Annotated in this window: 51 protein-coding genes (2 of these 51 running past the window's edge); 31 read left to right on the top strand and 20 right to left on the bottom strand. The window is 66.5% G+C overall.

The genetic code is table 11. The features are described 5' to 3' along the window. On the top strand, positions 1–1,124 hold the 3' portion of the coding sequence (locus ACW177_RS15655; protein ID WP_492026594.1) for a hypothetical protein. Its footprint begins 238 nt before the window's first position; 1,124 of the gene's 1,362 nt are visible here — the last part of the coding sequence; its start codon lies beyond the left edge, outside the window; its stop codon occupies positions 1,122–1,124. Positions 1,125–1,439: 315 nt separating this feature from the next. Here the strand turns inward: ACW177_RS15655 and dapE are convergent, their stop codons facing one another. Beyond that, entirely contained in the window at positions 1,440–2,627 is a 1,188-nt protein-coding gene (gene dapE / locus ACW177_RS15650; protein WP_492026593.1) for a succinyl-diaminopimelate desuccinylase, read from the bottom strand. A gap of 83 nt (positions 2,628–2,710) precedes the next feature. On the opposite strand from dapE, the gene ACW177_RS15645 reads away from it, so the two are divergent. Then, on the top strand, positions 2,711–3,988 hold the full coding sequence (locus tag ACW177_RS15645; protein ID WP_492026592.1) for an MFS transporter: 1,278 nt from the start codon (positions 2,711–2,713) through the stop codon (positions 3,986–3,988). Between the two features lie 139 nt (positions 3,989–4,127). Here ACW177_RS15645 and ACW177_RS15640 read toward each other — a convergent pair whose 3' ends face one another. Further along, a complete protein-coding gene (locus ACW177_RS15640) occupies positions 4,128–5,153 on the bottom strand; it encodes a 2'-deoxycytidine 5'-triphosphate deaminase (protein WP_492026591.1) in 1,026 nt (341 codons plus the stop codon). 81 nt (positions 5,154–5,234) lie between these two features. On the opposite strand from ACW177_RS15640, the gene apaG reads away from it, so the two are divergent. Together apaG and ACW177_RS15630 are read left to right on the top strand one after the other, a co-directional pair. Beyond that, on the top strand, positions 5,235–5,642 hold the full coding sequence (gene apaG, locus ACW177_RS15635) for a Co2+/Mg2+ efflux protein ApaG (RefSeq protein WP_492026590.1): 408 nt from the start codon (positions 5,235–5,237) through the stop codon (positions 5,640–5,642). Between the two features lie 25 nt (positions 5,643–5,667). Beyond that, entirely contained in the window at positions 5,668–6,009 is a 342-nt protein-coding gene (locus ACW177_RS15630) for a hypothetical protein (RefSeq protein ID WP_492026589.1), read from the top strand. A 204-nt stretch (positions 6,010–6,213) separates the two neighbouring features. Here the strand turns inward: ACW177_RS15630 and gcrA are convergent, their stop codons facing one another. Continuing rightward, entirely contained in the window at positions 6,214–6,750 is a 537-nt protein-coding gene (gcrA, locus tag ACW177_RS15625; RefSeq protein ID WP_492026588.1) for a cell cycle sigma 70 cofactor GcrA, read from the bottom strand. A 463-nt stretch (positions 6,751–7,213) separates the two neighbouring features. Between gcrA and ACW177_RS15620 the strand changes: the two genes are divergently transcribed. The 5 genes from ACW177_RS15620 to ACW177_RS15600 all read left to right on the top strand — a co-directional run bounded on the left by ACW177_RS15620 (position 7,214) and on the right by ACW177_RS15600 (position 12,270). Beyond that, positions 7,214–8,047 carry an ABC transporter permease gene (locus ACW177_RS15620; protein WP_492026587.1) on the top strand — a complete coding sequence of 278 codons (834 nt, stop codon included), beginning with the start codon at positions 7,214–7,216 and terminating at the stop codon, positions 8,045–8,047. A gap of 38 nt (positions 8,048–8,085) precedes the next feature. Further along, a complete protein-coding gene (locus tag ACW177_RS15615; RefSeq protein ID WP_492026586.1) occupies positions 8,086–8,979 on the top strand; it encodes a M28 family metallopeptidase in 894 nt (297 codons plus the stop codon). Between the two features lie 101 nt (positions 8,980–9,080). Beyond that, complete coding sequence (locus ACW177_RS15610) at positions 9,081–10,298, top strand: aspartate aminotransferase family protein (protein ID WP_492028129.1); 1,218 nt, start codon at positions 9,081–9,083, stop codon at positions 10,296–10,298. Positions 10,299–10,443: 145 nt separating this feature from the next. After that, positions 10,444–11,358 (top strand): ornithine carbamoyltransferase, encoded by a 915-nt coding sequence (argF, locus tag ACW177_RS15605; protein WP_492026585.1) that lies wholly within the window; start codon positions 10,444–10,446, stop codon positions 11,356–11,358. A 90-nt stretch (positions 11,359–11,448) separates the two neighbouring features. After that, the gene (locus ACW177_RS15600) at positions 11,449–12,270 is read left to right on the top strand and encodes an EF-hand domain-containing protein (RefSeq protein WP_492026584.1); all 822 of its coding nucleotides are present in this window, start codon (positions 11,449–11,451) and stop codon (positions 12,268–12,270) included. 106 nt (positions 12,271–12,376) lie between these two features. Here the strand turns inward: ACW177_RS15600 and ACW177_RS15595 are convergent, their stop codons facing one another. Together ACW177_RS15595 and ACW177_RS15590 are read right to left on the bottom strand one after the other, a co-directional pair. Further along, positions 12,377–12,877, bottom strand: coding sequence for a pyridoxamine 5'-phosphate oxidase family protein (locus ACW177_RS15595; RefSeq protein WP_492026583.1), 501 nt, complete (start codon positions 12,875–12,877; stop codon positions 12,377–12,379). Between the two features lie 394 nt (positions 12,878–13,271). Beyond that, positions 13,272–13,490, bottom strand: coding sequence for a hypothetical protein (locus ACW177_RS15590; protein WP_492026582.1), 219 nt, complete (start codon positions 13,488–13,490; stop codon positions 13,272–13,274). Positions 13,491–13,659: 169 nt separating this feature from the next. On the opposite strand from ACW177_RS15590, the gene ACW177_RS15585 reads away from it, so the two are divergent. The 3 genes from ACW177_RS15585 (at position 13,660) to ACW177_RS15575 (ending at position 18,423) form a co-directional block, all read left to right on the top strand. Further along, positions 13,660–16,560, top strand: a complete 2,901-nt coding sequence (locus tag ACW177_RS15585) for an SEL1-like repeat protein (protein WP_492026581.1) — start codon at positions 13,660–13,662, stop codon at positions 16,558–16,560. A 130-nt stretch (positions 16,561–16,690) separates the two neighbouring features. Continuing rightward, a complete protein-coding gene (locus ACW177_RS15580; protein ID WP_492026580.1) occupies positions 16,691–17,614 on the top strand; it encodes a sulfite exporter TauE/SafE family protein in 924 nt (307 codons plus the stop codon). Then, entirely contained in the window at positions 17,614–18,423 is an 810-nt protein-coding gene (locus ACW177_RS15575; RefSeq protein WP_492026579.1) for a TIGR02186 family protein, read from the top strand. Before ACW177_RS15580 ends, ACW177_RS15575 begins: the two co-directional genes overlap by 1 nt. Here the strand turns inward: ACW177_RS15575 and gluQRS are convergent. Together gluQRS and ACW177_RS15565 are read right to left on the bottom strand one after the other, a co-directional pair. Next, positions 18,407–19,270, bottom strand: a complete 864-nt coding sequence (gene gluQRS / locus ACW177_RS15570; RefSeq protein WP_492026578.1) for a tRNA glutamyl-Q(34) synthetase GluQRS — start codon at positions 19,268–19,270, stop codon at positions 18,407–18,409. The genes ACW177_RS15575 and gluQRS overlap by 17 nt on opposite strands. Beyond that, a complete protein-coding gene (locus ACW177_RS15565; RefSeq protein ID WP_492026577.1) occupies positions 19,267–20,403 on the bottom strand; it encodes a JmjC domain-containing protein in 1,137 nt (378 codons plus the stop codon). The genes gluQRS and ACW177_RS15565 overlap by 4 nt, the downstream gene beginning before the upstream one ends. A 29-nt stretch (positions 20,404–20,432) precedes the next feature. Between ACW177_RS15565 and ACW177_RS15560 the strand changes: the two genes are divergently transcribed. From ACW177_RS15560 to ACW177_RS15550, 3 genes are all read left to right on the top strand, one after another. Continuing rightward, entirely contained in the window at positions 20,433–21,104 is a 672-nt protein-coding gene (locus ACW177_RS15560) for a DNA-3-methyladenine glycosylase family protein (protein WP_492026576.1), read from the top strand. Next, the gene (locus tag ACW177_RS15555; protein ID WP_492026575.1) at positions 21,101–21,751 is read left to right on the top strand and encodes a trimeric intracellular cation channel family protein; all 651 of its coding nucleotides are present in this window, start codon (positions 21,101–21,103) and stop codon (positions 21,749–21,751) included. Before ACW177_RS15560 ends, ACW177_RS15555 begins: the two co-directional genes overlap by 4 nt. Positions 21,752–21,883: 132 nt before the next feature. Beyond that, positions 21,884–22,444, top strand: coding sequence for an HNH endonuclease (locus ACW177_RS15550; protein WP_008264308.1), 561 nt, complete (start codon positions 21,884–21,886; stop codon positions 22,442–22,444). 116 nt (positions 22,445–22,560) lie between these two features. On the opposite strand, the gene ACW177_RS15545 is transcribed toward ACW177_RS15550, so the two are convergent. The 4 genes from ACW177_RS15545 to ACW177_RS15530 all read right to left on the bottom strand — a co-directional run bounded on the left by ACW177_RS15545 (position 22,561) and on the right by ACW177_RS15530 (position 29,136). Continuing rightward, positions 22,561–24,039: a mannitol dehydrogenase family protein gene (locus ACW177_RS15545; protein WP_492026574.1), complete on the bottom strand. Its 1,479-nt coding sequence runs from the start codon at positions 24,037–24,039 to the stop codon at positions 22,561–22,563. Further along, the gene (uxaC, locus tag ACW177_RS15540) at positions 24,036–25,451 is read right to left on the bottom strand and encodes a glucuronate isomerase (RefSeq protein WP_492026573.1); all 1,416 of its coding nucleotides are present in this window, start codon (positions 25,449–25,451) and stop codon (positions 24,036–24,038) included. Before uxaC ends, ACW177_RS15545 begins: the two co-directional genes overlap by 4 nt. A gap of 82 nt (positions 25,452–25,533) precedes the next feature. Then, the gene (locus ACW177_RS15535) at positions 25,534–26,226 is read right to left on the bottom strand and encodes a LamG-like jellyroll fold domain-containing protein (protein ID WP_492026572.1); all 693 of its coding nucleotides are present in this window, start codon (positions 26,224–26,226) and stop codon (positions 25,534–25,536) included. A 54-nt stretch (positions 26,227–26,280) separates the two neighbouring features. Next, entirely contained in the window at positions 26,281–29,136 is a 2,856-nt protein-coding gene (locus ACW177_RS15530; RefSeq protein WP_492026571.1) for a TonB-dependent receptor, read from the bottom strand. Positions 29,137–29,394: 258 nt separating this feature from the next. Between ACW177_RS15530 and ACW177_RS15525 the strand changes: the two genes are divergently transcribed. Both ACW177_RS15525 and ACW177_RS15520 read left to right on the top strand, forming a co-directional pair. Beyond that, positions 29,395–30,996, top strand: a complete 1,602-nt coding sequence (locus ACW177_RS15525; protein ID WP_492026570.1) for a carboxylesterase/lipase family protein — start codon at positions 29,395–29,397, stop codon at positions 30,994–30,996. Positions 30,997–31,096: 100 nt separating this feature from the next. Beyond that, on the top strand, positions 31,097–32,596 hold the full coding sequence (locus ACW177_RS15520; RefSeq protein ID WP_492026569.1) for a UxaA family hydrolase: 1,500 nt from the start codon (positions 31,097–31,099) through the stop codon (positions 32,594–32,596). A gap of 2 nt (positions 32,597–32,598) precedes the next feature. Here ACW177_RS15520 and ACW177_RS15515 read toward each other — a convergent pair whose 3' ends face one another. The 3 genes from ACW177_RS15515 to kduD form a co-directional block, all read right to left on the bottom strand. Beyond that, positions 32,599–34,251, bottom strand: a complete 1,653-nt coding sequence (locus ACW177_RS15515) for a pectate lyase (RefSeq protein WP_492026568.1) — start codon at positions 34,249–34,251, stop codon at positions 32,599–32,601. 204 nt (positions 34,252–34,455) lie between these two features. Further along, complete coding sequence (locus ACW177_RS15510) at positions 34,456–35,499, bottom strand: PfkB family carbohydrate kinase (protein ID WP_492026567.1); 1,044 nt, start codon at positions 35,497–35,499, stop codon at positions 34,456–34,458. A 196-nt stretch (positions 35,500–35,695) separates the two neighbouring features. Further along, complete coding sequence (kduD, locus tag ACW177_RS15505) at positions 35,696–36,454, bottom strand: 2-dehydro-3-deoxy-D-gluconate 5-dehydrogenase KduD (RefSeq protein WP_066551825.1); 759 nt, start codon at positions 36,452–36,454, stop codon at positions 35,696–35,698. Positions 36,455–36,666: 212 nt separating this feature from the next. Here kduD and ACW177_RS15500 point away from each other — a divergent pair, with 212 nt between their 5' ends. Next, on the top strand, positions 36,667–37,329 hold the full coding sequence (locus tag ACW177_RS15500) for an RpiB/LacA/LacB family sugar-phosphate isomerase (RefSeq protein WP_492026566.1): 663 nt from the start codon (positions 36,667–36,669) through the stop codon (positions 37,327–37,329). Between the two features lie 56 nt (positions 37,330–37,385). Here ACW177_RS15500 and ACW177_RS15495 read toward each other — a convergent pair whose 3' ends face one another. Continuing rightward, positions 37,386–38,438: a LacI family DNA-binding transcriptional regulator gene (locus ACW177_RS15495; RefSeq protein ID WP_492026565.1), complete on the bottom strand. Its 1,053-nt coding sequence runs from the start codon at positions 38,436–38,438 to the stop codon at positions 37,386–37,388. 169 nt (positions 38,439–38,607) lie between these two features. Between ACW177_RS15495 and ACW177_RS15490 the strand changes: the two genes are divergently transcribed. The 3 genes from ACW177_RS15490 (at position 38,608) to ACW177_RS15480 (ending at position 41,860) form a co-directional block, all read left to right on the top strand. Continuing rightward, complete coding sequence (locus tag ACW177_RS15490) at positions 38,608–39,447, top strand: 2-keto-4-pentenoate hydratase (RefSeq protein WP_492026564.1); 840 nt, start codon at positions 38,608–38,610, stop codon at positions 39,445–39,447. A gap of 86 nt (positions 39,448–39,533) precedes the next feature. Beyond that, on the top strand, positions 39,534–40,820 hold the full coding sequence (locus tag ACW177_RS15485) for an MFS transporter (RefSeq protein WP_492026563.1): 1,287 nt from the start codon (positions 39,534–39,536) through the stop codon (positions 40,818–40,820). Positions 40,821–40,870: 50 nt separating this feature from the next. Further along, positions 40,871–41,860: an alpha/beta hydrolase gene (locus tag ACW177_RS15480; RefSeq protein ID WP_492026562.1), complete on the top strand. Its 990-nt coding sequence runs from the start codon at positions 40,871–40,873 to the stop codon at positions 41,858–41,860. A gap of 18 nt (positions 41,861–41,878) precedes the next feature. Here ACW177_RS15480 and ACW177_RS15475 read toward each other — a convergent pair whose 3' ends face one another. Then, complete coding sequence (locus tag ACW177_RS15475) at positions 41,879–43,816, bottom strand: response regulator (protein WP_492026561.1); 1,938 nt, start codon at positions 43,814–43,816, stop codon at positions 41,879–41,881. Positions 43,817–44,027: 211 nt separating this feature from the next. On the opposite strand from ACW177_RS15475, the gene ACW177_RS15470 reads away from it, so the two are divergent. The 10 genes from ACW177_RS15470 to ACW177_RS15425 are packed head-to-tail and all read left to right on the top strand — an operon-like array spanning position 44,028 to position 54,119. After that, entirely contained in the window at positions 44,028–44,336 is a 309-nt protein-coding gene (locus ACW177_RS15470; RefSeq protein WP_492026560.1) for an STAS domain-containing protein, read from the top strand. Further along, a complete protein-coding gene (locus ACW177_RS15465) occupies positions 44,333–44,701 on the top strand; it encodes a response regulator (protein WP_492026559.1) in 369 nt (122 codons plus the stop codon). Before ACW177_RS15470 ends, ACW177_RS15465 begins: the two co-directional genes overlap by 4 nt. Then, on the top strand, positions 44,698–46,713 hold the full coding sequence (locus ACW177_RS15460; RefSeq protein WP_492026558.1) for a chemotaxis protein CheA: 2,016 nt from the start codon (positions 44,698–44,700) through the stop codon (positions 46,711–46,713). The genes ACW177_RS15465 and ACW177_RS15460 overlap by 4 nt, the downstream gene beginning before the upstream one ends. Further along, positions 46,710–47,231: a chemotaxis protein CheW gene (locus ACW177_RS15455; protein ID WP_492026557.1), complete on the top strand. Its 522-nt coding sequence runs from the start codon at positions 46,710–46,712 to the stop codon at positions 47,229–47,231. Before ACW177_RS15460 ends, ACW177_RS15455 begins: the two co-directional genes overlap by 4 nt. 21 nt (positions 47,232–47,252) lie before the next feature. Continuing rightward, positions 47,253–49,070 (top strand): methyl-accepting chemotaxis protein, encoded by a 1,818-nt coding sequence (locus tag ACW177_RS15450; RefSeq protein WP_492026556.1) that lies wholly within the window; start codon positions 47,253–47,255, stop codon positions 49,068–49,070. After that, positions 49,070–49,579, top strand: a complete 510-nt coding sequence (locus ACW177_RS15445) for a chemotaxis protein CheW (protein ID WP_492026555.1) — start codon at positions 49,070–49,072, stop codon at positions 49,577–49,579. The genes ACW177_RS15450 and ACW177_RS15445 overlap by 1 nt, the downstream gene beginning before the upstream one ends. A gap of 34 nt (positions 49,580–49,613) precedes the next feature. Further along, positions 49,614–51,641 carry a HAMP domain-containing methyl-accepting chemotaxis protein gene (locus tag ACW177_RS15440; protein ID WP_492026554.1) on the top strand — a complete coding sequence of 676 codons (2,028 nt, stop codon included), beginning with the start codon at positions 49,614–49,616 and terminating at the stop codon, positions 51,639–51,641. After that, entirely contained in the window at positions 51,641–52,150 is a 510-nt protein-coding gene (locus ACW177_RS15435) for a chemotaxis protein CheW (protein WP_492026553.1), read from the top strand. The genes ACW177_RS15440 and ACW177_RS15435 overlap by 1 nt, the downstream gene beginning before the upstream one ends. A gap of 27 nt (positions 52,151–52,177) precedes the next feature. Next, positions 52,178–53,038, top strand: coding sequence for a CheR family methyltransferase (locus ACW177_RS15430; protein ID WP_492026552.1), 861 nt, complete (start codon positions 52,178–52,180; stop codon positions 53,036–53,038). 4 nt (positions 53,039–53,042) lie between these two features. Further along, positions 53,043–54,119 carry a protein-glutamate methylesterase/protein-glutamine glutaminase gene (locus ACW177_RS15425; RefSeq protein WP_492026551.1) on the top strand — a complete coding sequence of 359 codons (1,077 nt, stop codon included), beginning with the start codon at positions 53,043–53,045 and terminating at the stop codon, positions 54,117–54,119. Between the two features lie 67 nt (positions 54,120–54,186). Here ACW177_RS15425 and ACW177_RS15420 read toward each other — a convergent pair whose 3' ends face one another. The 4 genes from ACW177_RS15420 to ACW177_RS15405 form a co-directional block, all read right to left on the bottom strand. Beyond that, positions 54,187–55,956: a hypothetical protein gene (locus tag ACW177_RS15420; protein ID WP_492026550.1), complete on the bottom strand. Its 1,770-nt coding sequence runs from the start codon at positions 55,954–55,956 to the stop codon at positions 54,187–54,189. Positions 55,957–56,060: 104 nt separating this feature from the next. Continuing rightward, complete coding sequence (locus ACW177_RS15415; protein ID WP_492026549.1) at positions 56,061–56,528, bottom strand: VanZ family protein; 468 nt, start codon at positions 56,526–56,528, stop codon at positions 56,061–56,063. A 109-nt stretch (positions 56,529–56,637) separates the two neighbouring features. Next, positions 56,638–57,390, bottom strand: a complete 753-nt coding sequence (pdeM, locus tag ACW177_RS15410; protein WP_492026548.1) for a ligase-associated DNA damage response endonuclease PdeM — start codon at positions 57,388–57,390, stop codon at positions 56,638–56,640. Continuing rightward, positions 57,387–57,450 carry the 3' end of a ligase-associated DNA damage response DEXH box helicase gene (locus ACW177_RS15405; RefSeq protein WP_492026547.1) on the bottom strand. Its footprint extends 2,546 nt past the window's final position, so 64 of the gene's 2,610 nt are visible here — the last part of the coding sequence; its start codon lies off the right edge, out of view — the gene reads right to left on this strand; it ends in the stop codon at positions 57,387–57,389. The genes pdeM and ACW177_RS15405 overlap by 4 nt, the downstream gene beginning before the upstream one ends.

Raw genomic sequence — 57,450 nt, 5'->3', positions numbered from 1 at the left:
AGATTCGCACCCGTGTCGCGATGGTCGGCGACTCTACACCTCGCGCGATGGTCGGTGACGACGCTGGCCTGGACAAGGATGCCGAGGCGTGGATATCCGAAGCCGCGCGTAACAAATTGACACTGGCGAGAGCCCGGTTCGAACTCTACCGCACCGGCGAGGTCAGGCTCGAGTTGACCGAGACAATCCCCGTCGATCCGAACGGGGGCTATGAACAGGCCGAGTTCGATACGATTCTAGCGAGTCAGATCTACTATTTCATCAAGGACGCCTCGCACCGTCATTATCACCATCGTCGCGCGTCGGATAATCTGCTGCCGTTGACCGAGATTTCTGCCGACGACGACGTGAGCTGGCGGCGCGAGACTCTTTGGTCGCTGGCGCGGAGCGTGCTCGAAATGCGCCGAAGTGGGAAACTGCCCGGTCATAAGTCAGCCCTCGGGATACTCGCCTATGCGGAGGCTTTCCAAGGTCTGCTCGCGCGTTTGGTGCGATCAAATAAATCGGAGGTCGGCTTCGAAGCGACAGACGAGGTGGCCTGCTACGACTTCACCCATACCCGTCAGTCGCTCGAGGCAACCATCGCCGAAAAGAGCTTCCTCCAAAGTCACTGGTCGGGGATCTACAGCTTCCTCATCGCCACGACGCTCGCCTTCGCGGCCCTGTGGATTGCTACGGCGCAGATCCAGCAGCAGGCCTGCTTCGGCGATGATTGCCCGACTATTCCAACACCTATCAAATGGACCTTATGGTGGGTGCTTGAACAGCCGCAACTGGCCGCTGGGGTCCTCGTCACGTTAGCTGCAGTTTATCTCGAGACGACGCGGCGTAGCTTGATGACAGTAACGCCGTTGCGGGTGTGGGGCGAGTTCATCGCCAGTTGGTTCGACGCCCTTGGCGCCACCGTTAGCCGCTGGGCGCGAAAGAACCATCCAGTTTGGGGTGATCGGATTGGCGCGACAATCGCCTGGACCTACAGTCTGTTCTTCGTGATTTCCGGCCTGCATCTCCTAGGTGCCTTCACCCAGCTCTGGTCGTTCAATCCTTGGCTTACCGGCATTTGGGGCGCGTCAGTTGCGGCCCTCATCGTTGGGCCAATTATAACTCGAAAACTTCAGGCCTGAGATTTGCAATCATCTACCGCAGGCGACAGATGATCCGGCGTGGCTAGTCGCCATCTTAAGAAGATGAGCAAGGCTGCATCGAACTTCCCCTTCTCATCTCTTCCCATCCCAATTCCGCAACCAACCGCCTGCCTTTTCAACTCCCTACCGCCCGAACACACCCCTCAATCCATCACGCCCCAAAACCGTGCGACACTCCTCGTCCGGTCTTTGACAACCCAATCCCCCACACCCCGCACCCCGACCTCGCTGCGCGCGAAATAGACGAAAATAGACTCCATTTTTTCGCAGTGGATTGAGTCTATTTCTGCGGCCTCACAACCGCTCGAACACCGTCTCGATCACCCGGCGATAGACCGCCGTCAGGGTCTCCAGCTCCGCCGTCGGCACTCGTTCGTCGATCTGGTGCATGGTCTGGCCGACCAGGCCCAGTTCCAGCACCGGGCAAAGGGCGCGGATGAAGCGGGCGTCGGAGGTGCCGCCGGTGGTCGAGGCCTCGGGCCGGCGGCCGGCGACGGCCTCGACCGCGTCCTGCACCGCTGCGACGAAGACGCCCGGCTCGGTCAGGAAGGCTTCGCCCGAACACAGGTGGTCCAGGCTGATCTGCAGCCCGGTCTCGGCCTGCATGGTCCCGGCCTCGCGGTTCAGCCAGTCGATCAGATCGTCCCCCGTATGGCTGGGGTTGAAGCGGATGTTCAGCCGCGCTTTGGCCTCGGCCGGAATGATGTTGGTCGCCGGATTGCCGATGTCGATGCTGGTGATCTCCAGGTTCGACGGCGGGAAACCCTCATACCCCTGGTCCAGCACATGGTCGTTCAGCCGGGCCATCAGCCGGGCGATGACCGGGGCCGGATTGGCCGCCCGTTCGGGATAGGCGACGTGGCCCTGTTTGCCCGTGACCGTGATCCAGGTGTTCAGCGAGCCGCGCCGCCCAACCTTGATCATGTCGCCCAGATGCTGCGACGACGAGGGTTCGCCGACCACGCAGGCGTCGATGACCTCGCCTTCGGCCGCCAGGGTCTCGACCACCCGTTTGGTGCCGTGAAGCGCCGGGCCTTCTTCGTCGCCGGTGATCAGGAAGGAGAGGGAGCCTTCGACCTCTCCCTCGGCCAGCACCTGGGACACGGCGGCGACCCAGGCGGCGATCCCGCCCTTCATGTCCACCGCGCCGCGTCCGTACAGGACGCCGTCCCTGACCTCGGCGGTGAAGGGCTGGGCCGACCACTGCTCGGACGGTCCAGTCGGCACCACGTCCGTATGGCCGGCGAAACACAGGTTGGGCGAGGCGGTTCCGCGCCGCGCATACAGGTTCTCGATCCGCGCGTGGACCCCTTCACCCCCCGGGCCCTCGAAGGCCAGGCGGCGGCAGGTGAAGCCCAGGGCCGTCAGATGGCGTTCCAGCACGTCCATCGCCCCCTCGTCGGCGGGGGTGACGGATGGAATACGGATCAGGTCGCGGGTCAGTTCGACAGGATCGATCACAGGAGTTGATGCGCGGCTCATGCGCCTATGCTTTACGGACATCGCACGAAGATCGCTACGTCCACCGTGACGGTTCGCCCTATACGAAGGCCTCCTCGAAGACCGTGACCACAAAATCCCTCGACCCCGACCCCGACAGTTCCCCCGACAGTTCCCCTGACAGTCCTTGGGGCATCCGCGATTTCCGCCTGCTGTGGTTCGGCCGCGTGGTCGCCGTGCTGGCGATCCAGATCCAGTCCTCGGCCCTGTTGTGGCAGGTCTATGAGATCGCCCGGCGCGACCATCCGATCGAGGAGGCCAGCCTGTATCTGGGTCTGGTCGGCCTGTGTCAGTTCCTGCCGCTTCTGGCCTTCACCCTGCCGGCCGGGGCCATGGCCGACCGGCGCGACAGGAAGCGCACGGTCTGGATCTCCATCCTGGTCGAGGCGGCCTGCGCCGGGTCGTTCCTGGCCATGGCGCTTCACGGGGCGCCGCCCCTGTGGGGGCTGCTGGCGGTCGCGGCCCTGTTCGGCGCGGCGCGGGCCTTCCTGGCGCCGGCCAGCCAGGCCTTCCTGCCCATGGTGGTCGGACGCCGGGCCCTGCCGCCCGCCATCGCAGCCCAGTCCATCGCCTTCCAGACCGGGGCCATCGCCGGCCCGGCCCTGGGCGGGGTCATCGTCGGGGTCAATGTGCCCCTGGCCTATGCCGTGTCGCTGGGCATGTTCCTGCTGGCGGTCGCGGCCTTCATCCTGATCCGCACCAGCGGCAAGCCTGCGCCCCAGGCCAATCCCCTGTCGCCCGTCGACTCGGTCAAGGAGGGGCTGGCCTATGTGTGGAAGACCAAGATCGTCCTGGGCGCCATCTCGCTCGATCTGGTCGTGGTCCTGCTGGCGGGCGTCGCGCTTCTGACGCCCATCTTCGCCCGCGACATCCTCCACGTCGGCCCGCAAGGCTTCGGCCTGTTGCGGGCGTCGTTCGGGGTCGGCGCCATGGGCATGGCCATCTATCTGAGCCGCTTCCCGATCCGTCAGAACGGCGGGCGCTGGATGTTCTCGGCCGTGGCGGTGTTCGGCATCTGCACCCTGACCTTCGGCCTGTCCAAGATCGTCTGGCTGTCGGGCCTGGCCCTGCTGATCGGCGGGGCGGCGGACATGATCAGCGTCAACGTCCGCCAGACCCTGATCCAGCTGGCCACGCCCGACCATATGCGCGGCCGGGTCTCGTCCGTGTCCATGCTGTTCATCGGCGCCTCGAACGAACTGGGCGAGGCCTATTCCGGCGTCATGGTCCGGCTGCTGGGCGCGGTCGGGGCGGCGGTGTTCGGCGGGGTCGGCGCGCTGGCGGCGACCGGCGCCTGGTCGGCGATGTTCCCCGGGCTGAGGAAGGCGGACAAGCTGACGTGAGCTTCTCCCTCCCCTTCATGGGGAGGGGCGGCGCAGCGCAGCGAAGCCGGGGTGGGGCAGTCAGGACCTCGCTCGCGCCCCTTCGGACCCCACCCTGATCGCTACGCGATCGTCCCTCCCCATGAAGGGGAGGGAGAGGTCACCACACCCTGAAATGCTTCGACAGTTTCAGGCCCTGGTTCTGATAGTGGCTGCCGCTCTCGCCATACAGGCGGCTGGGGCGTTCGGTCAGGGGTTCGTAGACCAGACGGGCGACGATCTGGCCGTGTTCCAGCAGGAAGGGCGTGTCGTGGGTGCGGACCTCCAGCACCCCCTTGGAGCCCGCGCCATGCGCCTCGTCCGTGCCGAAGCCGGGGTCGAAGAAGCCGGCGTAGTGGACGCGGAACTCGCCCACCGACGGGTCGATGGGGGTCATTTCGGCGGCCTGATCGACCGGGATCTCGACGTCGTCGGACGAGGCCAGGATGTAGAACTCGCCCGGATCCAGCAGCAGTTCGCCGCGCCGCAGCGTCAGCGGCTCCCAGAAGTCGCGCGGGTCGTGGCCGTCGATATGGTCCAGATCGACCACGCCCGCATGGCGACGCCCGCGGAAGCCGACGATGTCGCCGCCTTGCAGATCGACGCCGACGCTGCGGGTCTCCAGCTTGGGCGGGTCGCCGGCCTTGAGCCGCAGCTGGTTCAGCCGGGTGCCGGGACGGACCAGGATGGAGAAGGTCTGGGGCGCGACCTCCATATAGAGGGGGCCGTCATAGCCCTCGGCCACATCGTCGAAACTGGCGCCCTGATCGGTCAGCAGGCGCACGAAGACATCGACGCGTCCGGTTGAGGACTTGGGGTTGGCGCGGGCGATCAGACCCTTGGGCAGGTTCAACCGCTCCTGAAGCCGCACGATATAGACGCAGCCCTTTTCCAGCACGACGCCGGCGTCGGTGATCTCGATGGCGTGCATGGCCACATCGGCGATCCGCTCTTCGACCTTGCGACGGCCGGGCAGGAAGGAGGCGCGCACGCGCCAGGCCTGGTCCGACAGGCGCAGGTCCAGGCTGGCGGGCTGGACCTGATCGGGATCGAACGGGGTGTCCGAGGTGATGGCGCCCGTGGCGATCAGCGTCTCGATGGACTGGGCGGGCAGGATGCCGGGACGGGGCGCTTGGAAGGAACTCATGGCGTCTGTCTCACACGGTTTTCTCGACTTGTCTCCAAGTCGCGCTTGCAGCCCGCGCGCGGCGGGGCGAGCATATAGCCCATGCACGATGGTCCTGCCTATACCGCCGAAACGAACGGCATCCTGATCCGGGTCCGGCCCAGCTATCTGGCGGGCCAGTCGAACCCTGACGAGGGGCGTTGGGTCTGGGCCTATCAGATCGAGATCGTGAACCTGACCGGATCGACGGTGCAGCTGATGGCGCGCCGCTGGACCATCACCGACGGCCACGGCCATGTCGAAGAGGTGCGCGGACCCGGCGTGGTCGGCGAACAGCCGGTGATCGAACCGGGTGGCAGCTACGCCTACGCCTCGGGCTGTCCGCTCAGCACCGACAGCGGGTCGATGGTGGGCGCCTATTATATGACGGATGCGGACGGGCGCAGCTTCGAGGCGGAGATCCCGGCGTTCTCGCTGGACACGCCGGATGCGCGACGGGTGCTGAACTGAACGCGTCAGTCAATGGGAATGCGACATGAAGCGGATGATGGTCTTGGCGTCTTTAGCGGCCATGTCGTCTGGCGGCTGTTCCCCCGCGCGTGAAGTGGTGAGTGAAGGGCAGGCATGTGAACTGGCGAAGGCGCGCGCCACGGGTAGCAATCGCTTTCCAGCGGCTTCAGCGGCGTTCTGCGACCACGTGGCGGTCGAGTTCAATCCCGCCGGTTACTATGTCTTGTCCCTGCACAGCGACAGGGATTGCGACGGAATTTGCAGTACTAATTTGGGGTGGTTCGCCGTCCAAAGATCGACTGGCGAAGTGTTCGATTGGGATATAGCGGAATCCAAACTGGGACCGCCTATTTCCAGCCGTCAGTGAGGCTCGCTCAGTCGCCTGCAAAGAGCCGTCGAAAGCGGATGGGGCTGCGTCAACCCGGATGAACCGCAGCCCCGCCCCCTGAAGTCTCGCCGGCCGCTTGCGCGAACCGGCGAGGGGGAGGTCGGCTCCATAAGGAGCATCTGTGACGCGGGGATGACCCGCGCGAAGCGCGGCGCTCAAGTAGCGCGAAGCGCGATAGCGCCCTTAGATGTAACGTCGCAGGCTGCGGGCCAGGTCGGAACCGCTTTCCTTGCTGCCGCGGCGGACTTGCGGCTGGTAGGCGACGCGGGCGTGCTCGACGCAATAGACGCCTTCCGAGGCGCGGCGGCCGCAGAAGCTGAACTCGCGCGACGACGGGTCGCCGATCGGCCATTTGCACATGTGCGCGCCCAGGGTCATGACCGTGGCCGTGCCCGGCAGGTCTGGGATCGGGGCGGGCGCCGGGGCGGCCGGCTGAACCGGCTTGGGCTGGACGGCCTCGAGGCGACGCGGGGTCGCCGGCTGGGGCGCCTGGGCCGTGGTCACGGCCGGACGCGGGCGGGTGGTGCGGAAGGTCGTGGCGGTGCGCGCCGGTTGCGACGGGGCGGCCCGGCCCGACAGGCCCAGACGGTGCACCTTGCCGATCACGGCGTTGCGGGTGACCCCGCCGCCCAGTTGTTTGGCGATCTGGCTCGCGGACTGGCCCTCAAGCCAGAGCTTCTTAAGCGCGCCTACGCGGTCGTCGGTCCAGCCTGCGGTCATGCCACCCTCCAGCGAGTTTGGATTCAATATCTAGGTCCAGGCTCCCCCTCCGGGGTCTTGACCTACCACTAATCGTAAACCAGCCGTTAAGGGACGCAAGATGTGCGAATCAACCGTCCACAGAAACCAGATATTGAATCTTCGTTAAGGTTAAGCTGGGGGCTGCGAAAGTGAGCGAGGGGTGAGCGGAGTGAGCAGGGCGTGAGCGAAACGGCGATGGCGGGCGCGGCCTCGCTCACCCCTCGCTCACTTCCCGCTCACTTTTCACTCAGGGCGCGCTGCCTCCACGTCGCCCAGCTCTGTGAGCAAGGGGTGAAAAGTGAGCAAGGCGTGAGCGAAACGGCGATGGCGGGTAGGCCACGCTCACCCCTCGTTCACTTCCCGCTCACTTTTCACTCAAGGCGCGCCCCGCCATCGCCGCCCGCCCTTGCGAAGCCAAGCCTCAAAGCGCATCTGGCGGCCCATGACCGAGACCACGCCCGACCTGATCGCCACCCGCCCCGCCGGCCTGCCGCAGCCGCGGCGTTATCCGGGGATCAACTGGATCGGGGTGCAGACCCTGTATCTGCGCGAGGTGCGGCGGTTCTGGAAGGTGGGGGCCCAGACGGTGGCGGCGCCGGTGGTGACGACCCTGCTCTATATGCTGGTCTTCGTGGTCGCGCTTCAGGACGCCCGGCCGCCGCTGCACGGCACGCCCTTCGCCCTGTTCGTGGCGCCCGGCCTGATCATGATGGCGGTGCTGAACAACGCCTTCGCCAACGCCTCGTCCAGCCTGATCCAGGCCAAGATCATGGGCACGGCCACCGACTTCCTGACCCCGCCGCTCAGCCCGCTGGAGCTGACGATGGGCTTCACCCTGGGCGCTGCGACGCGGGGCGCCGTCGTCGGTCTGGTCACGGCTCTGTGCGTCCTGCCGTTTGCGCCGCTCGGCGTGGCCAATGTCTTCGCCATCGTCTGGTTCGCTCTGGCGGCCAGTTTCATCATGGGCATGACCGGGGTGCTGGCGGGTCTGTGGAGCGAGAAGTTCGACCATCTGGCGGCGGTCCAGAACTTTATCGTCATGCCGATGACCTTCCTGTCGGGCACCTTCTATCTGGTCGACAACCTGCCCGAGCCGTTCCGGTCCATCAGCCACTACAACCCCTTCTTCTATCTGATCGACGGCTTCCGTTACGGTTTCATCGGCCATGCTGAGAGCAATCTGACCGTGGGCGTCGTCGGCTCGGCCGTGCTGATGATCGTGATGGGCACGGTCTGCTGGCTGGTGTTCCGCTCGGGCTGGCGCCTGAAGAGCTAGGCGGCTAACTCTGGCGGATCACCCTGGGGAGGTCCGCCATGCTGTTCCGTTCGCTCGTCGCCGCTGCGGCGCTTCTTGTCGCCGTTCCGGCCGCAGCCCAGGATTCTGGCGCTGCGATCCAGACGGCCGCCGCCGCCTTCGTGAAGCCGACGAACGCCGAGCGTATGGCTGTCATCGTTGATCAGCTGACCGCCGCCGGCATCCCGCACCAGATCCAGACCTTCGAGGGCGGCAATCCCCGCACCGGCCCCATGGCGGGGTCGAACGTCGTCGTCACCTTGGGCGACGGCCCCAAGGACATCGTCCTGACCGCCCACTATGACGCGGTGAAGCTGCGCGACGGGTCGATGTTGCAGGGCATCGTCGACAACGCCGGCTCGGTCCTGGCCATGATCGAGGCGATGAAGACGCTGAAGGGCCAGACCACCGGCCACCGGCTGATCTTCGTCCTGACCGACCAGGAAGAACTGGGCCTGATCGGCGCCAAGGCCTGGCTGGACGCCCATGACAAGGCCCGCATCCACGCCGTGATCAACGCCGACGTCGCCGCCTATGGCCGCACCGTCATGTATGGCGAGAACAACGGCGCCCAGTCGGGCTTCGTCCTGACGGCCCTGCGCAGCCAGTGCGCGCAGCAAGGCGTCGATTGCGTCGCCTTCCCGGTCTATCCGCCCAGCGACGACCGCGTCTTCTCGGCGGCGGGCGTGCCGGTGGTCTCGCTGGGAACCCAGGACGCCGTCGGGGCGCACCAGATGTGGCTGGCCTTCAACGGCGGCGAGGATAACGGCCTGAAGGAGGGCTTCGTCCCCCCGGTCTTCCAGCGCATCCATTCGCCCGAGGACAAGCTGTCCTATCTGAACGGCGAGGACGTGGCCCGTTTCGGCCGCTTCATCGCCGACCTGACCCTGCGGCTGGACCGGGCGGCGCAATAGGGGCGCAAAGCCCTCGGCGCCGGTGTTGACTAACACCGTCACTCATCCGACAACCCCTGTCCCTATAAAACCGGCTCCGTCGCGCCTCGCGTCGGGGCCGTATCGCTTTTGGAGGTCTTAGTCCCGTGTCCACGAACCATCTGATGGGTGTCTACAATCGCGCGCCGCTGGAAGTGGAACGCGGCCGAGGCGCTCGCCTGTGGTCGACCGACGGGACCGAGTATCTGGACTGCGTCGCCGGCATCTCGACCAACGGCCTGGGCCACGCCCACCCCGAACTGGTCCAGGCGGTCAAGGATCAGGCCGAGAAGCTGTGGCACGTCTCCAACATCTTCCGCATTCCGGGCCAGGAAGCCCTGGCTGACGCCCTGTGCGATAGCAGCTTCGCCGATGTGGTCTTCTTCACCAACTCGGGCACGGAAGCGGTCGAGTGCGCGCTGAAGACGGCGCGCAAATATCACTCCGCCAACGGCGCGCCCGAGCGGATCGACATCTACGGCTTTGACGGCTCGTTCCATGGCCGGACCTATGGCGCGATCAACGCCGCCGCCAATCCCAGCTATACCGAGGGCTTCGGCCCGCCGATGCAGGGCTTCCACCAGCTGAAGTGGGGCGACAAGGCCGCGCTGGAGGCCGCCTTCCGCAACCCGACCACGGCGGCGATCATTCTGGAGCCGGTCCAGGGCGAGGGCGGTTGCCGCGAGACCCCGGTCGAGGAACTGCGCTGGATGCGCGAGATGGCGGACGACAACGGCGTGCTGCTGATCTTCGACGAGGTCCAGTGCGGCATGGGCCGGACCGGCAAGCTTTGGGCCCACGAATGGGCCGGCATGTCGCCCGACATCATGGCGGTGGCCAAGGCCCTGGGCGGCGGCTTCCCGATCGGCGCCTGCCTGGCCACGGCCAAGGCGGCCTCGGGCATGACGGTCGGCGTCCACGGCTCGACCTTCGGCGGCAACCCCCTGGCCATGGCCGTCGGTCAGAAGGCCCTGTCGCTGATCAACACGCCCGAGCTGCTGAACAACGTCAACGAGATCGCCGGCTATCTGAAGCAGCAGCTGGCGGGGCTTCAGTCCCGCTTCCCAGAGGTCATCGTCGATGTGCGCGGCAAGGGGCTGCTGGTCGGGGTCAAGCTGGTCCCGAACAATCGCGAGTTCATGGCCCTGGCGCGCGACACCCAGCAGCTGCTGATCGCCGGCGGCGGCGACAACTGCGTGCGCCTGCTGCCGCCGCTGAACCTGACCCTGGACGAGGCCCGCGAACTGATCGTCCGGTTCGAAGCCGCCTGCGAAGTCGCCCGCGAGAAGTGGGCGGCCTGATCCTCAAAACCGCTCATCCCCGCGAAAGCGGGGACCCAGGCCTTTTACGCGAAAGGCGCCGGGAACAGCGGACGTGACAGACATCGGGCGCCCGTCGCCCAAAGCACTAGGTCCCCGCTTCCGCGGGGATGAGCGGAGTTAGGCAATGGCCCGGCACTTCCTCGACATCCACCAGCTGGACGCCGCCGATCTGCGGTCCATCCTGGACGACGCCCACGCCCGAAAGGCCGCCCGCAAGGGCTGGCCCCAGGGTCGCCCCGACGCCGATGCGCCGGGCCAGGATCGCGTCCTGGCCATGATCTTCGAGAAGAACTCGACCCGCACCCGGTTCAGCTTCGACGCCGCCATCCGCCAGCTGGGCGGCGCCTCGATCATCGCCACCGCCTCCGATATGCAGTTGGGCCGGGGCGAACCGGTCGAGGACACGGCCCGCGTCCTGTCGCGCATGGTCGACGCCGTCATGATCCGCGCCAACGACCATGAGGATGTCGAGCGCTTCGCCCGCGTCTCGACCGTGCCGGTGATCAACGGCCTGACCGACCGCAGCCACCCGTGCCAGATCCTGGCCGATCTTCAGACGATCGAGGAACGTTGCGGGCCGGTGTCGGGCAAGACCATCGCCTGGATCGGCGACGGCAACAACGTCTGCCACAGCTTCATGCACGCGGCGCCCAAGTTCGGCTTCCACCTGAACGTCGCCTGCCCGGCAGAGTACCACCCCGACCTGCGTGACCTGGCCAAGGGCGGAAACGCCGTGACCCTGACCAGCGACCCGCGTGAAGCCGTCAAGGGCGCCGACGTCGTGGTCACCGACACCTGGGTCTCCATGGGCGACCAGGACTATGAGGCGCGCCTGGCGGCGTTCGAGGCCTATTCGGTGGATGAGGCCCTGATGGACCTTGCCGAGCCGGACGCGGTCTTCCTGCACTGCCTGCCCGCCCACCGGGGCGAGGAAGTGACCGACGCCGTCATCGACGGCCCCCGCTCCCTGGTCTGGGACGAGGCCGAAAACCGCATCCACGCACAGAAGGCGGTCCTGGCCTGGTGTTTCGCGGGCTGACGCCGATCTGACGATCGCCAGGCCGCCTCGCGCGGTCTGGCTTTTGCTTCCTTACGGTCACGCTTGTCGCGCACCCTGGGGGCAGAGACCATGACCACGATATCCGCTGCGGGTTCCACCCTCACGCAGCAGCTCTATCAGAAGCTGTTCGACCGCCTGAATGTCGATGGCGACGACGCCCTGACCCTCGACGAAATCAGCGCCGTCGATGCTGGAAACGCCAAGGGTTCCAAGGCTTTCGAAACCTTCGACGCCGATGCGGACGGTCGCGTCACCCGCGCCGAGATGACGCCCGCCGACACCTTCGGCGCCGACACCCTGAACGCCCTGATCCAGGCCCAGTCCGGGTCGGAATCCATTTCCGATCAGGAATATCTTGCCGACTGGTTTGCCCAAGCCGACACGGATGGCGACGGTTTGGTGTCGAAGTCGGAACGTGAGGCTTCGGCGGATCTGCGCCGCGCGGCGGCCTATGACGCCGGCTATGCGGCCGACCGCGTCCTGATGACCCGGCGCGGCGTGGATGCCGATCAGTCGCTGTCGGTCGATGACTACGTCGTCGCCCGTCACCTCGTGATCGATGCGTCGCAGATTTCCGAGGTTCCTCCTGAGCTTCGGGCCGAGCTGCTGGACAGCAGCCGCGAGGAAGCCGGCGCGCCGAGCCCGGCAACGGCGCCCGTCCAGACGTCTCGTGAACAGATCACGGCGGATTTGGCTGAGAGGGCTTCCGGCCCCAATGGCAGCGTCACCTTCCTCAGCCGGGAGATCGCGGATTTGAGAACCTCCGAGGCCGCCCGCATCGCCGCCGCCCCGATGAGCGACGCCCTGGCCGCCCGGCTGTTCGAGCAGGCGCTGAACAGCTGGACGCCGTGGGAGGGCGGAGATCAGCCTGTTATTGAGGCGAACGCCTAAGGATGCGAGCGCCCGACCTTATACTCGGGTGCGCAAAGACGCGGGCGCGTCGAGCATCTCGACGCGCCCCCTTTCGGCTGAAGCTAGGTTTCGTAGCGCGCCGGAACTATTGCAGGTTCACATCCGACACGCCGCCGACGTCGGGCTGGGTCTTGGTCAGATTGGCCTTCATCACCTGATAGCCGAAGCCCAGCGCGCCCTTGTCCGAGACCCAGACCCGGCCGTCGTTGGCGTCGAAACGGATCAGGGTCAGGTGCGAGTCGTCCTTGCCGTCCGGGTACCAGGCGGCGACCACGGGGTTCCAGTATTTGTCGATCCGTTCGCGGTCCTGGTCGACCGACAGATCGCCGTGGATACAGGCCTGAACCTTCTGGTCCTTGGCTTGGTAGCAGAACATGCCCTGCTGGCCGCCGGCGGCCACGTCGCGGGCGAAGTCGGTGTCATCGCGGCTGAAGAACCAGATGGTTCCGGTCTCCGGCTCGCCATAGCCGGTCATCGGCTGATGGTGATAGCCGGCCTGGTCCAGGCCCAGCATGCCGGTGTTGGAGTCCTTCAGGCTGTTCCAGAATTCCTTTTCCGCCTCGGCGGCGGTCAGTTTGTCGGACATGGTGCGTCTCCTGTCTGGGGGTCACAGGATCAACCGTCGGGGCGCCGTGCGGTTCCTGACGTATGCGAAAGGGCGGGTTTGCCTTCAGCGCTCCTAATTCTGGAAGGAAAGCCTCGCTGTTTCAGCGGCCTGGCGCTGCAAATCGCGCTTGAACCTGGCGCCCAATTGAATGGTGTTATGATCCTGGCCTGGTCTTTGACATCGCCATCGCTCTCTCGGCCATTTTCAGAGTTCGACTTCGTCTGAAACCTGCCCCCAATTGCACCGTGCAATTTCCGATGTGAAAAAATGCTCCTAAAAACATAGACTTACAGAGAATTGCACTCATTGCACCCGTTTTCTCCCGGTGTGCAATTCCCGCGTTTCGCAGCGGGTCCGCGGCAAGTCTCCGCCCTTACGGCGCGGACACCCAAGGCGGTCGTTCCGCCCCGAACAGGGTCGCCATATGGATCAGCAGCAGCATGGCCAGGGCGGCGGCGCCCAGCATGATGAACCGCCACGGCACCATGCGCGGCCCCTTGAATGGATCGGGCGGCCGCGCCCCGCGCCAGCCGGCGAAGACCATGACGGCCAGGGCGGCGCAAAGCAGGATCAGGGTGGTGGTCAGGCTCATGGGCTCGCAGGTGGCCCAGGCGCGGCGGGGATGCAAGGCGCAGCGGCTGCGCTTGAGGCAGAGATGTCCACAGGCTGAGGAGTCGCCGCAACATGTTGCGGTTAACCATGCGTTTACACCCTCGATATTGGCGTTATAGCCTGCTTCCCATGGGGCAGGAGCCGAATCAGTGAGCGCAGCGGCGCCTTGGAGCGTAAAGGGTATTGATCCGAAGGCCCGCGAGGTCGCCAAGGATCTTGCGCGCCGCTCGGGCATGACCCTGGGCGAGTGGCTCAACTCCATGATCATGGAAGACGAAGAGGAAGGCTACGCCACTCTGCCGCGTCGTCCGTCCGTCTCCGACAGCTTCGAACGTCGCGGCCGCAGCCGCCGTCTCGACGACGCCTATGACGCCGGCGACGAAAGCTGGCAGCGGATCAGCGCCTCCATCGACGCCATCGCCGCCCGTCTGGAGGCCGCCGAGCGCCGCTCGACCGTGGCGATCCAGGGCGTGGATCAGGCCGTGTCCGGCCTGGTGCGCCGCCTCGACGGCCAGGACGCCCAGACCAAGGGCCAGGCCCGCCGTCTCGACGAGATCTCCGAAGAACTGCGCGAGGGCCATCGCCGTCTGCGCACTTTCGAGCGCGACACCGGGCCTCAGGTTCAGGAGGGCTTCGGCAAGGTCGAACAGACCCTCGGCTCCCTGGCCGGTCGTCTGTACGACATCGAAGAGCGCCAGCGCTCGGGCGTGTCGGAACTGCGCCAGCGTATGGAGGCGGTCGAAAAGGCCGCCGGACCCGGCGTCGGCACGGACCTGCTGGCCCAGGTCGGCGCCCGCCTCGACCAGGCCCAGAGCCGCACCACCGAGGCGCTGAAGACGCTCGAGCGTTCGTTCGCCGAATTGGACCAGCGGCTCCGCGCCGCCGAGGGCCGCGTCGAACCCGAGGGCGTGCGCGACTCAGCGCGCCTTGAGAAACTGGCCGAGACCCTGTCTCGCCAGATCGAGAACAACCGCGCCGAGATGATGCAACGTCTCGACGCCGCCGAGACCGGCGCCCGGATCGACCGGATCGAACAGGCGGTCCGCACCGTCGGCGATCAGTTGAACGCGTCCGAGATCAAGGGCGCCCAGGGCCTGGAGGCCATGGGCCGCGAAGTCCTGAAGATCGCCCAGAACCTGAACGCCCGGGTCCAGACGGTTGAACGCGAGGCCGTCGGCCGCGCCGAGGCCATCACCCGCAGCGTCACCGACCTGGTCAGTCGCAAGGTCGACGCCGACCTGTCGCGCCACGCCGAACGCGTCGATCAGGAGTTCGCGCGCCACGTCGACCGCGTCGATCAGCGCCTGACGGCCAGCGACGACCGCCACGCCCTGGCGCTGGAGAAACTGGGCGGCGAGATCACCCGTATCTCGGACCAGCTCAGCGACCGCATCTCCCAGTCCGAGCGCCGCTCGCAGCAGGCGCTGGACGACATCGCGCGCCGCCTGTCGGAAAGCTCGGAAAAGATCGAGCAGCGCTATGACCGCGCCTCCGGCGAACTGGCCGAGCGGATGCGTCTCAGCGAGGAACGCACGGCCCGTCTGGTGGCCGAGGCGCGCGACACCATGGATGCGCGACGCCAGACCGCATCCCGCGACGACGCCTCGCTGGACATTCCCGACAGCGAACCGTCCGAACCGGCCCGCCGCGCCGTCGCCGAACGCGCCGCCTCGGTCTCGGTCTCGGCGCCGGTCGAGGCTGACTGGCGTTCGACGGTCTTCCCCGAGGATTCTTTCGACGCGGACGACGACTGGTCCATCGACCCCGTGTCGCCCGAAGCGGCCATGGCCTCGCCCTTCCCGACGGCGCCCTCCATGTCCGTCGTGTCCGAACCCGCGCGGCCGGAGCCGGAGCCTGAAGTCCAGCCTGAGCCGGCGACGTTTGCGGTCGCGCCCGAACCCGAGCCCGTCATCCAGCCCTTCGCCGGCTTCGGCGGCGCCGACGTCGACGACGCCCTGGACGCCACGGCAGGCGGGTTCGCCGCTTCGCTCGAAACGCCCCCCCTCGTGTCCGCCCCTGCCGCTGCTCCAGCCGCAACCCTGTCGGACGGCGACGACGACTTCCGCGGCGACACCGAGTTCGTCGACCCGCGCCGGATCCGGGCCAGCATGGGCGCCGCCGCCGCCGCCGGCCGCGCCGCCTCGACCCGCAGCACCATCGACGCCGCCCGCGCGGCCATGACCACGCCCGCCCTGCCGGCCGAGGCCCCGCCCCGCCAGGGCTTCGGCCTGGCGCCCAAGCGCGGCGGCAAGTCCAAGCTGCAGGAGCGGCTGGACAAGCAGGCCGCCCGTGACGGTTCGACGGTCAAGAAGGCCTTCCTGGCCTCGGTGACGGCCGTGGCCCTGACCGGCGGCGGCTACGCCTTCCTGACCATCGCCGATGGTTCGGGTCTGCCCGACATCGAACTGCCGGGCCTGACGGGAGCGGCCGCCGCCCCGGCCTCCTCCACCACAGACACGCCGATCGCCATGGCGATCACGCCGACCGACGCCGTTCCCACCGCCGACGCCGGCGCCGCCGAGTTCGAGCGCGCCGTGGGCCGGATCGAAGGCGGCGACATGGAGGGCGTCGAAGAGCTGAAACGCGCCGCCAACCTCGGCTACGCCCCCGCCCAGACCTATCTGGGCCAGCTCTATCTGACGGGCGCCAACGGCGTCTCCGCCAATCCCGCCGAAAGCCGCCAATGGGGCCGCCGCGCGGCCGAGGCCGGCGATCCCGGCGGCATGCACCTCTATGGGATGCAGCTCTACGAAGGCGACGGCGGCGTGGCCAACCAGGCCGAGGGCCTGATCTGGCTGCTCCGTGCGGCCGAGCGCGGGTTGACCGACAGCCAGTACAATGTGGCCCGTATCTATGAGACCGGCGCCGACGGCGTGGCCAAGAACCCCACCGAGGCCTTGAAGTGGTACATGATCGCCGCCCGCAATGGCGACAGCGAAGCCCAGGCGGCGGTCACCCGTCTGCGCCCCGCCGCCTCCGCCACCGCCCAGCGCGCCGCCCGCACCGCCGCCGACGCCTTCGTACGGCAGCAGGTGCAGGCCCAGGGTTAGGCTGCGGTAGCGCCCTAGGGTTAGATCTTAAACCTTTGCACCTACGGGTGGCGGCGCGTCGCCCGCGTCGCTAAACATCAGCTGTCGCCTTTCGGCGTCTCCCGTTCCGCTCCAGCCGAAGGCGCGTCCTTTGGACATCTATCTGCCGATCGCCGAGGTTTCGGTGAACTGGCCGACCCTGGTGATTCTGGGGGCGGTGGTCGGGTTCGTCTCGGGCCTGTTCGGCATCGGCGGCGGCTTCCTGATGGCGCCGATCCTGGTCTTCATGGGCATTCCCCCCACCGTCGCCGTCGCCAGCCAGGCCAGCCACGTCGTGGCCTCCTCGACCTCGGGCGTCATCCGCTATGCCGGCCAGGGCGCGGTCGATTTCAAGATGGGCGGGGTCATGGCGGCGGGCGGCGCTGTCGGCGCGATCGCGGGCGTCGAACTGTTCCGCTACCTGCGGCTTCTGGGCCAGGCCGATCTGGTCGTGGCCCTGTCCTATCTGATCTTCCTCGGCGTCATCGGATCCCTGATGCTGCACGAGAGTCTGTCCGAGATCCTGCGTCGCCGACGCGGCGAGCCGGCGCCGCGCAAGGATCGCCGTCGGCCCCTGTGGCTGTACGGCCTGCCGCTGCGGATGAAGTTCCCCAAGTCCGGCCTCTATATCAGCGCCCTGCCGCCGTTCGGCCTAGGCGTCTTCGCCGGCGTCCTGTCGGCTATCATGGGGGTCGGCGGCGGCTTCATCCTGGTGCCCGCCATGCTCTATGTGCTGCGGATGCGGGCCGGCGCCGTGGTCGGCACCAGCCTGTTCCAGATCATTATCACCACGGCCATAACCACTATTCTCCAGGCCGGGCGTAACCAGACGGTCGATATCCTGCTGTCCACCATTCTGCTGCTGGGCGGGGTGGTCGGGGCCCAGATCGGGGCGCGCTTCGCCGGCCGATTCCGGGCGGAGGAGTTGCGCGCCGCCCTGGGGCTGATCGTGCTGCTGGTCGGCATCCAGATGGGGCTGGACCTGTTCGTCCGGCCCAGCGACATCTTCCTGCTGGCGCCGGGGATCTCGGACTGATGCTGGCGCTTCCCCCTCCTCCGCCCGCGATAGAGGCGCCGGCGCCGGATCGGTCCGAGGCCACGACCGGCGAGTTGCGCGTCGCCGCCGCCCTGACCAATGCCCAGGTGCGGGTCGACTCCAGTTTCACGGGCGCCTCCATCGTCCTGTACGGCGCGGTGTTCAATCCGTCGGACCAGCCGGCGGACGTCGTCGTCGTGGTTCGGGGCCCCGACGCCCCCGTTCGTCTGGTCAAGAAGACCCGCAACATGGGCGTCTGGCTTAACAGCCGTCCGGTGCTGTTCGAGGGGGCGCCCGGCTTCTACATGACCGCCTCGACCCGCCCCCTGTCGGACATCGCGGACTTCGGCCAGCTGCGTCGCCTCGGCGTCGGCGTGGACCATCTGCGCATCGACGCCCCGGAAGAGGCCGGGACCGTGACCCGCTACGGGGTGCGCGACGTGGTCGTCAGCCGTCTGGGCGACGACTATCTGGATTGGCGCCGCGCCGTGATCCGGCTGAAAGAGGCGGCGGCCCTTTATGACACCGACCCCGACGGGGTTGAGTTCGTGGACCGCGGCCTGTTCCGGGCCGAGGTCAAACTGCCGACCGTCGCCCCGACCGGGAAATACTATGCCGAGGTCTGGCTGTTCCAGGACGGCGAACCCCGGTCGGTGTCCAACATGACCCTGACGGTCGAGAAGGTCGGGCTGGAGCGCGGCATCTATGAGTTCGCTCATCGTCGGCCCTGGCTGTACGGCCTGCTGTGCGTCGTGCTGGCGGCCCTGACCGGCTATGGCGCCTCGCGCCTGTTCAGCCGTCGCGACTGAAGCCCAGTTCGGCGCGCAGGGCCTCGGCCGTCAGCCCGTCCGCCCGCAGCTCCGCCAGGGTCACCGACCGGTCCCGCTTGGCGTAGCGCCGCCCATCGGGCCCCGTCAGCAGCCGGTGGTGGCGATAGACGGGCGCGGGCCAACCCATCAGCGCCTGAAGCAGGCTTTGCACATGGGTCGCCTCGAACAGGTCTTCGCCCCGGATCACATGGTTGATCCCCTGCAAAGCGTCGTCGTGGGTCACGGCCAGATGATAGGCGACGCCCGTATCCTTTCGCGCCAGCACCACGTCCCCCGCCGTATCCGGACGGACGGGCACGACGCCGGTCTCGCCGTTCGGACCGGCGCCCTGTTCGATGAAATGAAGCCCGGTCCAGGCCGCCTCGCCCAGGGCGTCACGCGCTCGATCCAGCGACAGCCGCCAGGCGAAGGGCTGTCCCTCTTCCAGAAGTCGGGCTTCCTCGTCTGCCGGATGCGGCCCCGGCCGCACCGCCTCGCTCGCCCCATGCGGCGCATTGCCGATGTGGTCGAGGATCTCTTTCCGGGTACGGAAACATCGATAGAGCAGGTCACGCGCCCTCAGGGCTTCGATCACCGCAGCATAGTCCGCCAGATGATCCGACTGGCGCCGAACCGGCGTCTCCCAGTCCAGCCCCAGCCAGGCGAGGTCTTCCAGGATGGCGGCCTCATGTTCCGGCCGGCAGCGCGTTGGATCGATGTCCTCGATCCTCAGCACGAACCGCCCGCCCGTCGCCTTCGCCGCCGACCAGGCGGTCAGGGCCGAAAAGGCATGGCCCTTGTGCAGGCGGCCGGTGGGGGAGGGGGCGAAGCGGGTGGCGAAGGTCAATCCGTGTTATCTCGCGCCAAGGCGCCGCTTGCGATGGCCCTATCGACTGCGGCGCGGATTTCCGTTTCGCCGATGAAGTCAAACAGCGCGATCAGTCGCTCCAGAGCAAAGCTGCTCTGGGCCATCGCCCAGCCCATGGCGTGTGCAACGGGGCCTTCAAAATGCGGCCAGGGCCCATTTCCCGCTTGATAGATGGTCAGAGGCGTGGGTTGCGGCAGGGTGATCGCCCCTGGCCGCAACTTTAGCCGCTCTTGCGTCATGGCGATTTCTTCGAAGAAAGAGTCGGAAGCGCACAACCGCGCCAGATGGTCGCCAAGGCGCCGCAACTGTTGCTTCAGCTGCAGTGCATCTCTTGATGGGGCAAAATACTCCCGGAACGACCTGTCCTGCAAAGCCGCCTGTTCCAGAAGGCCAAACAGGATGCGCCCGTATAGCGGCGTGACCGAAAAGGTGACGTGCAACGACGGGCCGTCCACCGCGATTGCGTCATGATACCAACCGCGCGGCAGATAGAGGACATCGCCGGGACACATGCGAATTTCGCGCATCACGGGGCCTCGACTCTGTTTCAGCCAGGCGCGGGTCTCCGGGGTATCCGGCGGGAATTCGACGGGATTGTCCGCGCGATTGGCGTAGAGCCGCCAAAGCTTCTCGCCCTCCAGCTGGACGACAAAGACATGGTGGAGGTCATAGTGGCTTTCGAAGGCCTGAACGTCTTTGAAGGAGCAGTAGATGTTGGCTCCGATCGCTGCGGCGAAGCGCTCGCCCAGCATCTGGGAGACCTCGGCCAGCGCTGGCGTCAGCGTCTGGACGTCGCCTGCCACCACGCTTGCCCCTTCGGCCATGAAGATAGCGACCTTGGCGGGGTCGGGCTGAGTTTGCACACCCGATTGCCCGCGCACGACCCGGCAGTAGTCCTCGGTTGGGATCGCAACGCCATTCCGGACCAGTTTCAGCGTCGAAGCCGTCCAGATCTGGCTTTGGTTCAGAAGGCCGGCGAAGCCGTTCCAATCGAGGATGCGGCGCTTGTCGCCCTCCTGTGTCGCCGGTACGTGGAGGGGGGCGCGATCATGGTGATCAGTCATGAAACGTTCGATGGCGAACGGCTGGAGCAAGTCGGCGAAGTCACGCATGGTGGCGACGCTAGATCGGAGAGATCATTGTGTCGACCGTCCGTCTCACCTCCACCCCTACGTCCGCCGACATCGCCACCGCGCGTCAGGCCCTGGCCGACGCCGATCCCGCCCTGGCGCGCGCCCATGCCCAGACGCCGGCGTTCGAGTGGCGGCTGCGGCCCGGCGGCTACGAAGGCCTGTTCCGCATGATCGTCGAACAACAGGTGTCGGTCGCCGCCGCCGCCTCGATCTGGGCGCGCACCATTCAGGGACTGGGCGGAACGGTGACGCCGGACGCCGTGCTGGCCCACGACATCGACGCCCTGCGCGCCTTTGGCCTGTCGGGCCAGAAGGCAAAATACGGCCGCGAGATCGCCCTGGCCCAAGTCGAGGGCCGCATCGATCTGGACCATATGCAGACCCTGTCCGACGAGGAAGCGATCACCGCCCTGACCGCGATCAAGGGCGTCGGCAAGTGGACGGCCGAGACCTATCTGATGTTTTGCGATGGCCGGCTGAACGTCTTTCCAGGCGGCGACGTGGCGCTTCAAGAGGCGATGCGCTGGGCCGACCGCGCCGAACTTCGCCCGACCGAGAAACAGGCCTATGTCCGCGCCGAAATCTGGCGACCGCATCGCGGTGTGGCTGCACATCTGCTGTGGGGGTGGTATGGCGGCGTCAAGCGGGGCGAGATCGCTCTGGAGGACCTGACCGCGTGACCCCGCTCGATCCCACCCTGACCGAGCCCCTGCGCGATCCCCGCACGGTGCTTTCCGCCCTGGACTTCGCCGGGGTGGCGGTCTTCGCGGCGACCGGCGCCCTGGCCGCCGCGCGCGAGAAGCACGACGTCATCACCTTCGCCTTCTTCGCCGCCATCACCGGAGTCGGAGGCGGCACCCTACGCGACCTGCTGCTGGGCCTGCCCGTCTTCTGGGTTCAGGACTGGCGCTATATGGCCATCTGCCTGCTGGCGGCCGTGGCCATCTGGCTGATCGGTCAGCGTGACTGGCGGTTCCGCGCCCTGCTGTGGCTCGATGCGATAGGGCTGGGCGCCTATGGGGTCATGGGGGCGGCCAAGGCCGAGGCGGCCGGCGCCCACCCGCTGATCTGTATCGTCATGGGCACCCTGACCGCCTGTTTCGGCGGGGTGGTGCGCGACACTCTGGCGGGCCAGCCCTCGATCCTGTTGCGGCGCGAGATCAATGTCACCGCGGCCATACTGGCGGCGACCCTCTATATCATCCTGCGGATTCCCGAGGCGCCGATCTGGCCCGCCGCCATCGTCGCCGCCGTCGCCGGCTTCATGCTGCGGGCCGGGGCTCTGCGCTGGGGCTGGACCCTGCCGGGCTTCCCCGAGCGAAATTGAGCCCGTTTCGTCGTCTCTTCGTCATGGCGGCGTCTTCGAATCGGGCGTAGGCTGAACGCCTCGGACTTAGGGAAGGAGACGCGTCTTCAATCCTGTAGCTTCCATACCCCCCGCCGCGAACGGGAGGGCCTGATGCAGGTCCTCCACCGACCGCCGTCGGGCTTCCCCGCCCTCGTTCTGAACGCGGACTTCCGGCCGCTGTCCTACTACCCGCTGTCGCTCTGGCCGTGGGAAGAGGCGGTCAAGGCGGTCTATCAGGACCGGGTGGACGTGGTGTCGCTGTATGACAAGGTGGTCCGCTCTCCGTCGATGGAGATGCAACTGCCCAGCGTCATCGCGCTGAAGAACTATGTCGATCAGGATCGCAGCCCCGCCTTCACCCGTTTCAACGTCTTCCTGCGCGACGGCTTTGCCTGCCAGTACTGCGGGGAATCGACCGAGCTGACTTTCGACCACGTCATCCCCCGCTCGCATGGCGGCCGGACGACCTGGGAGAACATCGTCGCCGCCTGCGGTCCCTGTAACCTCACCAAGGGCGGCCGCACCCCGCGTCAGGCCATGATGCCGATCCGCCGCGAACCCTACCGCCCCAATGCCTGGCAGCTCCAGGAAGCAGGCCGCCGTTTCCCGCCTCACTATCTGCACCAGAGCTGGCTCGACTACCTCTACTGGGACATCGAGCTCGAACCCTAGGGTTTCCTCGGGGTTTCCCGGCCCAAGTGCGCCTGATCGTGGTCCGCCGACTGGACGCACTCAATCCTGGGCGCCGGGAACAGCCGTCAGCTGCCGGGCTGTAGGGGAGATGGTCGTCAGGCCTTTTCGTCCGCGACCCGTTGGGCGGCTGCGACGGCTCCGTTCCGACTGAGCGACAGATAGGCGGCCTTAACCGCCGCCACGAACTGGCCGTTGGCGGCGAGCGGGGCCGGAAAGACGGCGGACAGGCCCAACAGGGCCGAGACCCGCGCCGCGTCGTTTTCGGCGCCGGCCAATCGTTCAGCGGTGCTCGCCGCCAGCGGGTCCTCGACGACGAAGGTTTCGCCGTTCTCGGTCACGCCCGATTGCCATTTCATCCAGGCCGCCACGCCCAGAGCCAGGGCCCGGATATCCTGCCCGGCCGCCAGGCGTGCGGCGGCGCCGGCCAGCAGGCGCTGGGGCAGTTTCTGCGATCCGTCGATGGCGATCTGGCGGGTGCGATGCATCAGGGCGGGGTTCGAGAACCGGGCCATCAGTGCCGCGCGATAGGCGGGGATGTCCAGGCCCGGCGGCGGGTTCAAGGTCGTCTGGGCCTCGTCCCACAGGGCCTCGATATAGGCGCGGAAGGCGGGGACGGCGATCACCTGGTGGACATACTCATGCCCGGAGAGGGCGCCGAGGTAGGCGATGGCCGAATGGGCGCCGTTCAGCAGGCGCAGTTTAGCGTCCTCCCACGGTTCTACGGCATTGGTCAGCTGTACGCCCAGAGTGGCGAAGTCGGGCCGATCGCCCGCGAACCGGTCCTCAATCACCCATTGGGAAAAGGGCTCGGCCTTGACCATGCCCCGGTCCTCGATCCCGAGGGCGGCGGCCAGGCGGGCGATATCTTCGGGCGTCGTCGCCGGGACGATCCGGTCGATCATCGTCTGGGGAAAGGCGCCCTCGGCCTCGATCCAGTCCGCCAGATCGGGGTCGATGATACGCGCCATGGCGAGGACGCCGGCGCGAATACGTTTGCCGTTGTGAGGAAGATTGTCGCAACTGATGACGGTAAAGGGCGCCAGGCCTGCGGCCCTGCGGGCCCGCAGGGCCGCGACGATGAAGCCAGGCGCGGTCCGGGGCGCGGCGATGTCGGCCAGATCAGCGGCGACGTCAGGATCGTCCAGCAGCAGGTCGCCCGTCGCCGGGTCCAGACGATAGCCCTTCTCGGTCACGGTCAGGGTGACGATATGGACGTCGGCGTCGGCCATGGCCGCGACCAGTGCGGCGGGATCTTCCGGCCCCACCAGAACACCGCGGCCGGCCCCGATCACTCGCAGATGTTCGTCCGAGCCTTCACGAACCACCAGGGTGTAGAGACCGTCCTGCGGATTGAGCTGATCACGCACGCCCGGCGACCGCAGCGAGGCGCCCAGCACGCCCCAGCGCAGGTCGCCGCTCTTCAGCGCATCGTCGAACACCACCGCCTGGTGGGCGCGGTGGAAGGCGCCGATGCCCAGATGGACCACGCCGGTCTTAACCCGGGCGCGATCGTAACCGGGGATGGCGACGTCGGCGCGCAGGCCTGTCAGCGCGGCGTTGGAAAGACGGCTCACAGCTTGTACGCCGCCTTGACTAGGCCATAGGTCAGGGCGTGGGCCAGTTCGTGGGCCTCGTCTTCTTCCATCCGGTGTTCGACCACCAGCTTGGCCAGGAAGCCGCAATCCATGCGCCGGGCCACGTCGTGGCGGGCGGGGATCGACAGGAAGGCGCGGGTGTCGTCGTTGAAGCCGACGGTGTTGTAGAAGCCGGCTGTCTCGGTGACCTGTTCGCGGAAGCGGCGCATGCCCTCGGGACTGTCGTGGAACCACCAGCTGGGCCCCAGCTTCAGCGCCGGATAGTGACCGGCCAGCGGCGCCAGTTCACGGCTGTAGCTGGTCTCATCCAGGGTGAAGAGGATCAGGGTCAGGCGGCTGTCCGATCCGAACCGGTCCAGCAGCGGTTTCAGCGCGCGGACATAATCCGTCTGGGTCGGGATATCGCAGCCCTTGTCGCGTCCGAAGCGATTGAAGACGGTAGCCGAGTGATTGCGGAAACTGCCGGGGTGGAGTTGCATCACCAGCCCGTCCTCGACCGACATGGCGGCCATTTCGGTCAGCATCTGGCCCCGGAACAGTTCGGCGTCGGCAGGCGTCGCCGGGCCGGTTGAGATGCGGCGGAACAGGGCCTCGGCCTCAGCCCTGGGCAGGTCGGCGGTGAAGGCGGTCGGGTGGCCATGGTCGGTCGAGGTCGCGCCCATTTCGATGAAGTAGGCGCGGCGATCCCGCAAAGCCTGGAGGTAGCCGTCCCAGCTCAGCGTGTCGCGTCCGGTCTGTTCGGCCAAAACCTTCAGATTGTCGCGGAACCCCTCGTAGTCAGGATCCAGAACCGGGTCGGGGCGATAGGCCGTCAGCACCCGCCCCTTCCAGCCCGACGCCTTGATGGTCTTGTGATGCTCCAGCGTGTCGAGCGGGCTCTCGGTCGTGGTCAGGACCTCGATATTGAAACGCTCGAACAGGGCGCGGGGCCTAAAGGCGTCGGTCCTTAGCGCGGCGTCGATGACGTCGTAATAATGGTCCGCCGTCTCGGCTGACAGGCGTACGTCTATGCCGAAGGCTTCGGCGTAAACCCAGTCGTGCCAGATCCGCGAAGGCGTGCCCCGGAACAGGTGGTAGTTCTCGGCGAAGCGGCGCCAGATCACACGCGGATCGGTCTCGACCGGGCCGCCGTCCGTACGGGGAACGCCCAGGTCTTCCATCGCCATGCCCTGCGAGTGCAGCATGCGGAAGACGTAGTGGTCGGGCGTGATCAAAAGTTCGGCCGGATTGGCGAAAGCCTCGTTCAGCGCGAACCAGCTCGGGTCCGTATGGCCGTGCGGGCTTATGATCGGCAGGCCCTTGATCTCGGCATAGAGGCGACGGGCCACTGCGCGCGTGTCGGCGTCCGCTGGAAACAACCGGTCCGGATGAAGACGAAGGGGCAGGGACATAGGATTGGTCCTTCGGAGCGGGCGGTCCAGCAGTGTATGCCACCGGTCACCTTCGTGAGCGAGCGCGGTCGAGGACGTCTCTTCAGCCGCGCGGCAGGATGAAGGCGGTAGAAGGTCGCGCCCGGTGATCGAATGCGGCGGCGCGGATGGCGCCTCGGAAAGGGCTGACGCGGTTGTAGCGACACCCAATCGAACATCGGCCCGCGCCTTGGGGGGTGAAGGCCAGGGGCGCCTGATCCTGCAGAACCCCATCGACGAAACTGCTGTAGACGCCGTCGCCAAATGTCTGGGCCACATGGAACCAGCGTCCGACCGGGAACCGCTTGGCCTCGGTGATCAGGGTATGGTTGTAGCCAGGCCCCTTGGCGAAGGCGTCCAACCACCATTCGCCATCGCGGGTGCGGATCTCGAACAGGATTCGCGTGTCGGTGGCCTGTCCGTCGGGGCCGGTCTCCTGAAGATGGAACCAGCGCTGCTCGAACGCGCCGCCCTCGGGCCGGAACAGGGCCTCGAAGGTGAATTCAGCGGCGCCCGCGAGGGGATGAGCGTCCAGGAACAGGGCGTCATCCTGGCCGTCGAAGCGGACCCCGTCGCCCCAGGGCGTCTCCACCAGGCTCGGCGCGCCCTCGATATGCAGAGGAAGCCCGTCGACCTGGCGTAGATTGTCGAAGGTCCAGATCCGCGCGGCGTCTCGCGAAGCCGCAGCGCCCCCCATCGTCGCGCATCCCCCGGCCGTGAGGCCCAGGCCGACGGCGGCGGCGCGCCTCGTGATCATTCCGTCTCTCCCAGGCAAGGGAAGGAGGGCGCCGAGTGAACGGCGCCCTCGCGATCAGAACCGGTACCGCGCGCCCACATAGAGCTGACGGCCGGTGTGATGATAGACATAGGTGCTGTCGCGCGAGCCGCCGAGATCGCCGTGGTTCTGGCGGTTCTCCTCGTCCGTCAGGTTCAGCCCTTCCACCGAGAAGCTCAGATTGTCGGTGAGGTTATAGGAGGCCGAGGCGTCGATCGTCGTCGTTTCCGACTTGCCTTGGAAGGGGATCAGGCCGGTGGCGCCGTTCGAGCCGGGGATGTTCTGGTAGTAGGCGTCGCGATAGGCGGCGGAAATCCGAGCGTTCAACTTGCCATCGTCATAGTAGAGCGTGGCGTTCCAGGCTTCCGGCGACAGGTTGATCAGGTCCGCAGGAACAATGACGGTGCAGGCGGGTGTCGTGCAGTAGTCGATCTCGGACTCGACGTGGGTGTAGTTCAGCAGCGTGCCGAGGTTCGAGAACGGACCAGGTAGGAAGCTAAAGGTCTGCTGATAGCTGATCTCGAAACCCTTCAGCGGCCCACCCTCTGTGTTGGTGGGGGTGGTAAATGCGAACGGGAGAGCCGCGTCGCGCGCCCCCGCAGGGAAGGCAACGGGATTCAGCGCCGTCAATTCGGCATAGGTCAGAGGTTGCTGCGCCGTTTGCACGAAGGTCGAGATGTCCTTGTAAAAATAGGCGAAGGACAGCAGGGCTTCGGGCGCGAAATAATATTCGACCGACAGGTCGTAGGTCTTGGCGCGGTAAGGCTCCAGTTCGACATTACCTAGCGAGGCCGTGTTGCTGGCCGCGCCGACGGCGCTCAGCGTGAAGACTGGCACCAGGCTGGTGACCGGCGGCCGCGACATCACCTTGGCCGCGCCGAACCGGACGATCAGATTATCCATCGGTTCGACGGCGAGGTTCAGCGACGGCAGGGTGTCTTCATACTCGTTGACGCCCGTCACCGGGGTCGCCACGCCGCCGACGTTCGAATAGCCCAGGGCCTCGACCTCGGTCTTGACCTGACGAACGCCCACATTGCCGCGGAACGGCAGACCCATGATCTCCGTGTCCCAGTCCGCCTGGACGAAAGCGCCGGTGTCCTTTTCCGTCACGTCGCGCCAGTTGCCGTAGGTCGAGGTGTTACCGTTCAGGCCGATCAGCCGGAAGTCGCCGCCCGCGACCCCGGTGTTGCAGTTGCACTGGTAATCCCAGACGTCCTGAAGCGCGCCCAGATCCGGGCGAATCCAGGAGGTGGCCGAACCGGCGGGCAGATCCAGATTGTTGCCGAAGCCTTCCAGAAGATTGGTGACGTCCGCCATCGATACACCGGCCGGCAGGGCCGGGGCGCCGTTGGTCAGGCGCGCGAAGGCGCGGCTGCTCGACTCATACTCCTTGCGGCTGACGCCGGCCTTCAGCGTCAGGCTGTCGGTCAGCTCGAACTCCAGGTTGGCCTCGCCGGTCGTATAGACGTTCTCCTGGAAGTTGGAGCTGGAGCGCAGCTCCGAACGGGGCTGGGCGCCCGTGGGGCCGACGATCGACCATTGAGCTGGATCGGTGACGTCGAAGCCCCAGTTGATGGCCGGCAGATTGCGGTTTTCGCGGAAGTCGTAGGAATAGCCGTCGACGTTCTGGCGATCGATGATGGCGCTGACCTGCACCGGATTGCCGAAGCTTGACTCGGCGCGACCGACCAGGCCGTTGAAGCGCAGGCGATCCGAAAACTCATGCTCGACCGCAAAGGTCATCTGCTTGAATTCGGTCTCCAGCACGTCGAACCGCGACTCGCTGCGGATATCCATGTCGTCGAGACGGGCGTAGATCATCTCGCCGGTGTCAGGATCGATCTCGAAATCGACGATATCGACCTGGGGCTTGCCGCCCTGATCAGCGCCGCGGCTGAGCGACCAGGCCTGGAGGAAATTCTCGGTGCGCGTCGAATCCAGCTTCGAGTACAGCATGTCCATCGTGAACAGGGTCGGCCCGTTACCCGGACGCGCCTGCAACGACAAAGTCGCGCCCAGACGTTCCTGGCTGTGCTCCAGGCTGCCGTAGCGCGGGATGCGCGGGTGGTAGGTCGTCGCGGCGCTGGGCAACACAATGCCGTTCTGGAAACCGCCATCGGCGCTGGCTGGTCCCCAGCGCACCGAGCTGAACCCCTCTTCAAGGCTGTCGCGCTCGCTGTAGGCGATGGAGAACAGAGCCCCAAGCTGGTCGTCGGCCCAGGTGTTGGAGACCAGGGCGGCGAAGCGGGGGCTCCAGTCTTCCGACAGATCATTATAGCCGTACTGGCCCGAGATCGCGCCCTGGAAGCCCATCTTGTCGAACGGACGGCTGGTCCTCAGGTCCACAGTGGCGCCCAGAGATCCCTCCTCGATCTCGGCCGACGAGGTCTTGCGCACGGTGATGTTGTTGAACAACTCAGAGGCGAAGACGTTGAAGTCAAAGCCCCTGCCGCGGTTCACGCCGCCCGATGAGTCGGTCGCGCCGGTCGAGGCCTGAGCCTCGATGCCGTTGATGCGGGTGCGGGTAAATTCAGAGCTCAAACCGCGTACCGTCAGGCTGCGCCCCTCGCCCGCGTCCCGGTCGATCGAGACGCCGGGAATACGCTGGATCGACTCCGCCAGGTTGGTGTCGGGGAAGTCGGCGATGTCCTCGGCGGAAATCGCATCGACAACGCCGGCCTCGCGTCTTTTAATGTTCAGGGCGTTCTGCAGACTGGCGCGGAAGCCGGTGACGACGATCTCACCCACTTCTGCGGCGTCGTCGGCTTCAGGTTGGGCCGGTTGGGCGGTCTGGGCTGCGGCGTCATGCGCCATGACAGCCAGGGTCAAAGCGCCCAGCGATGCGGTGGTCGTCAGTGCGCGACGCACGAATTTATGGCGTTGGTTCATTTTCAAATCTCCTCCCAGGTCTGGCGTTCAGGGATTCGGATCGCCCCCGTTTCACCGCCCGCTGCTGGCGGGCGACACCGGTGTCAGTTCTGGTTTGCCAGATCACTGCCACCGGTGTCATAGAGGTTGTACACACAGTTTCTAGCCTGTGGCAAGAACAAGGCGACAGGTGTTCAGCCGGTTATATTCGGCGGGTGGCCTGAAACAGAAGCGCATGGCGACCGGCGCGACAGACTGCCGGCGAGGACAGGAGGCGAAATGACCCAAGCCCATGAGGTCGAGACCAAGGCGCGACCGCCCGTCGTCAGCCGCCGTGCAGCCCTGGCGACAGGTCTGATGGCTGCGGCTCTGCCCAGCGCCGTCTTAGGCGCGTCCAGAAGAGGCGACCCGCGCGTCCTGACGACGACCGGCCCGATCGTCGGGGTTCGTCAGCAGGCGATCAGCGTCTTCAAGGGCCTGAGATACGGCGCGCCGACGAAACGATTCCAGCCGCCTGAGCCGCCGACGCCGTGGCGCGACCCAGCGCCCGCCACCACCTTCGGCGCAGCCAGTCCGCAGCGCGGCAGTGAATCGAACCAGAGCGAAGACTGTCTGTTCCTCAATGTCTGGACCCAGGCTCCCGACGCCGGGCGACGACCGGTCATGGTCTATATCCACGGCGGCGCCTATGCGACCGGCTCGGGCAGTCACCCCCTCTACGATGGCTCGCGTTTGGCCGAGCACAGCGACGTGGTGGTGGTGACGCTGAACCATCGGCTCAATGTCTTCGGCTACGCCTATCTGGCGCGGTTGGCGCCGGGGTTTGAGGATTCGGGCAATGTCGGGCAACTGGACCTGATCCTCGCCCTGCGCTGGATCAGGGACAATATCGCAGCCTTCGGGGGCGACCCCGACCGGGTGATGCTGTTCGGCCAGTCTGGCGGCGGGGCCAAGATCGCCACCTTGATGGCCACGCCGGCGGCCCAGGGGCTGTTCCACCGCGCCGCGACCATGAGCGGCCAGCAGGTTACGGCCTCCGGCCCGATCAACGCCACGACCCGCGCCACGACCTGGCTGAAGGCGCTGGGCCTGACGCCGGACCGCGCAGCGGAAGCGGCGACTATGCCGATCGAACGACTGCTGGAGGCCCAGACCGCAGAAGACCCGATCCTGGGCTTCGGCGGCCTGTATTTTGGCCCGGTGCTCGATTTCCGCACCCTGTCCCGTCACCCCTTCTATCCCGACGCCGCGCCCCAGGGGCGTTCGATCCCCATGATCATCGGCAATACGCGTGAGGAAACCCTCGGCTTCATGGGCGACGACCCCAGGAACGTCGGCCTGACCTGGGACACCCTGGCTGCGCGGCTGACGCCCGGCGTCATGCGGATCGACATCACGCCCGAGGCGGTGATCGCCGGCTATCGCGCCATGCACCCCGACTGGTCGCCGGACCAGGTGCTGATCGCCGCGACCACCGCCGGACGCTCGTGGCGAGGCGCGGTGATCGAGGCGGAAGAACGGGCCCGCGCCGGCGCGCCCGCCTGGGTCTACCAACTCGACTATCCGGGCACGATGCCGTCAGGCCGCAAGGGCGCCTTCCACACGGCCGACATTCCCTTGGTGTTCGACAATGTCGCCTCGCCCGAGTCCCGCGTTAACGGCCCCGGCGCCCAGACCGTGTCGGACGCCCTGCGCAAGGCCTTTGTCGCCCTGGCCCGAGACGGCGATCCCAATCACCCCGGCCTGCCGCGTTGGGACCGCTACGCGCTGCCGCGCCGCCAGACGATGCTGTTCGATGTGACCTCGCAAATGACCGACGATCCGCGGGGCGATGAACGCCGGTTCTTTTCAGCCATCCCCTATATCCAACCCGGAACCTGAGTGTCTTGGCCTTCGGATTGGATAGTGAAGTCCCTGCCTACGTGATGAAAAGCGACGCGAACTCATCACATCGCCATGAACGAGATGATGGAGTGCAGTCGTGAGCCGCGTCCTGATCCTGAACCCCGCCGACGACGTCGCCATCGCCCTGGACGACATCGCGACCGGGGACGCGCCCGAGGGTTTGGACGGGCCCGCGCGTGCGGACATCGCCACCGGGCATAAGATCGCGCGCCATGCGGTGGAGGCGGGTGGGCTCGTCCGCCGCTATGGCCAGGTCATCGGCCGCGCCAAGGCCGCCATCGTCGCCGGGGATCACGTCCATGTCCACAACCTGGCCATGGCCGAGGATGGGCGCGAGGCCGAGGTCGGGGCCGATCTACGGCCGCCGGCGCCGCTGTCCGGCGCGACCTTTAACGGCATTGTCCGACCGGAAGGGCGGATCGGAACCCGCAACTATGTGGGCGTCCTGACCAGCGTGAACTGTTCGGCCACGGTCGCGCGACGCATCGCCGACGCCTTTCCGGATTCAAGCCTGCCCGAAGGCGTCGATGGGGTCGTGGCCTTCACCCACCAGGGCGGTTGCGGCGGCTCTTCGCTCAGCAGCGACGTGACCCTGTTGCAGCGGACCCTGGCCGGCTACGCCCGTCATCCGAATTTTCACTCCATCCTGATTGTCGGCCTGGGCTGCGAAGCCAATCAGATCCCCGCCTGGCTGGCCAACGAAGGTCTGGAGGCGGGGCCGCACCTCCGCGCCCTGACCATACAGGAGGCCGGCGGCACGGCGCGCGCCATCGAGGCCGGAATAGGGATCGTTCGTGATCTGGTCGTCGAAGCCGCCAAGGTTCAGCGCCAGCCGGTGTCCGCGTCTCACCTGACGGTGGGCTTGCAGTGCGGCGGATCGGACGGCTGGTCCGGCGTCACGGCCAATCCGGCTCTGGGCGCGGCGGTGGATCTGCTGGTGGCGCACGGCGGTTCGGCCATGTTGTCCGAGACGCCGGAAATCTGGGGCGCGGAACATCTGTTGCTGCGGCGCGCGGCGTCGCAGGCCGTGGCGGACAGGCTGAATGCGCGTCTGGCCTGGTGGCGTGACTATGCCGAGCGGCATCAGATGGAACTGAATAACAACCCGTCGCCCGGCAATCTGAAGGGCGGGCTGACAACCATATTGGAGAAGTCGTTGGGCGCTGTGGCCAAGTCGGGGGCCACGCCGCTGAACGATGTGATCGGCTATGCCGAGCCGCTGAGGGTCAAGGGGCTCAGCTTCATGGACAGCCCTGGCTACGATCCTTGCTCGGCGACGGGCCAGATCGCCTCGGGCGCCAATCTGATCGTCTTCACGACAGGCCGGGGCTCGGTCTTCGGCGCCAAGCCGGCGCCTTCGATCAAGGTCGCCTCCAACGCCAAACTGGCCAACTGGATGGACGAGGATATGGACATCGACGCCTCGCCCGTCCTGACCGGGACCAGTCTGGCCGAGGTCGGCGCGGCCATCTTCCAGAAGATGCTCGACGTCGCCTCGGGCGAACCGTCGAAGTCCGAGGTTTTGGGCATCGGCGACAATGAGTTCGTGCCCTGGCAGGTGGGGGCCTATCTCTAGGCTTACGCGCCCAGAGCCTCGATCAGGTCGCCCATGTTGCGGATGAAGACGGCGGTCGAGACCCCCTCGACCGGGAAGTCGGTCTGATAGGGCGAGGTGTCCCACAGGTCGCCGACGCGGGTCATCTGATACTCGCCGCCGGTCACCGCTGTGGGCGACGGCCCCTTGTAGGGGTTGGAGGTCGTGGTCAGCGGCGTGGACCAGTAGCCGCGCGAATTCAGGCCCGCCATCACCTCGGCCGCGCGGTTGGCGTGGGGACGGCTCAGGCGCCGCGCATCGCTGGACATGTCCCAGACATCCACGTCCTGCAGCGTGAAATATCTCGGCAGGCTCAGAGAACCGGGGCGTGCCTTCAGCGGCGAGCCTTGGGTCGCCTCTTCGACCGACAGGGCCGACAGGCGTGCATATTCGGCGCGCAGGGCTGGGGTGTCCACGTTGCGGAACGAACCGTAGTGGACGATCAGATTGGTCGGATTGTCGTCGGCGTAATACTGGCCGTTGGCGATGTTGGAGCCGCGCCGGTGGATATAGATCGGGGTGTTGGCGCCCTCGAGAATGAAGGTCGGATGCGTCCGGCCCGGCGTGTTCAGCGGCGGCTTGGCCGCGACCTGGTCCAGCCAGTCCATGGCCTCGGGCAGGCGGGCCAGATATTTGCGGTCCCCGGTCAGGCGGTAGAAGCCCAGCATCGACTTGATGTTCGTGCCTGTCGCATGGGTGACGAAGGCCTGGGGCTCGATGGTGCGGGCGCCGGCGGGTTTCAGCGTGTCGGGGAAATGTTGCAGGCCCCAGGCCGGTTGTGGCTGCGGCTGTTGGGTCTTCACGAAGATGTCCATGCCGCGGTGGATGGCGTCCAGCACCCTGGCGTCGCCCCGACCGTTCCGCGCCAGGCCGTGATAGGCGTAGATCAGGAACTCCAGGTTCTCGCCCGCCACATCGTCGTTGAAGGTGATGTAGGGGGTGTAGTCGGCGTGCCCGTGCAGGCCGCCGTTTTCGACGAAGGGATAGCGCTGGGGCCAGCCGCCGTTGGCGTACTGGCTGTCCAGAACGAAGCGGATCGCCTGGTTCAGCGGCGCCCGATATTTGCGGTCCTTCTTTTCCAGATAGACCCGCAGCAGCAGTTGCGACGCCTCGGCCGTGCCGGCGTCGTCGAAGGTGGCGTTGCCGTAGTAGTGGTGGAATTCCTCAAGCCGCCAGGCGTTGGCGGCGACCGTGGCGTACCACTGTTTCAGCGACTCCTCGCCGGCGGTGTCGATGACATAGTTCCAGCCGCCGGTCGGGTGCTGGCCCCGGATCAGGGCGTCGGCCGCGGACTTGGCGGCCTCGTAATAGAAGGTGTCGCCGGTGGCGTGATAGGCGTCCAGGTAGAGGTGGCCCATGGTGGCTGTGCCTGGCGGCTGGACCCAGATCATGGTCGGATTGGCTTCCAGCTCTCCCCAGCGGCGCGAGAAGTCGGGCAGGTACTGCCAGACGTAACCGCCTTGCACGGCGGCCTCTTCGGTCATGAAGCGGGCGGCGCGTTTCATGGCGTCCAGGATAGCCGCGCGTTCGGGCGAGGCCTGGGCGCCGGCGGGCAGGGCAGGGGCCGAGGCGGCGACGAAGGTGGCGGCGGCGCCGGCGGCCAGCAGGGCGCGACGGTTCATGGACGGTGCGGGCATGGGAACTCCTGGGTGACCTCTCGAACGGCTCTTGGCGACCGTTTCGAGCGATGACTGAAGCATGATTGACACCGGTTTCCTAGCCCCGATGGGAATGGATCGGTGACGGGCCCCGTCAACGACCTTGCCCTGCCTTGAGGGCATGGAGAAGCCGCGCCTTAACTGGACAATAGCTGGAGAAACCCTGGAGATATTCTCCAGCTTCTATCGTCGGATATCGAAACCTTCGTGCTGCATGGCGGCTTTGACGTCGTCTGCGGAGAACAGGTTGAAATCGCCGGGAACCGAGTGTTTCAGGCCGGCGGCGGCCAGGCCGAAGTCCAGCGCCTGCTGGTCGGGCCACCCGCTCCAAAGGCCGAACAGAACGCCGGAGGCGAAGGCGTCGCCGCCGCCGACGCGGTCCACGACGCCGGCCAACTGGATCGCCTCGGCCTGGGTCTCGATCACGCCGTCTGGGCTGCGGGTCAGCATGACGGCGGACAGGGCCTGGTCGGCGACGCTGTCCTGGACGCGCAGGGTGCAGGCGATGCGTTGCAGGCGGGGGAAGGCGGTGAAGGCGGCCTGGGCGGCCTGACGACGACGCACGGCCGGATCGGGATCGTCGAACTTGGTCTTCAGCACCAGGGCGAAGTCGCGGTCGTCGGCGAAGGCGACGGTGGCGCCGGCCAGCATCCGGCCCAGGGTGGTCGGCGGATCGCCGTCCCACTGGTCCCACAGCTTGCCGCGGAAGTTGCCGTCATAGCTGACCTTGACCCCCCGGCGCACGGCGGCCTCGATCAGGGCGACGGCGGCGGCTGAGCCGTTCGGGCCGGTCGCCGGGGTCACGCCCGAGGCGTGCAGCCATTCGACCCCGTCTAGCAGCTGGTCCCAGTCGAAGGCGGTGTGGACGTGTTCGACAAAGGCCGAGCCGGCGCGGTCATACAGAACCTCGGACGGGCGACGAACGGCGCCCGGGGTGAGGAAATACAGGCCCATCCGACCCGGCCGGAACGCCACGGGCGAGGTGTCGACGCCGTGTTTGCGGACCTCGTCCCGCGCCGCGCGGCCCAGGGCGTTGTCGGCCAGCACGGTCGCGAGGGCGGTCGGGGCGCCGAACTGGGCCAGGGACACGGCGACGTTCGCCTCGGCCCCCGCCGGACGGACGGTCAGGGCGGGGGACTGGAGCAGGAGCTCGTTCTGGTTCGGCGAGAGCCGCAGCAGCATCTCGCCGAAGCAGAGGATGCGGTTGGAGGAGGCGTTCTGGGACATGAGACTAACCGCAGCGGGATCGGAACGGCACTGTGCCTGAAAGCGATGTGATGGCGAACGCCTTCGATATTTCGCCGTCATCCTCGCCCTTGTGGCGAGGATCCAGACTCCCGGTGCGTCCCGCAGGGTGCGCCGATGTTGAAACCGGGAGTCTGGATCCTCGGGACAAGCCCGAGGATGACGGAGATGAGGGGCGTCAGCGCGCCTGCCAGCCGCCGTCGACCGGCAGGATGGCGCCCTGGACATAGTCCGAGGCCCGGCTGGCCAGGAAGACGGCGGCGCCGCCCAGGTCCGACGGCTCGCCCCAACGCCCGGCCGGGATACGGCCCAGGATCTCGGCCGAACGGACCGGATCCTCGCGCAGGGCCTGGGTGTTGGCGGTGGCGAAATAGCCGGGGGCGATGGCGTTGGCGGTGATGCGGTGCGGGGCCCATTCGTTGGCCATCAGCTTGGTCAGGCCGGCGACGCCCGACTTGGACGCCGTATAGGAGGGCACCCTGATGCCGCCCTGGAAGGACAGCATGGAGGCGATGTTGATGATCTTGCCGCCGTCGCCTTGCTTGATGAACAGACGGGCGACCGCCTGGCTCATGAAGAAGACGGTCTTCAGATTGATGTTCATCACCAGGTCCCAGTCGGCCTCGGTGAAGTCCACCGCGTCGGCGCGACGGATCAGACCGGCGTTGTTCACCAGGATGTCGATCCGGCCCATGGCGGCCAAGGCTTCCTGCACTACGCGCTCGACCGGTTCGATCGAGGTCAGGTCGGCGCTGATCGCGTGGGCGCGACGGCCCATGGCCTGAACCTTGGCGACGGTGTCGTCGGAATCCGACAGGGCGACCGAGACGATGTCGGCGCCGGCCTCGGCCAGGGCCAGGGCGATGCCTTGCCCCAGGCCCACATTGCCGCCGGTGACCAGGGCGACCTTGCCGGTCAGGTCGAATGGGTTGCTCATGACAGGCACGTTTCCTCTCAGATCTATTTCAGGCGCCGGAACGGAGCCGGCTTGTCTGCGTTGGTAACCGGTGTCATATACCGATGCAAACGCTTAGACCATAACTGAAAACACAGGCTCTCGGCTTCAGCGCTTCGTCGCATCCGGAAAACCAGCCGTTGTCGATAGGGTCGGCAGCGCCCGTCATCGCCCCAAAAGGATCCCCCCCCCCCATGAAGATCGCGCTCATCATCGAAAACAGCCAGGCCGCAAAGAGCGAGACGGTGCACGCCGCTCTGACCGCCGTCGCTGAACCCATGGGCCACCAGGTATTCCACTATGGAATGTACGCGGCTGAGGACAAGGCGTCCCTGACCTATGTCATGAACGGCCTGCTGACCGGAATTCTGCTGAACTCGGGCGCCGCCGATTTCGTCGTCACCGGCTGCGGAACCGGCATGGGCTCCATGCTGGCCTGCAACAGCATGCCGGGCGTGTTCTGCGGCCTGGTCATCGATCCGACCGACGCCTTCCTGTTCGGCCAGATCAACGACGGCAACGCGATCTCCATGCCCTATGCCAAGGGCTTCGGCTGGGCGGCCGAACTGAACCTGCAAGACGTCTATCGCAAGCTGTTCGAAGGCGAGCGCGGCCTGGGCTATCCGCGGGAACGCGCCGAGATCATGCGCAAGAACCGCGGCGTGCTGAAGGATCTGAAGGCGGTGACCTGCAAGGACATGCTGACGGTTCTGAAGACCATGGACCAGGACCTGCTCAAGGCCGCCGTGGCGGGCGAGCGCTTCTCCGAATACTTCTTCGCCAATGCGACGGACGAGGGCATTCGCGACTATCTGAAGAGTGTCGTCAGCACCGCGCCGGCGCTCGAAACGGTCTGATCGACCAAGGGGCGTTCTGCGTGTGAGATCGCGCGGAACGCCGCTTGGCAGGTCGATCAGTCAGTCAGGGGGATCGCCGACTTGCGCGTAACAAGCGCCGGGCGAACCTCCTGCTGCTGCAACTCGGCCGGATCGACGCCGCGCAGGGGCGCCAGAAGCTTTTCGGCCGCCATTCGTCCCATGTCGCGAATCGGAAGCCGGACCGACGTCAGGTTCGGCCAGACGCGCGCCGCCATCGGCAGGTCATCGAAACCCACCACCGAAAGGTCGCGCGGCAGTTCCAGCCCCCGCTCGCGCGCCGCCTGCATGACGCCGATGGCCATGTCGTCGTTCAGGGCGAAGATGGCGCTGGGCGGTGTGGCCAGGGAGAGAAGGGCGTGGCCGGCCTCCACCCCCGATTCGAACGTATAGGCGCCCTTGAAGTCGAGGCTCGGGTCCAGCGGAATGCCGCGTTCGGCCAGGGCGTCGACGAACCCCTTGCCGCGAACCGCCGAGGAGCGGAACAGGTCCGGCCCGCGCACCAGGCCGATGCGGCTGTGGCCCAGGTCCGCCATATGATTGGCCGCTTCAGCCGCGCCGACGCCGTCGTTCGTCACCACCATGACCTCGGGCTCGTCCAGAGCCACCGAGGCGATGCGGACATAGGGGCAGTCCAGTTCGCGCAGCAGATCGATGACCCGTTCGTCCTCGGACACCGAGGGGGGCATGATGACGCCGTACAGGCGCTGGCGCTCGACGAAGCCGCGGATGTCTTCCAGCAGGGTCGGCGAATTGCGGTTGCAGGGATGGACGACCAGTTCCAGGCCCGAACCCTTCAGGGCGTCCAGAACCCCCTGCTGCATGTTGACCACATAGGTCGGACTGGGATTGTCGTAGATCAGGCCGATCAGGAACGAACGCCGAAAAGCCAGCCCGCGCGCCTGGGGATCGGGGGTGAAGCCCAGTTCCTTGATGACGGCGTTGACGCGTTCGCGCGTGTCCGCCTTCACGAAGGGCGATTGGTTGATGACCCGCGAGACCGTCTTCTTGGAGACCTTGGCCTCGCGCGCGACGTCATTGATGGTGGCCCGCTTTCCCGGCTTGCCGGCGCGCGGATCGTCTTGAGCCAATGTCCGGCTCCTTCTTCTTATCGAGCCCCAGCCATAGCCGCGACTCGCGTCCGACGCCATGGGCCTGTTCTAAACCGGATTGACACCGGTTTCCTTCATGGTTCTTATCGAAGCTTGTTCAAGAGGCGACGGCTTTGACTTCCATCCCCCAATCCGCGAGCCGCGCAGCATGAGCGCGACGCCCGTCACAACGTCCGGCCCTGCCGACGACCAGACCGCCGAAGCGACGGCGATCGCGCAGCAGTTCGTCTCGGCGCGCCTGGCGCGGCGCTGCACGCCCGATTATCCAGGCCGCATTCCCCAGACCATGGCCGAATCCTACGCCATTCAGGACATCGCCATCGGGCTGGCTTCCGATACGGTCGTGGGCTGGAAGGTCGGAGGCGTGCCGCCGGCCCAACGACCGAATCTGGGCGTGCATCGGCTGGCCGGGGCCATCTTCGCCGCCAATGTCTGGCCCGCGACAGCCGACACGGCCACGCCCCTTCCTGAAATCGAAGGCGGATTCGCCGCTGTCGAAGCCGAATTCATCGCCCGGATCGGGACGGACGTGGATCCCGCCAAGACCGAATGGACCATCGACGAGGCCCGGGCCGTGATCGACAAGGTCTTCATCGGCGTCGAGTTGGCCGGCAGTCCCCTGTCGGCGATCAACGACCTGGGCTCAGCCGTGGTGGCCTCGGACTTCGGCAACAACGGCGGACTGGTGGTGGGGCCAGAGCTCGAAGACTGGCGCGATACACTGGATGTGATCCAGGTCGAGACCTTCATCAACGGCGCCAGCGTCGGCGTGGGCGGTTCGCCGTCGCTTGAGGGCGGGGCGCTGGAATCCGTGCGGTTCCTGCTGGAACACTGTGCGCGCTGGGGCCGACCGCTGACGGCGGGGATGCTGGTCTCGACCGGCGCCGTCACCGGGGTTCACCGGGTTCACGCGGGCGATCAGGCCGTATGCGTCTTCAAAGGTATCGCTGAACTCCAGTGTTCGGTCGTGAGGGCCAAAGCGAAGTAATCATCATCTGGCGCAGAACCCGTTCGCCCTCGAGGTCGAACAAGAAAACGGGGCGCGCCGAGGAACATCAGGAACGGGTAAGAGACATGACTGACGCGTCGAGCGCAGGTCCGATCAAGATAAAGGCGCCTTCGCCGGGCAAGTACCGGTGGGTGATCATGTGGCTTCTGTTCGCCGCCATGGTTATCAACTACGTCGACCGGCAGATGATCGGCTTCCTCAAGCCGACCCTTTCGGCGGAGTTCGGCTGGTCTGAGACGGACTATGCCGACATCGTCTTCTGGTTCCAGGCCTCCTACGCCGTCTTCTACCTGTTGTGGGGCCGGATCATGGACAAGGCCGGGGCCCGCTGGGGTCTGGGCGTGGCCTTCGGCATCTGGCAGATCGGCCATATTCTTCATGCCGGCGCCCGCGACTTGACCCATTTCATCATGGCTCGGGCTGTGCTGGGCGCGGGCGAGGCCGGTGGGTTCCCCGGCAGTATCAAGGCGGTTGCGGAGTGGTTCCCCAAGAAGGAACGGGCCCTGGCCACCGGCCTGTTCAACGCCGGGACCAATATCGGCGCCATCGTCACGCCGTTGATCGTGCCCGGCCTGGTGCTGGCCTTCGGTTGGCAGATGGCCTTCGTCATCACCGGTTTGCTGGGGCTGATCTGGCTGCCGATCTGGCTGCTGGTCTATCGTCGTCCCCGCGAGCAGAAGAACCTGTCGGCGACCGAACTGGCCTATATCGAGCAGGACCCGGCCGATGTGGTCGAGAAGGTCAAATGGACCCGGCTTCTGACGGTCAAGGAGACCTGGGCTTATGCGCTGGGCAAGTTCCTGATCGACCCGATCTGGTGGATGTTCCTGTTCTGGCTGCCGGACTTCCTGGGCAAGACCTATGGGCTGGACCTGAAGACCTTCGGCCCGCCGATCGTCGTCATCTATCTGATGTCGGATGTCGGTTCGGTCGGGGGCGGTTGGCTGTCCTCGCGCTTCATGCACCGAGGCATGGACGTCAACAGCGCGCGCAAGATCACCATGCTGATCTGCGCCCTGTGCGCCGTTCCGGTGGCCTTCGCCGCCATGGCGTCAAACCTGTGGGTCGCGGTGGGCATCATCGGTCTGGCGACGGCGGCGCACCAAGGCTTCTCGGCCAACCTCTACGCCTTGCCGGGCGACGTCTTCCCGCGCTCGGCCGTGGGGTCGGTCGTCGGCATCGGCGGTATGCTGGGCGCCATAGGCGGCATGGCGATGGCCAAATACGCCGGCTACGTCCTGGAGAAGATCGGCACCTATACGCCCATCTTCGTCGTGGCGGCGTCGGCGTATCTGATCGCCCTGCTGGTCATTCACCTGCTGTCGCCGAAATACGCGCCCGCCAAGGTCTGATCCAGCAAGCGGCCGGATGACCCGGCCGCTGCCTTCACGGGGGCGGTGACATGATCGAACGTAGAAACCTGCTGGGACTGGCCGCCGTGATGTCGGCGACCGGCCTGGCGCGGCCCGCTCTGGCTCGACAGGCGGCGATGGCGCCGCCCGATCCCACCGAAACCATCCGACTCTGGCCGGACGTGGCGCTGGGCGGCGCGCCGGGCGGGGAGGGGGTGTCTGTCATCCCCATCGTGCCGGAGCGTTCGACCGACCCGGCCTTTCATGACCGGTACGCCCAGTACACGACGGACCCGATCCTGACCGTCTTCCGGCCCGAGCGGCCCAATGGATCCGCCCTGCTGCTGATCCCCGGCGGCGGGTATCGCTGGGCGGTGCTGGACAAGGAAGGCTATGACGTCGCCCGCGTCTTCGCCACCTCGGGCACGACCTGTTTTGTCCTGCGCTATCGTCTGCCGGCGGACGGCTGGAAGGCCGGGGCCGATGCGCCTCTTCAGGATGCACAGCGGGCACTGCGCCTGATCCGCAGCCGCGCGGCCGATTACGGCTTGAACCCTCGCAAGATCGGCGTGCTCGGCGCCTCAGCCGGGGGGCATTTGGCGGGCCTGATCAGTGCACGGACGGATGCGACCTATGATCCCGTCGACGCCGCCGATACGGTCTCCCTGCGGCCGGACCTGACGGTGCTGATGTATCCCGTGGCCACCATGGCGGACCCGTTCGTGCACGCGGGGTCGCGCCAACACCTTCTGGGCGACGCGCCCTCGGCCGAGCGGATCGCCGCCTATTCACTCGAGCAGATGGACTGGACCGGAGCGGCCCCGGTCTTTCTGCTTCACGCCATCGACGATGGGGTGGTGCCGGTGGAGAACAGCTTTCAACTGCTGTCCGCCCTCAAGGCCGCCAATGTCCCGACCGAGGCGCACCTGTTCCAGGAAGGCGGGCACGGATTCGGCGTCAGGCTTATCCGAGGCCGCCCCGCCGCCGCCTGGCCCGACCTGGTCCGCGCCTGGGCCCAGCGGCTTGATGTCCCGCTCTGACCTCGCAACCAGATTTTGCTAGGCGAAGGCCGCCGGCGCATTCGGGGCAAGGTCCGGCTCCGCCCCGGTCGGGGTCAGCACGGCCTGTATCTCGCCGAGCAGCAAGGACAGGGTGAAGGGCTTGCCCACGTGGCGGTCTGCGCCAGCCTCGCGGGACGCGGCGACATGTTCCGGCTGGGTGTTGGCGGTCAACATGATGATGGGAACGGGGGCCTGGCCCGTCTCGCGTTCCACCTGACGGATACGCGCGACCGCAGTAATCCCGTCCATGCGGGGCATCTGGATATCCATCAGGATCACGTCGAAACGTTCGCGTTGCGCGGCCTCCAGCGCTTCGACGCCGTCTTCGGCGGTCGTGATGTCCGCGCTTGTTTCGAGCATCATTTCGAGGATCCGACGGTTGGTTGGATGGTCGTCGACAACCAGGATCCGCCACCGTCCGGCCGGGGCTGGGGCGGCGTCCTTGGCGGCGTCAGGGGGCGGAAGGTCCAGCCAGAAGATCGAGCCTCCCGCCTCTCGCGGGGCGGCGTCGATCACGCCTCCCAAGGCGCGGGCGGCTTCCTGCGCGAGGGACAAGCCCAGTCCCATGCCGCCGAACCGGCGGGTAAGGGCGTCGTCCTGCTGACGGAAGGCGGTGAACATGGCGTCCTTCATTGCGGGATCGAAACCAACACCGGTGTCGATGCAGACAAAGCGAAGGCCGCCGTCCAGACGTGGTCCGACAGCCAGCCGGACTTCTCCCTCCCGCGTAAACTTGACGGCGTTGTTGAGCAGCGGCGTCAACACCCTTCCCAGGGCGGCGGCGTCCCCCGTGAAGGTCGAGGGAAGATCCGGCGAAGTCGTCACGACGATCTTTATCCCCTTGGCTACGGCGGGGGCGCGGTGGGGTTCGACAAGACGTTCGATCAGATCCTCGAACTTGCAGGTCTCGATCTGTGCCGGCCCCGCGTCTCCATCCAGGTGGGCGACGGCGAGAAGCTCTTGGAAACGGTCCTGAAGCGCGGCGGCGGAGGATCGGATCATCGCCGTCACCTCCTGAATTTCGGGCGTGCCGGATCGGGTGGCGAGCAGATCCGCGCCGGCGATGACGCCGTTCAACGGCGTACGGATTTCGTGACTTATGTTGCTGACAAAGGCGCTGCGAGCCTGATTGGCCTGTTCGGCTTCGTCGAGCGCGACTCGAAGGGCGTCGGCGTCGCGATGCTTCTGGGTGATGTCTTCGGTCAGGCCGATGAGATGGCGAACGCCTTCGTCGTCGTAGGTGGCGACCTTGGTGGCGGATAGATATCGCACTCCGTTCGGGGCGGGCGCCTCGTACACCGCCGACAGGGAACCCAGGCCAGGCGTGGCGTCGGCCGCCCATTCGGCGAAGGCCGGCGGCAGCACCTCGGCGGCCTGCAAACCGGCCAGGCCTTCGAACTTCCCAAACAGTTTCTCAGCCGCGCGATTGGCCAGAATATAGCGGCCTGACCGTGCGTCCTTGACGGTAAGCGCCAGCGGCAGCACGTCGATGACGGTGTTCAGGAAGGCGGCGGATTCCGTCTCGGCCGTCACATCCTCCGCCTTGACCAGAAGACGCACGATGCGGCCGGCCTCGTTATGTACGGCGCTGACCGTGGTGTTCAGATAGACCGCATCCGAGTCGTCCGTGGCGAAACGTGTCCGGAAGGCGAACGCCCGACCGGCCTGCGCTTCTTGCACGCCCCGCTCGATCGAGAAGCGACAGTCGGCGGGCCAGGCGTCGCGCCAGGCCATCGTATAGGGAGGCGGCGCCTTCGGCTGAAAGCGACGCGCGGCCGGATTGACGTGGACGATCCGGCCTTGCGGGTCCAGCAGCCAGATATAGGCGGGGGAGGCGTCAGCGATCTGCGCATGAAACCGGTCGCCCTCGTACGGCAAACCGTCCTGAACGGCCTCTTGTCGAGCGTCGTCAGCCTGAACGCCTGAGTCGATCACTTCGAAACCCCCGTTTCGTCTCCTGTGACCGAGGAGTGTGGGCTGAGCATAGTGAAGTGTAGGTTAAGCAAGATTCTTGCATTGCTAACTGGTTACATAGCTGAAACTATAAGTAAAATTGCCTATAAGCCCCTTGAGGTCAATTTAACCGCGTTCATCAAACATGGTTCCTATGACGTGTGGCAGTAGGCCGCGCTTTTAAGGACGGGGCATGAGTAAACGTTTGTCGATCGACGCTGCGCTGGTGGTGAAGAACGCCGCTGTCCTCCGTCAGTCTATTCTGGACGCCTTTGAAGAAGACGACACGATCAGTCTTGATCTGTCGGATGATCAGGCTGTTGATCTGTGTGGTTTGCAGCTGATCGAGTCCGCCCGGCGTCAGGCGCGGGCTGTCGGCAAGACCCTGGTTCTTGAGCGTCCTGTAACCGGTTTCAAGCCCGTCCTCGACGCGGCCGGCTTCCTGACCGAGGCCGCCTCAGACGATCTCCAGTTCTGGTTTCACGAAGGATCCGCCCAATGACGGCCTCGATTCTCACGGTCGATGACTCGCCCAGCATCCGCGTTGCGCTGAAGATCGCGCTGACGAACGCCGGCTATTCGGTGTCCGAGGCGGTCAATGGCGCCGAGGGGATCGAGAAGGCCAAGGCCAGCGCCTTCGACCTGATCATCACCGACCTCAACATGCCGGTCATGGACGGCCTGACCATGATCGAGGAGATGCGCCGGATGCCCGACCAGATGGGCGTGCCGATCGTCTTCCTGACCACGGAATCCGACGAAGGCTTCAAGGCGCGCGCCAAGGCCGCCGGAGCCACGGGCTGGCTGACCAAACCTTTCGATCCCGATCAACTGGTGCGCGTCGCCAAGAAGGTGCTGGGCAGATGAGTGACGAAGCCATCGCCGTCTTCCAGGTGGAGGCGCGGGAGAATCTGGAGCTGATCGAGCAGGGACTGCTGGACCTGCTGGACCGACCCGAAGATCGCGACCTGGTCGACGCCGTCTTCCGCGGACTTCATACCCTGAAGGGCTCCGGGGCCATGTTCGGCTTCGACGCCCTGGCCGGCTTCACCCACCATTGCGAGACGGCCTTCGACCGGGTCCGCAAGGGCGAGGTGGCGGCGACGACCGATCTGGTCTCGGCCGTTCTGGCGGCGCGGGATCATATGCGTCAGCTGATGGAGGACCCGTCGGGCGATCACGGCGCGGCGGGCGACGTCCTGCTGGCCGATCTGGAGCGGGCCGTGCAAGAGGCGGACGGCGCGGGGCCGCCCGCCGTCGTGACGCCCGGCCTGACGACCTGGCGGATCAAGTTCGATCTGCCGGCCAACGCCTTCAAGAACGGAGCCAATCCCCTGGCCCTGCTGGGCGAGCTGCGCGACCTGGGCGAGGCGCGCGTCGTCGCCGACGCCTCGCGCGTGCCGCCGCTGAGCCAGATCGAGCCCACCGACCATTATCTGGCCTGGGACGTGACCCTGACTACGGATCAGGGACGTGGGGCCATTGAGGACGTCTTCATCTTCGTCATCGACGAGATGAACCTGTCGATAGAGGCGCTGGACGAGGGGCTGGACGAGGCTTCGCCCGCCTCCGTAGAGTCCGCTGCCGCTTCTGTTTCGCCGCCCGTCGCTGCGGCCCCGGCCCCGGTCTCGAACCCGGCCCCGGTCTCGGCTGCGGCGGTCGCCAATGATCCGGTCGAGGCCGGCGCCGCCAAGACGGCCAAGGCGGCCGAGAGCGTGCGCGTGCCCGCCGATCGCCTGGACGAACTGATGGACCGGGTCGGCGAACTGGTCATCGCCCAGTCGCGCCTCAGCCAGATCTCCAACTCCGGAACCGACACCGCCCTGCGCGCCGTGTCGGAAGAGATCGAGCGGCTGTCGGGCGAACTGCGCGACACCATGATGGTGCTGCGCATGGTGCCGGTCGCGACCCTGTTCGGTCGGTTCCGTCGCCTGGTCCACGACCTGGCGCGCGAGACCGGCAAGGTCATCGAGCTGTCGACCGACGGCGAGACCACCGAGATCGACAAGACCGTCATCGAACGCCTGGCCGACCCCCTGGTCCACCTGATCCGCAACGCGGCGGATCACGGGCTGGAGACGGCCGAGGATCGGGCCGCCGCCGGCAAGCCCGCCACGGGCCGCATCCGTCTGTCGGCCCATCAGTCGGGCGGCGAGGTGGTCATCACCATCCGCGACGACGGCCGGGGCATCAACCGCGACGGCGTCCGCGCCAAGGCCGAGGCCCAGGGTCTGGTCGAACCGGGCGCGGTCCTGAGCGACCATGACCTGCTGCAGCTGATCTTCCACCCCGGCTTCTCCACGGCGGCGGCGGTGACCAATCTGTCCGGCCGCGGCGTCGGCATGGATGTGGTCAAACGCACCATCGAAAGCCTGCGCGGCTCCATCGACATCACCAGCCGCATGGGCGAGGGATCGGAGGTGTCGCTGCGCATCCCGCTGACCCTGGCCATCATCGACGGCCTGCTGGTCCGCGTCGGCCAGGGCCGCTACGTCATACCCCTGGGCGCCGTCGAGGAATGCCTGGAGCTGTCGCTGGACGAGGACATGCGCTCGCGTGGCCGCAGCTTCATCTCGCTGCGCAACAGCCTGGTGCCCTATCTGCGCCTGCGCGAAATGTTCGAGACCGGCACCCCGCCCGAACTGCACCAGAAGGTCGTGGTCGTCTCGACCGGGACCGAGCGGATCGGCCTGGTCGTCGATCAGATCATCGGCGACCACCAGACGGTGATCAAGTCGATGTCCAAGCTCCATTCCGGCCTGCCCACCTTCTCGGGCGCCACCATCCTGGGCGACGGCGGCGTGGCCCTGATCCTGGACGTCGGACACCTGGTCGCCAAGGGCCAGCAGCAGGAGGCGCAGATGCGCGAGGCCATATGAGCACCCAGACCGAACTCGCCACCGCCCCCGGCTGGACCGGCGCCGAACAGGTCGAGGTTCTGACCTTCGAGCTGAACGGCGAACTGTTCGCCCTGCACGCCGTCGCCGTGCAGGAGATCATGGACCTGACGCCCGAGACGGCGGTGCCCGGCGCCGGCGCCTTCGCCGGTTCGGTGATCAACTTCCGCGGCAAGGTCATCCCGCTGGCGGATCTGCGCGTGGCCTTCGGCCTGGAGCGCGGCGATCCCACCATCGACAGCCGGATCGTGGTCATTGAGATCGAACTGTCCGGCGAACCGACCCTGATCGGTCTGCGCACCGACAAGGTTCACGAGGTCACCAGCCTGGCCCGCGCCGACTCCGAGGCGCCGCCCAGCGTCGGCATGCGCTGGCGGCCTGAGTTCATCCAATGCCTGGTGAAACGAGGCGGCGAGTTCATCGTCGTCCCCGACCTCCAGACCATCTTCAACCAACACCAGGACGCCCGACAAACCGCCGCGTCCGCCACGCGTCATTGACCGATTTCAGGGGGACTGAGTATGCGTTTCACCATCAAGGCTAAACTGGCCGCGGGCTTCGGGATGATGATCATCCTGCTCGTCGGCATCGCAGGCCTGGGCGTCTACAGCCTGGCCAATCTCAATCAGGCCATGACCGACGTCCTGGCGGGGCCGGCGACGCGCCTCTCCAACTCCCAGGAGGCCAATATCCGCCTGCTGGAATCGGTCCGCGCTGAAAAGAACCTGATCTTGTCTAGCTCCGCCGAGGAGATGACGAACCATATCACGACGGGTGAAGAAGCCCGCGAAGCCCTGGCCGAGCTTTTGGCCAAGGGCGAAGAGAAGGCCAGCGCAACGGGCAAGCCTGACTGGCAGCGCCTGCAAACTCTGCTGGCGCGAATGACTGCGCTTGAATCCCGCATGGCTGAACTGGTGCGTACGGGGCAGTTGGCGGAGGCCCAGGCGCTTTCAAGCGGCGAGGCGCGCAGCGTCGCGGTCGAGATGACCGAACTGTTCCAAAAGATCGTCGAACGCAACCAAACTAGTATGGCTGAGGCTCAGACCAGCGCAGCCAAGCAGTATGCCGACACTCGCAATCTGGTGATCGCACTGACCCTGGCCGCTCTGGCCATCGCCGTGGCCTTCGCCCTGTGGATCGCCCTGGGCATCAGCGCCGGCCTGAGCCGACTGATGGTCGTGGCCGACGCCGTCGCCGTCGGCGATCTGGACGAGCGGGTCGAGATCAAGTCGAACGACGAGATCAAGGATCTGGTCAACGCCTTCAACCGGTTGACGGACAACCTGAGGGCCACCGCCTCTCTGGCCGACCAGATCGCCAACGGCGACCTGACGGTCCAGCCCAAGCCGCTGTCGGACAAGGACACTCTGGGCCTGTCGCTGCAATCGATGGTGGAGCGTCTGCGCGGCGTCGTCACTGACGCCCTGTCGGCCGCCGACAATGTCTCCTCGGGCAGCCAGGAACTGTCGGCCACCTCGGAGCAGATGAGCCAGGGCGCGACCGAACAGGCCGCCGCCGCCGAACAGGCCTCGGCCTCGATGGAAGAGATGGCGGCCAACATCAAACAGAACGCCGACAACGCCGCCCAGACCGAGAAGATCTCGCGCCAGTCGTCCAGGGACGCCGAGGCCAGCGGCGAGGCGGTCAACCGCGCCGTCGAGGCCATGCGCACCATCGCCGACAAGATCGGCATCGTGCAGGAGATCGCGCGTCAGACCGATCTGCTGGCCCTGAACGCGGCGGTCGAGGCCGCCCGCGCCGGGGAGCACGGCAAGGGCTTCGCCGTCGTCGCCTCGGAAGTGCGCAAGCTGGCCGAACGCAGCCAGACGGCCGCCGCCGAAATCGGCGCTGTGTCGGGCGACACGGTCAAGGCGGCCCAGGAAGCCGGCGAGATGCTGCAACGCCTGGTGCCGGACATCCGCAAGACCGCCGAACTGGTGTCCGAGATCAGCGCCGCCTGCCGCGAGCAGGACGTCGGCGCCAGCCAGATCAACGACGCCATCCAGCAACTGGACAAGGTGACCCAGCAGAACGCCGGCGCGTCCGAGCAGATGTCGGCCACCTCCGAGGAACTGGCGGCTCAGGCCGAGGAGCTTCAGACCTCGATCGCCTTCTTCCGCACCGATACCGCCGGCGCTCGCGGTCGTGCTCCGGCCCGTGCTCCGGCCCGCGCCTCGACCTTCAAGCCCGCCGCCAAGCCGGTCGCGCGCCCGGTCGCCAAGGCCGCTCCGGCCAAGCCCAGCGTCCACGCCCAGCAGGCCCGCGCCAAGGGCTTCGCCCTGGACCTGGCCGTCGGCGGCGCGGACGCCGAGGACATGGACTTCCGGGAGAGCGCCTGATGTCTCGCCCGGTCGAAGGTCAGGGGGCCGCAGAGGGCCAGTATGTCAGCTTCGGCCTGGGCGACGAGGTCTTCGCCGCCCCGGTCGGGCTGGTGCGGGAAATCCTGACCTATCAGCCCCCGTCGCGCATCCCCAATAGCCCCGACTATCTGCTGGGTCTGACGGATGTGCGAGGGCAGGGGGTGCCTACGGCGGATCTGCGGATCCGCTTGGGCATGGCGCCGACCGAGCCGACGCTGAACACCCGGATCCTGGTCTTGGACATCCCGCTGGAGGACCGGACCCTGAGCCTGGGTCTGGTCGCCGACCGGGTGTTCGAGGTCACGGCCTTCACCGCCGACCAGATCGAGCCGTCACCCGACATCGGCATCAAATGGCGCTCGGACTATATCTCCGGCGTCGTGCGACGGGATGACGGCTTCGTCGTCCTGATCGACCTGCCCCGGCTGCTGTCCAGCACCGACACAGTCTCTCTGGCGTCCTTTTCCCCCATTGACCGGGCGGCCTGACCGTCCCGGCCTAGTTCTCAGAAAGAGTACTACAATGCGCGCTACGATTAAGATGAAGCTGGCCGGGGCGTTCGCCGCCGTGCTGGCGATCTCCCTGATCCTGGGGATCGTGGGCGTCCTGAAGATGAGCAGCGTCAACGATCAGTCGACGATCATCGCCCAAAACTGGATGCCCAGCATCGACGCCATCCACCGTATCAATACGGCGACGTCGGATCTCCGAGCGCAGCAGTATGCGCATATCACATCGACCGATCCCGCACGAATGGCCGCGGTCGAGCAGGATATCGCCGCGACGCTGAACGCCATCAAAACTGACCGCCCGAAGTATGAAGCTCTGATCTCCTCCGACTCGGAGCGGGCGCTCTACGATCAGTTCGCGGACAAGTACGAAAACTATCTGCGGGATGGGGAGCGGATGCTCACCTTCTCGCGCGCCAATCAGAATGAGGCGGCCGCCCAGGCCATGCTGGACACCAAGCCCCTTTACGACGACATGTCGGCGGACCTGGTCAAACTGGTGAACCTCAACGTCGAAGGCGGCGCCGCCGCCAGCGCTGAAGGCGACAAGGTGTTCGCCGACGCGCGCACTCTGTTCATCGCTCTGGTCGTCGCCGGTCTGATCATCGGCGTGGTCGCAGCCTGGTGGATTTCGCGAACCGTCACCCTGGGCCTGCGTAAGGTCTCGACGGCCATCGACGCCGTCGCCATCGGCGACCTGAACCAGGATGTCGCAGTGACGACCAACGATGAGATCAAGGATCTGGTCGATACGGTCAATCGCATGACCGCCAACCTGAAGGCCACGGCCGCCATGGCGGACGAAATCGCCCAGGGCGACCTGAGCGTTCAGCCCAAGCCCCTGTCGGACAAGGACACCCTGGGTCTGTCCCTGCAACGCATGGTCGGCAATCTGAGAGCGACCGCGACGATGGCGGATGAGATCGCCAACGGCGACCTGAGCGTCCAGCCCAAGCCCATGTCGAACAAGGACACACTGGGGATTTCGCTGGAAAGGATGGTCGGCAACCTGAGAACCACGGCCGCAGTGGCGGACCAGATCGCCAACGGCGATCTGACGGTCCAGCCCAAGCCGCTGTCGGACAAGGACACTCTGGGCCTGTCGTTGCAATCGATGGTCGAGCGCCTGCGCGGCGTGGTCGGCGACGCCTTGTCGGCCGCCGACAATGTCTCCTCGGGCAGCCAGGAACTGTCGGCCACCTCGGAACAGATGAGCCAGGGTGCGACCGAACAGGCCGCCGCCGCCGAACAGGCCTCGGCCTCGATGGAAGAAATGGCCGCCAACATCAAACAGAACGCCGACAACGCCGCCCAGACCGAGAAGATCTCGCGTCAGTCGTCCAGGGACGCCGAGGCCAGCGGCGAGGCGGTCAACCGCGCCGTCGAGGCCATGCGCACTATCGCCGACAAGATCGGCATCGTGCAGGAGATTGCGCGTCAGACCGATCTGCTGGCCCTGAACGCGGCGGTCGAGGCCGCCCGCGCCGGGGAGCATGGCAAGGGCTTTGCTGTCGTCGCTTCGGAAGTGCGCAAACTGGCCGAACGCAGCCAGACGGCCGCCGCCGAAATCGGCGCGGTGTCGGGCGACACGGTCAAGGCGGCCCAGGAAGCCGGCGAAATGCTGCAACGCCTGGTGCCGGACATCCGCAAGACCGCCGAACTGGTGTCAGAGATCAGCGCCGCCTGCCGCGAGCAGGACGTCGGCGCCAGCCAGATCAACGACGCCATCCAGCAACTCGACAAGGTGACCCAGCAGAACGCCGGCGCGTCCGAGCAGATGTCGTCCACCTCCGAGGAACTGGCGGCTCAGGCTGAGGAGCTTCAGACCTCCATCGCCTTCTTCCGCACCGACTCCGCCCGGTCCTCCGCCCGCGCCTCGACCTTCAAGCCCGCCGCCAAGCCGGCTGGGCGCCCGGTCGCCAAGGCCGCCCCGGCCAAGCCGGCGGTTCACGCCCAGCAGGCCCGCGCCAAGGGCTTCGCCCTGGACATGGCCGTCGGCGGCGCGGACGCCGAGGACATGGACTTCCGGGAGAGCGCCTGATGGCTGAAGCCGTCAAGGGTCAGGGTGCAGCCGAGGGCCAGTATGTCGCCTTCGGCCTGGGTGACGAGGTCTTCGCCACCCCGGTCGGACTGGTGCGGGAAATCCTGACCTATCAGCCCCCGTCGCGCATCCCCAATAGCCCCGACTATCTGCTGGGCCTGACGGATGTGCGGGGGCAGGGGGTGCCTACGGCGGATCTTCGGATCCGCCTGGGCATGGCGCCGACCGAACCGACGCTGAACACCCGGATCCTGGTGCTGGACATCCCGCTGGAGGACCGGACCCTGAGCCTGGGTCTGGTCGCCGACCGGGTGTTCGAGGTGACGGCCTTCACCGCCGACCAGATCGAGCCGTCACCCGACATCGGCATCAAATGGCGTTCGGACTATATCTCCGGCGTCGTGCGACGGGACGACGGCTTCGTCGTCCTGATCGACCTGCCCCGGCTGCTGTCCAGCACCGACACAGTTTCTCTGGCGTCCTACTCCGACGTCGAACGCGCCGCCTGACGGTCGTTGAAGGTATTCTGAAAGAACATGGCCTTGTCACAAGCGGCGCTAGAACAGTCCGCCCCGATCGTCGATCAGATCAGCGCCCGCAATTTCGAGCGTCTGGCGCGCTATATCTACGACTACAGCGGCATCAAGATGCCCTCGTCGAAGCGGACCATGCTGGAGGGTCGGCTGCGGCGCCGTCTGCGCAACACCGGCCACGAAACCTTCGACGACTATTGCGACTATCTGTTCAAGGAAGACGGACTTGAGGCCGAGTCCGTCTTCCTGATCGACGCAGTGACGACGAACAAGACCGACTTCTTCCGCGAGCCGCGGCACTTCGACTATATGACCAGCCACGTTCTGCCTGAACTCAAGGCAGCGGGCGTGCGCCGGCTTCGCGCCTGGAGCGCCGCCTGTTCCATGGGGGCCGAGCCCTACACCATGGCCATGGTCATGCAGAAGTTCGCCGACGAACAGGGCGGACCCGATTATCAGATCCTGGGCACGGACCTGTCGACCGACGTGCTGGAGACGGCGCTGCGCGGGGTCTATCCCAGCGAGATGCTGACGCCTGTGCCGGCCGACATGCGGCGCTGGGTCATGACCGCGCGAGACGGCGCCCGCCGCGAGGGCCGAATCCATCCGTCATTGCGCGCGAAACTGTCCCTGGCGCGGGTCAACCTGATGGACGAGGCCTATTCGGTCGGCGATCCCTTCGATATGATTATGTGCCGTAACGTCATGATCTATTTCGACAAACAGACTCAGGCCAAGGTCCTGAAGCGTCTGTGTGACCGGTTGAAGCGCGGGGGCTATCTGTTCATCGGCCATTCCGAGAGTATCACCGGTATCGAACTGCCCCTGGTCACTGTGGCCAACACCGTCTTCAGAAAGACCTGATCCCATGCCCAAGGTTCGCGTCCTGGTCATCGACGACTCGGCCAGTGTGCGCCAGACCCTGGTCGATGTCCTTTCCGCCGATCCGGGCATCGAGGTCATGGGCGTAGCCTCTGACCCCTTCGTCGCCGCGCGGCGTATCGCCGAGGACGTGCCCGACGTCATCACTCTGGACGTCGAGATGCCGCGCATGGACGGCATCACCTTCCTGCGCAAGCTGATGGCTCAGCGGCCGATCCCGGTCGTCATGTGTTCGTCCCTGACCGAGGCCGGGTCCGAGACCTTGATGCAGGCGCTGGAAGCCGGCGCCGTCGACATCATCCTGAAGCCTCGCATCGGGGCGGCGGACCATCTGGCCGAGAGCGCCGACCGTATTCGCGACGTGGTCAAGGCCGCCGCGCGCGCGCGCCTGGGCGCGCGACGCACGACGACGCGGAGCCTGGATCCGGGCACCAAGCTGACCGCCGACGCCATGCTGCCGCCGCCGACGGGCGCGGCCATGGCCCGCACCACCGAAATGGTCGCGTGTCTGGGCGCCTCGACGGGCGGAACGGAGGCGCTGCGCGAGGTGTTGCAGGCCTTGCCTGCCAACGCCCCCGGAATCGTTATTGTTCAGCACATGCCGGCGGGCTTCACCGCCGCCTTTTCCAAGCGGCTCAACAGTCTGTGCGAGGTCGAGGTCAAGGAGGCCCAGCATGGCGATCCTGTCCTGCGCGGCCACGTCCTGATCGCGCCGGGCGACAAGCATATGCTGCTGGAACGCCAGGGCGCCCGCTATCAGGTGGCGATCAAGGATGGACCGCCCGTGTCGCGCCATCGCCCCTCTGTCGACGTCCTGTTCCGCTCCGCCGCCCGCGCGGCCGGCCGCAACGCCATGGGTGTGATCATGACGGGGATGGGCGACGACGGCGCTCGGGGTCTGCTTGAGCTGAAGGAGGCCGGCGCCACGACCTTGGCTCAGGACGAGGCGACTTCCATCGTCTTCGGCATGCCCAAGGAAGCCATCGCGCGCGGCGCCGCCCAGAAGGTGATGGCGCTGGAGCATATCGCCCGCGAGATCATGGCCGTAGATCGGTCTCGATAGACCGACGCCGAGGTTTGGGCGACGGGCGTCGCCCGCCGACGGACCTTTCCGATCCTAGAACAACCGCTCAGAACAGCAGGTCGTCGAACTCGTCGATCGCCTCGGCGGCCTCGGCCGGCGCGTCTGCCATCGCATCATCCTGCTGGGCCTCGATGCGGTCGGCCTCGCTGAAGACGGCGTGAGCCGCGTGGATGGTCCGCTCGCGCGCCATGGTGTAGCAGCGGCCGATCTCGGTCATGGCGGCGTCCACCACCCCGGCGATGTCCGTCAGGTCATCCACGACCGGTCCTGCCGCCGAAGCCAGGGCTATGGCGGCGGTATGCAGGGCGTCGCCCAGATCTTCCTTGAGGCCCAGTTGGTCGGCGGCCTGGGCCAGTGAATGTGCGGTCGCCTCGCCCTGGGCGCCCAGCCCGCCCAGATCCTGTTCGACCACGTCCGCGGCACGGCGCAGATCATCGTGCACGCGATTGAGGCGGCCTGCGTCGAGTTGGGCGCCTTCGGGCTCGCCTTCCGAAACGCTGTGAGCCAGTTCGGCCAGGGATTTCAGCGAGCCCAGGGTCTGGTCGGCGGCGTCTTCCAGATGGCTGGCGTGGCTGCTCAACTCAATGGCGATGACGCTCAGCGGCTTGCCGATTTCGCCCAGGCGGTTGCAGCGCAGACTGCTGTTGATCGCCATCTGCTGGATGTCGCGTTTGACCTTCTGGATCGCATCGACGCGCTGCGCCAGGGCTTCGACGGCCGAGACGGTCTCGCCGCTGATCCGCTGAGCATTGGTCATGGCCGCAGTGACGTCGTCGACCAGAAGGCCGGCGCGGCCGAGGCTGATCTCGAGATCGCGCAGGTCTCCGCCGTCGTCGGACAGACCGTGAATGACCATCAGCTGGGTCGTGTCCTTGGCCATGCCCGCCAGGTTCTGCGTCACCTTGGCGGCCTCGGCCTCAAAGTCGGTGGCGATGTCGGCCATCTGGTCGGCGACCATGTGCAGCAGTCGGCGCTCGGCGCGGTCACGGGCCTCGGGCGAGAGATCCGCCTCCGCCACGGTGCGGGCCGAGACCTGAATGCCCAGTTGGACGTGCTCGATCCGCTGACGGGTGATGTCGCCGATCTGCATGGCCATCAGGGCCTGTCCGACCTTCATCTGTATCTCGCGGGCGATGGCGGCGACCGAGGCCGCGACCTCGGCGATGCGAGCGTGATGGACGCGCAGGGTCTCAGCATCGACTGCCAGCTTGTCCGGCACGGCGGGGATCAGTTGCTTGTATTTTCCGCCCAGGCCCTGCTCGAACGTCAGAGCGCCGTCCAGCTGGTTGCGCAGGCGGGTCAGTTCGTCGGCCAGTTCGTCCAACTGGGACACGCCGAAATCCAGTTGTTGGCACATGCGGTCGGCGAAACCGGCAAACTCGTCCGCCCCCCTGATGGTCGATCCTGCGGTGATTTTCACATTCAGGGCGAAGGCGCGCAGATAGCGCAACGTCGTGCGCATCGAGTCGATATCGGTGTCCAGCAAGGCGCTGGCGGTTTTCAACTGGTCCAGATGGGCGACGCGTCGCTTCTGGGACTGCGGCAGGGCGTTGAGGCTCGAAGCTGTTGAAAGCAGGTCGTTGCTGGTGCGGGAAACCGAGTCGACGTTCAGCGTCAGACCCAGCCGGTCGAGCGCTTCGATCAAACCTCCGATCATTTCCAGCGAGCGGGCCAGACGCTCTCCGGCGTCGGAAAAGCGGCTCTCGACCCGCGCGCGAGCCGATTCAAGTTGGTCGGTGACGTCGGGGGCGACGATTGGGGCCCCGGTGAGAACCTGCGGCCTGTCGGAATCGAAGTGCTGAGCTTGCGCCTGCATGAACGGTCTCGTTCGGGAAGTCATGCCGGGAGATTATCCGCGACATGACAACCGTCGGTAAACGACGAGGAAAAACGGCTTGGTTTGGAGGCTGAACCCAAGATTCAGGCCCTGCGGGTCCGTGCGGTTGCGGTCGGATTCTGAATGGCCGAGGCTCTCCCGCGACGGCGGCGGTCGATCGCTGAGGCCTGGGCCAGCGTCAGGTCCGGATAGCGGCGTGCGGCGTGACGCACCTGCTCTACGAAACCGGGCAGCCAGGCGGCGACGGCTCCGCCGGCTCCGGCGAGGAAATCACCCACCGAAACGCTGCGGCCCGTGAAGAACTGCAATCCCTCGGCGGCGAGGGCGGCCGCGATGACGAAGATCACCAGATCGTCGCGGCGGCGGCTCGGCGCAATGAGGAAGAGGCCGACCGCCAGGGCGTAGAAGGCGATGGCGTGCGCCGCCTTGTCGGTCAGGCCGAACACCTGCTCCAGGCCCTGGAACGGGCCGAGCATCAGAACCCCCATGCCTGCCGCGGCGAAGACGAACAGCAGGCGGGCGGCGATGATGATGCGGCGCGACGTGAGCATGGGGGAAGGTCGTCCAGGACGGTGAGATGACGTCATCCTGCCCAGGCCTCCCCAAGATGCGGTGAAGCGATATGCTGAACCGTTTACGAACGCCGCCGTGTTGCCCGCCTCAGGGCAGGCGGGACCAGGCGATGGCGTGAACCTTGTCGCGCCCGAGAACGGCGGCCAGGGGGTCTGTGGTGAACAAGCCCGCGATGGCGGGATCGCGAACGTTCAGTCCGCCGGTGAAGGCGCCGAAGGCGGGCAGGATCAGCCGTGACCCGTCGGTGACGAAACAGGGGCGTCGCACGCCGCGACCATAGCCCACGACGCGGGCTGCGGGATGGAGATGGCCTGCGACCTCGCCGTGACGGTCGTCGTCCGCTGTCGGCGCCTCGGGTTCGTGGGTCAGCCTCAACCTCCCCAGGGTCAGGTCGCCGACGATCCGACCGGGCAGGGCGGATGACAGGCCGGCCTGGCTCGCCAGGGCGTCGCGGTCGTGATTGCCCTCCAGCCACAGCCAGTCTCGTCCGGCGGAGAGCCGGTCCAGTCGGGCTCGATCTTCGGCGGCCATCCGTCCAATGGCTCTCGTGTCATGGAAGCTGTCGCCTAGAAGGACGACCAGGGCTGGGTCGAGGTCGGCGATCTCCGCCTCCAACCGGTCCAGGGTGGCGCGGCTGTCGTAGGGCGGCAGCATCTGTCCGCGGGCGGCGAAGGCCGAGCCCTTCTCGAGGTGCAGATCCGCGGCGATCAGGGCGCGGTGGGCTGGAAGCCACAGGGCGCCGGAACAGCGCAGCACGCAGGTCTCGCCCGCGATCTGGACCCGCAACGAACCGCAGGGCTTGCGGGCGGGGGACAGGGTTTGGCGCAGGGCGGCGTTCATGCCGCGTCCTCGTCCATGACTTCGGCGATCAGATGTTCCGCGCTCTCGTCCAGGATCATT

Source organism: Brevundimonas sp. AVps23W (genome assembly GCF_058681395.1).
This window is presented reverse-complemented; position numbering and strand designations above follow the sequence as displayed.

Coding starts and splice junctions, on each gene's coding strand:
- dapE (WP_492026593.1), bottom strand. CDS start 2,627: ATGAGCCGCGCATCAACTCCTGTGATCGATCCTGTCGAACTGACCCGC.
- ACW177_RS15640 (WP_492026591.1), bottom strand. CDS start 5,153: ATGAGTTCCTTCCAAGCGCCCCGTCCCGGCATCCTGCCCGCCCAGTCC.
- apaG (WP_492026590.1), top strand. CDS start 5,235: ATGCACGATGGTCCTGCCTATACCGCCGAAACGAACGGCATCCTGATC.
- ACW177_RS15630 (WP_492026589.1), top strand. CDS start 5,668: ATGAAGCGGATGATGGTCTTGGCGTCTTTAGCGGCCATGTCGTCTGGC.
- gcrA (WP_492026588.1), bottom strand. CDS start 6,750: ATGACCGCAGGCTGGACCGACGACCGCGTAGGCGCGCTTAAGAAGCTC.
- ACW177_RS15620 (WP_492026587.1), top strand. CDS start 7,214: ATGACCGAGACCACGCCCGACCTGATCGCCACCCGCCCCGCCGGCCTG.
- ACW177_RS15615 (WP_492026586.1), top strand. CDS start 8,086: ATGCTGTTCCGTTCGCTCGTCGCCGCTGCGGCGCTTCTTGTCGCCGTT.
- argF (WP_492026585.1), top strand. CDS start 10,444: ATGGCCCGGCACTTCCTCGACATCCACCAGCTGGACGCCGCCGATCTG.
- ACW177_RS15600 (WP_492026584.1), top strand. CDS start 11,449: ATGACCACGATATCCGCTGCGGGTTCCACCCTCACGCAGCAGCTCTAT.
- ACW177_RS15595 (WP_492026583.1), bottom strand. CDS start 12,877: ATGTCCGACAAACTGACCGCCGCCGAGGCGGAAAAGGAATTCTGGAAC.
- ACW177_RS15590 (WP_492026582.1), bottom strand. CDS start 13,490: ATGAGCCTGACCACCACCCTGATCCTGCTTTGCGCCGCCCTGGCCGTC.
- ACW177_RS15575 (WP_492026579.1), top strand. CDS start 17,614: ATGCTGGCGCTTCCCCCTCCTCCGCCCGCGATAGAGGCGCCGGCGCCG.
- ACW177_RS15565 (WP_492026577.1), bottom strand. CDS start 20,403: ATGCGTGACTTCGCCGACTTGCTCCAGCCGTTCGCCATCGAACGTTTC.
- ACW177_RS15550 (WP_008264308.1), top strand. CDS start 21,884: ATGCAGGTCCTCCACCGACCGCCGTCGGGCTTCCCCGCCCTCGTTCTG.
- uxaC (WP_492026573.1), bottom strand. CDS start 25,451: ATGTCCCTGCCCCTTCGTCTTCATCCGGACCGGTTGTTTCCAGCGGAC.
- ACW177_RS15535 (WP_492026572.1), bottom strand. CDS start 26,226: ATGATCACGAGGCGCGCCGCCGCCGTCGGCCTGGGCCTCACGGCCGGG.
- ACW177_RS15530 (WP_492026571.1), bottom strand. CDS start 29,136: ATGAACCAACGCCATAAATTCGTGCGTCGCGCACTGACGACCACCGCA.
- ACW177_RS15525 (WP_492026570.1), top strand. CDS start 29,395: ATGACCCAAGCCCATGAGGTCGAGACCAAGGCGCGACCGCCCGTCGTC.
- ACW177_RS15515 (WP_492026568.1), bottom strand. CDS start 34,251: ATGCCCGCACCGTCCATGAACCGTCGCGCCCTGCTGGCCGCCGGCGCC.
- ACW177_RS15510 (WP_492026567.1), bottom strand. CDS start 35,499: ATGTCCCAGAACGCCTCCTCCAACCGCATCCTCTGCTTCGGCGAGATG.
- kduD (WP_066551825.1), bottom strand. CDS start 36,454: ATGAGCAACCCATTCGACCTGACCGGCAAGGTCGCCCTGGTCACCGGC.
- ACW177_RS15500 (WP_492026566.1), top strand. CDS start 36,667: ATGAAGATCGCGCTCATCATCGAAAACAGCCAGGCCGCAAAGAGCGAG.
- ACW177_RS15490 (WP_492026564.1), top strand. CDS start 38,608: ATGAGCGCGACGCCCGTCACAACGTCCGGCCCTGCCGACGACCAGACC.
- ACW177_RS15485 (WP_492026563.1), top strand. CDS start 39,534: ATGACTGACGCGTCGAGCGCAGGTCCGATCAAGATAAAGGCGCCTTCG.
- ACW177_RS15480 (WP_492026562.1), top strand. CDS start 40,871: ATGATCGAACGTAGAAACCTGCTGGGACTGGCCGCCGTGATGTCGGCG.
- ACW177_RS15470 (WP_492026560.1), top strand. CDS start 44,028: ATGAGTAAACGTTTGTCGATCGACGCTGCGCTGGTGGTGAAGAACGCC.
- ACW177_RS15465 (WP_492026559.1), top strand. CDS start 44,333: ATGACGGCCTCGATTCTCACGGTCGATGACTCGCCCAGCATCCGCGTT.
- ACW177_RS15460 (WP_492026558.1), top strand. CDS start 44,698: ATGAGTGACGAAGCCATCGCCGTCTTCCAGGTGGAGGCGCGGGAGAAT.
- ACW177_RS15455 (WP_492026557.1), top strand. CDS start 46,710: ATGAGCACCCAGACCGAACTCGCCACCGCCCCCGGCTGGACCGGCGCC.
- ACW177_RS15450 (WP_492026556.1), top strand. CDS start 47,253: ATGCGTTTCACCATCAAGGCTAAACTGGCCGCGGGCTTCGGGATGATG.
- ACW177_RS15445 (WP_492026555.1), top strand. CDS start 49,070: ATGTCTCGCCCGGTCGAAGGTCAGGGGGCCGCAGAGGGCCAGTATGTC.
- ACW177_RS15440 (WP_492026554.1), top strand. CDS start 49,614: ATGCGCGCTACGATTAAGATGAAGCTGGCCGGGGCGTTCGCCGCCGTG.
- ACW177_RS15435 (WP_492026553.1), top strand. CDS start 51,641: ATGGCTGAAGCCGTCAAGGGTCAGGGTGCAGCCGAGGGCCAGTATGTC.
- ACW177_RS15430 (WP_492026552.1), top strand. CDS start 52,178: ATGGCCTTGTCACAAGCGGCGCTAGAACAGTCCGCCCCGATCGTCGAT.
- ACW177_RS15425 (WP_492026551.1), top strand. CDS start 53,043: ATGCCCAAGGTTCGCGTCCTGGTCATCGACGACTCGGCCAGTGTGCGC.
- ACW177_RS15420 (WP_492026550.1), bottom strand. CDS start 55,956: ATGCAGGCGCAAGCTCAGCACTTCGATTCCGACAGGCCGCAGGTTCTC.
- ACW177_RS15415 (WP_492026549.1), bottom strand. CDS start 56,528: ATGCTCACGTCGCGCCGCATCATCATCGCCGCCCGCCTGCTGTTCGTC.
- pdeM (WP_492026548.1), bottom strand. CDS start 57,390: ATGAACGCCGCCCTGCGCCAAACCCTGTCCCCCGCCCGCAAGCCCTGC.